Below are 57,671 nucleotides of genomic sequence, written 5' to 3'. Positions count from 1 at the left end.
GATGCCGAGCCCCGCGCACAGCGCGGACGCGAGCAGCACGGCGGGCGCGCTCGCCGCGACGCGCGCCGCGCATGCGAGCCCGATCAGCGCGACGCCGAGCCATACGCCCGCGCGCACGCCGGCGCGGCGCGCGAGCCACGGCGCGATCAGCGCCCCCGCGCCCATCAGCAGGATCGGGACGGTCGTCAGCAGGCTCGCCGCGCTGTCGGACAAGCCGGTCGCGCGCTGGATCGTATCGAGGAGCGGCCCGACCGACGCGAGCACCGGACGCAGGTTGAGGCCGACGAGAACGATGGCGGCGAGCCGCCAAGCAGGAGAAAGAAGCATGTGCATAGGAATGGAAGCGGCGCGCGTCCGGACGGCTGCCGGGTACGCGCATTGCGTATAATTGTCTCGACATCAAGATAGATTCGATCTATCTCGACGTCAAGATAACTTGGACGAACAGGAGGGGTAATGGATCGCGCAGCACATGCGGTCGAGCAATGGCGTCGCGAGCGCCCGGATCTCGACCCGTCGTCGATGATCGTGCTCGGCAGGCTGCAGGAGGCGGCGCTCGTCATCGCGCGGGACAGGCTCAACCCGCTCTTCGCGCGCTACGGCTTGCAGCCCGGCGAGTTCGACGTGCTCGCGACGCTGCGTCGCAGCGGCGCGCCGTACGCGCTGACGCCGACCGCGCTTTACGACGCCGCGATGATCTCGTCGGGCAGCATGACGAACCGGATCGATCGCATCGAAAAGGCGGGGTGGGTCGAGCGCCGCCCGAATCCGGCGGACGGGCGCGGCACGCTCGTCGCGCTGACGCCCGCGGGGCTCGCGTTGATCGACGACGCCGTCGTCGCGCACGTCGACAACCAGCGGCGCGTGCTGGCCGCGCTGAGCGACACGGAGCAGCGCCGGCTCGCGAAGCTGCTCGGCAAGCTGCTGCAAGGGCAGGCCGACGGCTGACTGCACGTTGATGGGCCCGGCGGCGCGGGCGAGCCGATACGGACCGGCGCGGATCGCCGCGAATCGGCGCGAAATCGCCGCGAAATCGCTCGAAACGGCGCGGCGCTCGATGCGCCGCTCGCGGAATGATTCGCACCACTTCGCGTTTGGCGCATCGTGAACGGATGCATGTGGCGCGCGGATGCCGGACGGAGGCGACGCAAACGCCGGACGTCGAAGGCGCATGCGATTCGGCGAGAGGAAGGAGGCAAGAAGGAGGCGAGATTGAAACGTTGAAGCGGCGTGACTGGTGACTTTTCGCGTATGCCGTCGCATTCGCGATGGCGTTCGTTGCGAGCGCGAAAAGGAGCAGCGGAAGCAGGCAGAGGATCGAGGGGGCGGGCGACGCGGCGAGCCGCGCGTGCGTCCGGCCGCCCGTCGGCGCAAGGCGTCGCACCGCATGGACGCGGCGCGACGCCGGCACGCGGTTACGGCCGCGCCGGAATGTTCAGCCCGCGCGCGACCGCCGGCCGTGCGAGAAACGCGTCGAGCACGCGCGCGACGTTCGGAAAGCGCTCGAATTCGACGAGCTCGCGCGCCTCGTAGAAGCCGATCAGGTTGCGCACCCACGGGAACGTCGCGATGTCGGCGATCGTATAGGCGTCGCCCATGATCCACTGGCGATCCGCGAGGCGGCCCTCGAGCACCGCGAGCAGGCGCTTCGCTTCGCCGACGTAGCGATCGCGCGGGCGCTTGTCCTCGTAGTCGCGGCCCGCGAACTTGTGAAAGAAGCCGACCTGGCCGAACATCGGCCCGATGCCGCCCATCTGGAACATCAGCCACTGGATCGTCTCGTAGCGGCGCGCGGGATCGGCCGGAATGAACCGGGCCGTCTTGTCGGCGAGATAGAGCAGGATCGCGCCCGATTCGAACAGCGCGAGCGGCTTGCCGCCCGGGCCGTGCGGATCGATGATCGCCGGGATCTTGTTGTTCGGGTTCAGCGACAGGAACTCGGGCGACATCTGGTCGTTCGTGTCGAAGCGCACGACGTGCGCCTCGTACGGCAGCCCCGTTTCCTCCAGCAGGATCGACACCTTGACGCCGTTCGGCGTCGGCAGCGAATAGAGCTGGATGCGCTCCGGATGCTGCGCGGGCCATTTCTTCGTGATCGGAAACTCGGAAAGATCGGACATGGATGAACTCGGTCGATGAATCGATGAAGAAGTCGCCACGCGCCCGCCCGTGATCCGCGCGGGCGGCGCGGTCCGCACAATGTAGCCGATCCCGCGCATCGTTGCTGGCGGCGGCGCGACTTCGTGATATCGCGAAATCATGCAAGCGCATTGCGCCGCGCCGGCGCTTTTGCATGGGGCGGCGGACCAAGCCGTCGCCGGACGCGGACGAAGCACGAGAACGACGCACAAAAACGACGCACAAGCGCGCGGCGCGAGGCGGCATCGCGCCGCAACGGCGAACGCGAAGCCGTCAGCGCCGCGCGTCGGCCGCCGCGTGCTCGCGCAGCACCGCGATGAACGCGCGCAGCTTCGGCGGCACGTGCTTGCGGTTCGCGTAGTAGAGCCACATCGGCGGCAGCGTCCGGCATGCGCCCGGCAGCACCTCGCGCAGCGTGCCGCGGCGCAGGTCGTCCTCGATCCGCTCGCGCATGAACACGAACGCGATGCCCGCGCCCGCGCGCGCGGCGTCGATCACGGCGCCCGTATCGGTGCTGACGAAGCGGCCCGCGACGTCGAGCTCGATGTCGCGGCGGCCGTCGCGCAGCGGCCATTTGTGCAGGCGCCCGCTCTTCGGAAAGCGAAAGCGGATGCACATGTGCCGCGCGAGGTCGGCGACCTTCGCCGGCGTGCCGTGCTGCGCGAGATAGCCGGGCGTCGCGACGAGCGCGCACGTGAGCGCGGGCGCGATCTTCACGCCGACCATACCGGGCTGCAGCCGGTCGGCCAAGCGTATCCCGGCGTCGAGCCGTTCCTTCACGATGTCGACGAGATGATCCTCGTAGCGGATCTCGACGCTCACTTTCGGGTAGCGGCGGAAGAATTCGGCGAGCACGTCGGCCGTGACGACCGATTTCGCGAGATGCAGCGCGCTGATCCGCAACAGGCCCTCGGGCTCGTCGCGCGCGTCGTTCAGCGCGTCGCGTGCGTCGGCGACCTGCCGGTACGGCTGCGCGGTCGCGTCGTAATAGCGCTGGCCGGCTTCCGTCAGGCTCACGCCGCGCGTGCTGCGGCTGAACAATTTTACTTTCAGCTCGCTTTCGAGCTGCCCGATCGCGAGGCTCACCGCCGCGGGCGTGAGGCCGAGCGCGGCCGCCGCGCGCGTGAAGTTGCCGTGCGTGACGACGCTGATGAACACATGCAGGCCGCCGAGCGGATCGCGTCGCAGAGTCATTAGAAAAACTTGATACGTTTGTGAGCGGAACACTGATTCTCGCAGATACCGCCGATCCTTACACTGGCTCCCAGTCGAATCGCACAAGGAGCCGCCGATGTCCACCGAACTCACGCTCGAACGCGCGCGGCGCGTCGTCGACGCCGGCGTCGCGAACGCCGCGCATCTGAACGCGGCGGGCGTCGCCGTCGCGATCGCCGTCGTCGACGCCGGCGCGCATCTCGTCGCGTTCGCGCGGATGGACGACGCGTTCATCGGCGCGATCGATCTCGCGACGCGCAAGGCCGGCACGGCCGCGCGCTTCCGGATGCCGAGCGCGTCGCTCGGCGTGTTGTCGGCCGGCGACGGGCCGATCCGCAGCATCGAGCACAGCAACGGCGGGCTCGTCACGTTCGGCGGCGGCCTGCCGCTTCTCGATGCAAACGGAAGCTGCGTCGGCGCGGTCGGCGTGTCGGGCGGCACGGTCGACGACGACAGCGCGATCGCACAGGCGTGCGTCGATGCTTTCGCCACTCTTCTCAACGCAGGACAAGGAGCAAGGACATGACTCGGAAACGCATTCTGGTGACGGGCGCAGGCTCGGGTTTCGGCCGCGAGGCCGCGCTGCGGCTCGCCGCGAAAGGCCATCACGTGATCGCGGGCGTGCAGATCGTGCCGCAGATCACCGAACTGAACGCCGAGGCCGCGCGGCGCGGGGTCGCGCTCGACGCCGTGAAGCTCGACGTGACCTCGGCGCGGGACCGCGCGCAGGCCGCGCGCTGGGACGTCGACGTGCTGCTGAACAACGCCGGCGTGGGCGAGGCGGGCGCGCTCGTCGATCTGCCCGTCGACATCGTTCGCGAGCTGTTCGAGGCCAACGTGTTCGGCCCGCTCGAGCTCACGCAGCAGGTCGCGCGCGGGATGATCGCGCGCGGGCGCGGCAAGATCGTGTTCGTGTCGTCGATCGCCGGGCTCATCACGGGCGCGTACACGGGCGCGTATTGCGCGTCGAAGCACGCGGTCGAATCGATCGCCGAGGCGATGCACGCGGAGCTCGACGCGCACGGCATCCAGATCGCGGTCGTCAATCCGGGCCCTTATAGCACGGGCTTCAACGACCGGATGATGGAGACGCCGCGCCGCTGGCTCGATCCCGCGCGCGACGCGGCGACGCCCGAGAAGCTGACGTTCCCGTTCGAGCAGTTCGACCCGCAGGAGATGGTCGAGAAGATGGTCGAAGTGACGGAAAGCGACGGCGGGCTGTTCCGCAACCTGCTGCCCGCCGCCGTCGAGCAGTTCGTGCGCGACGAGCAGACGCATGCGTGGACGCGCCGTCAGAACGACAAGCGCGGCGCGTGAGCGGACGAAGAGCGCGGCGGGCGGCGCGCTCGCCGGTGCGGGACGTCGATGCTGCGGATCAACGCTGCGGATTGCATCGGCGGTGCGATACGCGAGGGCTCGAAGCGCGCCGCGGCCGCACTGGCCGCGGCGCGCGCGACGACAGCCGCGCCTCGCCGCCGGCGCGCGTCGCGCGGCGGCGGATCGCCATGCCGCTCGCCGCCGTCTCGCTCAGTGCGGCTTGCGGTAACGAATCCCGTCGACCTTCGTGCTGACGCGCGTGCCCGCGCGGCCCTCGGCGATCGCGACGATATCCGCGAGCGAGCCGATCACCGCATCGTGTCCGGTCTGCCGTGCGAACTCGATCGCCGCCTGCACCTTCGGCCCCATCGAGCCGGCCGCGAAACCGAGCCGTTCGAGCTCGTCCGGATGCGCGGCCTCGATCTGCGCTTGCGTCGGCTTGCCCCAGTCGACGTACGCGCCGTCGACGTCGGTCGCAATCACGAGCAGATCCGCGCTCAATTCGCGCGCGAGCAGCGACGCGCACAGATCCTTGTCGATCACCGCCTCGACGCCCGAGAGCTTGCCGCTCGCGTCGTAGCGCGTCGGAATGCCGCCGCCGCCCGCGCAGATCACGATCGTGCCTTTCTCGAGCAGCCACTTGACCGGCCGGATCTCGAAGATGCGCCGCGGCCGCGGGCTCGCCACCACGCGGCGGAACTGGTCGCCGTCGGGCGCGATGCGCCAGCCTTTTTCCTGCGCGAGCCGCTCGGCGTCCTCGCGCGAATAGACGGGGCCGATCGGCTTGGTCGGATGCTCGAACGCCGGATCGGCCGGATCGACCTCCACTTGCGTCAGGAGCGTCGCGAACGGCGCGTCGGGCGGCAGCAGGTTGCCCATTTCCTGTTCGATCAGATAGCCGATCATCCCTTCCGTCTGCGCGCCGAGCACGTCGAGCGGATAGGGCGCGACTTCGGTATATGCCGCGCCCTGCAGCGCGAGGAGCCCGACCTGCGGCCCGTTGCCGTGCGCGATCACGAGTTCGTTGCCGGGCGCGATCTGCGCGATCTGCGCGACCGCGATCTTCACGTTCTCCCGCTGCTGGGCCTCGGTCATCGGCTGATTGCGCTGCAAGAGCGCGTTGCCGCCCAATGCGATGACGATACGCATCGTGTTTCTCCTTGAAGATGCGCGCGGCGCGGCGCCCGATGATGCAGGGCGCCGCACGGTCGCGCGCGTGGGTTCGTCAGATGCCGCCGAGCGTCGACACGAGTACCGCCTTGATCGTGTGCATGCGGTTCTCCGCCTGCTCGAACGCGATGCAGCGCGGCGATTCGAACACTTCGTCGGTCACTTCGATGCCGTCCTTCAGACGCGGATAGCGCTCGGCGATCTGCTTGCCGACCTTCGTCTCGCAATTGTGGAACGCCGGCAGGCAATGCATGAAGCGCGTGCGCGGATTGCCCGTCGATTCGATCAGCTTGCGGTTCACCTGATACGGCAGCAGCGCCTTGATCCGTTCGTCCCATGCCTCGACGGGCTCTCCCATCGACACCCATACGTCGGTGTGGATGAAGTCGACGCCCTTGACCGCCTCATGCGGATCTTCGCTCAACATGATCCGCGCGCCGCTTTCGGCCGCGAACGCCTCGCATTGCGCGATGAACTCCGCAGCGGGCCAGAGCGCCTTCGGCGCGCCGATGCGCACGTCCATCCCGAGCTTCGCGCCGATGAGCAGCAGCGAGTTGCCCATGTTGTTGCGCGCGTCGCCGAGATACGCGTAGCTGATGTCGTGCAGCGGCTTGTCGCTGTGCTCGCGCATCGTCATCACGTCGGCGAGCATTTGCGTCGGGTGGTATTCGTCGGTGAGGCCGTTGAAGACGGGCACGCCCGCATGATGCGCGAGCTCCTCGACGATCTCCTGGCTGAAGCCGCGGTACTCGATCGCGTCGTACATCCGGCCGAGCACGCGCGCGGTGTCCTTCATGCTCTCCTTGTGGCCGATCTGCGACGACGCCGGATCGATGTACGTGACGTTCGCGCCCTGGTCGTACGCGGCGACTTCGAACGCGCAGCGCGTGCGGGTCGACGTCTTCTCGAAGATCAGCGCGATGTTCTTGCGCAGCAAACGCGGCTGCTCGGTGCCGCTGTACTTCGCGCGCTTGAGATCCCGCGCGAGATCGAGCAGGTAGCGCAGCTCGCGCGCGTTGTGATGCATCAGGCTCAGCAGATTGCGGTTGTGCAGGTTGAAGCTCATCTGGATTCTCCGTTGGGTGTCAGGCAGCGGCGCCAAAGCGCCGCGACGCTCGCTTCGGTGTTCGCCTCAGTAGTCGACCGGATCGCGCAGCACCGGGCAGGTCATGCAGTGGCCGCCGCCCCGGCCGCGGCCGAGCTCGCTCGAGCCGATCGTGATCACCTCGACGCCCGCCTTGCGCAGCAGCGTGTTCGTATACGTGTTGCGGTCGTAGCCGACGACGACGCCCGGCTCGACGCAGACCATGTTGTTGCCGTCGTCCCATTGCTCGCGCTCGGCCGCGAAATCGTTGCCGCCCGTCTCGACGACGCGCAGCGCCCTGAGGCCGAGCGCCTGCGCGACGACGTCGACGAACGGCTTGTCCTCGCGCTCGATCTCGATGCCGTAACGCGCGTCGCCGCCCGGGCGCAGCGAGAACGGCACGATCCGGCTCACGACGTCGGGGAAGACCGTCACGAGATCGCGGTCGCAGAAGCTGAACACGGTGTCGAGGTGCATCGACGCGCGCGAGTTCGGCAGGCCCGCGACGATCACGCGCTCGGCCGCGCCCTTTTGGAACAGCGCTTGCGCGAGCTGGCCGATCGCCTGGCGCGAGGTGCGCTCGCCCATTCCGACGAGCACGACGCCGCGGCCGATCGGCATCACGTCGCCGCCTTCGAGCGTCGCCATCCCGTGATCGCGGTCGGGATCGCCGTACCAGATGTCGAACTTCGCGTCGGCGAACGCCGGATGGAATCTGTAGATCGCGGCGACGAGGAGCGTTTCCTGCCGGCGCGCGGGCCAGTGCATCGGATTGAGCGTGACGCCGCCGTAGATCCAGCATGACGTGTCGCGCGTGAACATCATGTTCGGCAGCGGCGGCAGCACGAACGACGATTTGCCGAGATAGTCGCGGAACAGCGTGAGCACCTTCGAGCGCTCGGCGCCCGGGATGTCGCTCGCCGCGACGCCGCCGATCAGGAACTCGGCGAGCGTGCGCGGCTCGAGGCCCTCGAGCCACGCGCGCACTTCGTCGACGAGGCCGATGCCGACGCTGTCGGGCGTGATCTTGCGGTCCAGTATCCACTTGAGCGCGGCCGGATTCTTCACGGTCTCGGTCAACAGGTTGTGCATCTCGAGCACTTCGACGCCGCGCTCGCGCATCTTCGACACGAAGTCGAAATGGTCGCGCTTCGCCTGATTCACCCACATCACGTCGTCGAACAGCAGCTCGTCGCAATTGCTCGGCGTGAGCCGCTGATGCGCGAGCCCCGGCGAGCAGACGAGCACCTTGCGCAGTTTGCCGACTTCGGAGTGGACACCGACTTGAGGGATGGCGTTGGTCATGTTGGTTACCTCTTCGATCAAAGGGTGATGAGCCCGCTATGGAGCGCGTAGGCCGCGAACACCGCGGCGGCGGACGCCGCCGCGAAGATCAGCTTTTCGACGGCGGTGAAGACCGGCTTGCCGAGCTCGCGCTTCGCCTTCGCGAAGAAGAGCGCGCCCGGCGCATAGAGAAGGGCGGACAGCAGCAGATACTTGGCGCCGCCCGCGTACAGCAGCCACACTGCGTAGAGCACGGCGAGCGCTGCGACGAAGCCGTCCGTGCGGCGCGCGCGGGCGTCGTTCTCGTAGGTCTCGCCGCGCACGGCGAGAAGGAGCGCGTAGGCGGCCGACCAGAAGTACGGGATCAGGATCATCGACGTCGCGAGATAGATCAGCGACAGATAGGTGCTTTGCGAGAACAGCGTGATCAGCAGGAACACCTGGACGAGCGCGTTCGTGAGCCAGAGCGCGTTGGCGGGCACGTGGTTCGCGTTCTCCTTGCGCAGGAACGCGGGCATCGTGTGGTCCTTCGCGGCCGAGAACATGATCTCCGCGCAAAGCAGCACCCACGACAGCAGCGCGCCGGCGAGCGACACGACGAGGCCGACGCTGATGAGCACGGCGCCCCAGTGGCCGACGACGTGCTCGAGCACGGCCGCCATCGACGGGTTCTGCAGCTTCGCGAGCTGCGGCTGCGTCATGATGCCGAGCGACAGCACGTTGACGAGCACGAGCACGAGCAGCACGCCGACGAAGCCGATCACGGTCGCGCGCCCGACGTCGCTGCGCTTCTCCGCGCGCGCCGAGAAGATGCTCGCGCCCTCGATGCCGATGAAGACCCAGACCGTCACGAGCATCATGCTGCGGACCTGGTTCATCACCGAGCCGAGCGACGGGTTCGCGCGGCCCCAGATGTCGGCCCTGAACACGTCCAGCTTGAACGCGAAGAAGCAGATCAGGATGAATACCGCGAGCGGGACGATCTTCGCGACGGTCGTGACGAGGTTGATGAACGCCGCTTGCCGGATGCCGCGCAGCACGAGAAAGTGCACGGCCCACAGCAGCACCGACGCGCCGGCGATCGAGGCGGGCGTGTTGCCTTCGCCGAACACCGGAAAGAAGTAGCCGAGCGTCGAGAACAGCAGCACGAAGTAGCCGACGTTGCCGAGCCACGCGCTGATCCAGTAGCCCCACGCGGACGAGAAGCCCATGTAGTCGCCGAAGCCCGCCTGCGCGTATGCGTACACGCCGCCGTCGAGCTGCGGCTTGCGGTTCGCGAGCGTCTGGAACACGAACGCGAGCGTGAGCATGCCGACCGCGGTGATCGCCCAGCCGATCAGGATCGCGCCGGCTTCGGCCGTGGCGGCCATGTTTTGCGGCAGCGAGAAGATGCCGCCGCCGATCATCGATCCGACGACGAGCGCGGTCAGCGCGCCGAGTCGCAGCTTGCTCGCGGCGGGTTTCGCCGCGACGTCTTGAATCACTTCAGCCATGATGTTTCCTCGCAGTCGCGTTATTGCAAAATCGCGGCGCGCACGCGGCCATCGCGCTTCCGCCGGGGCGAAAGCGCGCGGCGGTCTGCCGCTGGCATGCGCGTATCCGGCGGAACGCGCGTTGTTAGAAATCCGAAAGTGCGTGCTCGATCGAGCGTTATCGGCGGAGTGTCGTCATCGGTCCGCTCCCGGGTTGTTGCGCGCGGGCTTCGCGTTGACGCCGCGCCTCGGCGGCGTCGCTGCGGTCCCAGAACGAAAAGAGCCAGACGCCGATCCGGCGCCGCTTCCAGTACATGCCGTGCAGGCGGCGACGAATTTCGGCGAGCGCACCCCAATTGGCGCTGTCCATGTCGATCAGCGCGCTCGGCCGCGGGCCCGATTGCCCGATGAATTGAATGTCGGTGAATTTCTTTCCGGTGTATTTGAATAGAAAAGCCTGCAGCTCTTCTCGCGTGACTCCCGGTTGAATATTTTCGATACAGATTCTCATCATGCTTCCTGCTTTTAGGTTCGAATCCGCTCTCGATCGCTTTTGGCGGTCGAATTTCCGCGTGTGCCTGAATCGGACGGTCTATCCGGATTCACACACCCGAAACGAGCCGATCGAAGCCATTCAAAATCCGTCAAATTCGGTATTTGAATTTGCTTTCGTCGATTCAATTCTTCCCGATTGCATAACAATTGAAAACAATTTAAACGGCACTTTATGTCATGGATCAAAAAACGCCGGAAGGCCTCCGGACAGTGTGCAAATGGTGCTAGGAACGGAGTGCATGTCGCTGTCTTTCATGCTCTCGATGAGCGCTTGATCGCCGGCGCCAGTCGCGATTACCTTCATTCGACGCAATTCCATCTTGCTGAAATCGTAATTGACCGCAGGTCGCCGGAAGCGCGCGCGCGAACGCGTGCGCGCCGTGCGCTGGCGCGCGATCGCATGTGGTGCGTGCGCGCCGAGCGGGACGCTTTCGGGAGCGAATCGTGACGAATATGTGACGATGAAGACGCGCGCGTATGTCGTCACGCAATGAAAGCGACGCGCGCAATGCATTCATCGTTTTTTTCTCGGCGCCTTGCGGCTGACGAGTAGCGACGCGCGCGGCGGCAATCGCCCGAGCGGCAAGTCGAATTGCGCGACCGGCGCAGTGCCGCTCGAACGGAATGCGTAATCGAATTCAACACACCGAATTCAACGCGCCGAATTCAACGCGCCGAATTCAATGCGCCGAATTCAACGAGGGTATGACGTGCCGGCGTCCGATGACGTCGGCGCGGCGTGCGGTCCGATGCGGCGACGCGTACGCGCCCCTATGCGTGCGATATCGTTCATGCGTTTCGCCGCTCGGAAACGGCGAAGCGGCGAAGCGGCGAAGCGGCATCGGCCGGCGAACAGTCACGCATCGCTCGACGCGGCGCGCCGGCGCGCATTCGCGCATCACGCCCGGCCGGCCGCCGTATGCGCCGCTCGACACGCCGACTTACGCGTGAACTCACGCGCCACCTTCGCGCCGCGCCGCGCCCGCAGGCGCGATCCATTGCCCGATCACGCCGAGCGCGTCGTAGATCAGCACCGCGAGCAGTGCGACGACGACGCCGCCTTGCAGCACGAACGCGGTATTCGATGTTTGCAGCCCTGCGATGATCACGTCGCCGAGCCCCTTGGCCGCGACGGTCGAGCCGATCGTCGCGGTGCCGAGATTGATGACGACGGCGAGCCGGATGCCGTTCAGGATCACCGGAAACGCGAGCGGCAGCTCGACCCACGCGAGCCGCTGCAGCGCGCTCATGCCCATGCCGCGCGCGGCGTCGACGGCGTCGGCGGGCACGTCCTGAAGGCCCGCGATCGTGCTCTCGAAGATGGGCAGCAGCCCGTACAGGATCAGCGCGATCAGCACGGGCTTCACGCCGAAGCCGACCGCGGGCACCGCGAGCGCGAGCACCGCGACGGGCGGGAAGGTCTGCCCGATGTGCACGACGCTGCGCGCCACCGGCAGGAATTCGGCGCCCGCGCGCCGCGTGACGAAGATTCCGGCGGCGAGCGCGCATATCGCGCCCGCCGCGCTCGCGACCGCGACGATCGCGAGATGCGAGAGCGTCAGGTCGAAAAGGCTTGCGCGCCGGTAGATCGCGGGGGCGCCGTTGTCGGCGAACGGCGCGAACAGCGGCTCGAGCCAGTCGGGCCGGGCGAGCAGCACGGCGAGCGCCGCGAGCGCGGCGATGCGGGCGAGCGCGAGGCCGACGCGGCGGCTCGCGGCGCCGATCGCGCACGCCGCGCCGGTCTTGCCGGTTGCTTTGGCGGCGTTCATCGTGCGCCTCATGCCGGCCGCTTCGCCTGCGCGACGATCGCGGCGAGCGTGATGCGCGTCGTCACGGTGCCGTCGGCGCTCGACACGGGCAGCGCGGGAACGCCGCGCCACAGCAGCTCGGAGATCGCGTCGCGCAGCGTGAGCGCGCCGGAGATCGGCTCGCCGGGCGCCGCGCCCGGCTCGGCGAGCGCGTCGACGCGCGTGAGCGCGAGAAGCCGCAGCGGCCGGTCGAGGCCCGCGACGAGCCGCTCGACGACGCCCGGCTGCGGCCTGCCGAGAATCTCGGCGGGCGGGCCTGCCTGCAGAATGCGCCCCGCGTCCATCACCGCGATCTGATCGCCGAGTCGCAGCGCCTCGTCGATGTCGTGCGTGACGATCACGATCGTGATCCTGAGCCTGCGCTGCAGCGCGACGAGATCATCCTGCGCCTTGCCGCGGATGATCGGATCGAGCGCGCCGAACGGTTCGTCCATCAGCAGGATGGCGGGCTCGGCGGCAAGCGCGCGCGCGACGCCGACGCGCTGCTGCTGGCCGCCCGACAGCTGATGCGGCAGCTTGCGCGCGTACGCGTCGTAATCGAGCTCGAACAGCTCGAGCAGCTCGCGCACCCGAGCGTCGATGCGCGCCGCGCGCCAGCCGAGCAGGCGCGGCACCGTCGCGACGTTGCGCGCGACCGTCCAGTGCGGAAACAGGCCGTGCCCCTGGATCACGTAGCCGATGCCGCGCCGCAGCGTCTCGGCGGGCACGCTCGCGGTATCGACGCCGCCGACGCGAATCGTCCCGCTCGTCGGCGCGATCAGCCGGTTGATCATCCGCAGCAGCGTCGACTTGCCGCTGCCCGACGCGCCGACGAGCGCCGTCACCGTGCCGCGCGCGACCGCGAGCGACACGTCGTCGACCGCGACGACGGGCGGCACGCCCCGCGAGGCGGCATCGCCGAAAAGCCGGCTCACGCGTTCGATCTCGATCATCGGCGCGCTCCTTTCGCGATCTCGGTCGCGGCCTCGAACAGCACGGCGGTGACGAGCGCGAGCGCGATCGTCGGCAGCGCGCCGAGCAGCACGAGATCGGTCGCCGACTGGCCGATGCCCTGGAAGATGAACGTGCCGAAGCCGCCGCCGCCGATCAGCGCGGCGACGGCGGCCAAGCCGATGTTCTGCACGAGCACGATGCGCACGCCGGACAGCACGACGGGCAGCGCGAGCGGCAGCTCGACCGCGACGAGCCGCTCGCGGCCCGTCATTCCCATCGCCTGCGCGGCCTCGACGACGGCGGCGCTCACCTGCGCGAAGCCGACGACGACGCTCGACACGATCGGCAGCAGCGCGTACAGGAAGAGGGCGATCAGCGCGGGCGCGACGCCGATGCCGCTCACGCCGAGGCGGGCGGCGAGCGGCACGCGCGCGGCGAGGATCGCGAGCGGCGCCATCAGCAGGCCATACAGCGCGATGCTCGGGATCGTCTGCACGACGTTCAGGAGCGGCATCAGCGCGCCGCGCAGCGCGGCCGAGCGCGTGCAGCCGATGCCGAGCGGCACGCCCGCCGCGACGGCCGCCGCGACCGAGCCGGCGACGAGCGCGAGGTGGCGGGCCGCCTCGCTGCGGAACGTGTCGGCGCGCACCGCGTATTCCTGCATCACCGACAGCCCGTCCCAGAAGCCGCCATGGATGAACGCCGCGAGCGCCGCGATGGCGGCCGCGAGCGCGACGAGGCGCGTGCCCGGCGCGAGCGCGATGCGGGCGAGCGCGTCGGCGATCAGCACCGCGAACGCGAACAGCAGCAGCCATGCGCCCGATGCGGGCGACACGCGCGCGAGCGGCGTGTCCGGCGTGACGAGATGCGCGGGCGCGTCGCCGACGGCCACGCACAGCGCGAGCACGAGCGCCGCGCCGACGGCGGCGCGCAGCGTCGCGCGGCTGCGCACGAGCGCGAAGAGCGCGCCCGCCGCCCACAGCGCGTCGAGCGCGCCGGCCTCGAGTGACGGAAACACCGCGCCGGGCGCGAGCCCCGCGCCCGCCGCGATGCGGTTCGCGCGCAGCGTGACGAATGGCTCGACGAACGCCGCGTACGCGACGAGCGCGGCGATCAGCACGCCGACCTTGTCGATGCGCGCGGCCCACGCCGGCAGCGCGCGCGGGCGCGGCGCGGGGGCGGACGCGCCGGCCCCGCGCGCCGTGCGCGCCGTCATTTGACGAAGCCCTTCGCTTTCAGATAACTCGCCGCGACGCTCGCGGCCGGCTCGCCGTTGATCTGGATTCGCGCGTTGAGCGTCTGCAGGGTCTTCAGATCGAGGCTCGCGAAGACCGGCTTCAGATAGTCGGCGATCTGCGGATGCGCCTTCAGCACCGCCTCGCGGACGATCGGCGTCGGCGCGTAGACGGGCTGCACGTGCTTGTCGTCGTCGAGGACGGTGAGCCCCGCGGCCGCGATGCCGCCGTCGGTGCCGTAGACCATCGCGGCGTTCACGCCGTCCGTCTGCTGCGCGGCGGCCTTGATCGTCGCGGCGGTGTCGCCGCCCGACAGCACGAGCATCTGCTCCGGCTTCAGCTTGAAGCCGTACGCCTTCTCGAACGACGGCAGCGCGGACGCGCTGTTGACGAACTCGGCCGACGCGGCGAGCTTCACCTTGCCGCCCGCGCCGACCCACTTGCCGAAGTCGCCGAACGTCTTCAGATGCTGCGACTGCGCGACCGAGCTCAGCACCGCGACGCCCCACGTATTGTTCGCCGGCGCGGGCGCGAGCCAGACGATCCGGTTCGCCGCGTAGTCGAGCCGCTTCGCGAGCGCGTAGCCTTGCGCGGCGTTCTTCCACGCGGGATCGTCGGCCTTGTTGAAGAAGAACGCCGCGTTGCCGGTGTATTCCGGATAGATGTCGATTTCACCCGTGGTCAGCGCCTTTCTGACGATCGGCGTCGCGCCGAGCCCGATCTTGTCGACGACGGCGATGCCGTGCGCCTTCAGCACCTGCGCGATCACGCTGCCGAGCAGGTTGCCTTCGGTGTCGATCTTCGAGGCGACCGTGACCGCGTCGGCGGCATGCGCGCCGGGCGCGGCGCAAACGAGCGGGACGGCGGCTGCGGCGGCGGCCGCGACCGCGCGCAGGGAACGGCTGAAACGGGGGATTCTCATCGGGGCGGCACTCCTGTCGTGCAACGGGCGAACGGATGAACGGATGCGATAGCGTCCGTGCGCCCGGGCGGCGGGGTTCGGCCAGGGGCGAAGCGGGGGCCGATCGCAGACGGCAGGGGTTCAAGGTACTTGAGCGGGCGCGCTTTGGCAAACGAGGGCGCGTTCGGCCGAATCCGAAACAATCGTTTTGGACTGCGCATTTCCTCATGCGTGGCGATACAATGCGACGGACGGCGCAGCGCACGCAACGGATATTGCACTGCACCGTCGTTCGTCGTTTTCGTGTCGTTTCGAGCCGCTTTTCCGCCGATTGCCGTCTACGTCAAGGAGCGTCCATCGTGAGCAGCGATTCCCACACGGCGCCACAGCCCGCGCCGCAAAACATCTACGACGACGCATCGTTCTTCGCAGGCTACCGCACGCTTCGACAAGGCGACACCGGCCTGAACGGCGCACTCGAATTTCCCGCACTGAAGCGCCTGTTGCCCAACCTCGCGGGCCTGCACGTGCTCGACCTCGGCTGCGGCTTCGGCGATTTCGCCCGCTACGCGCGTGCGCACGGCGCCGTGTCGGTGACGGCCGTCGACGTGTCGTCGCGAATGCTCGACGAGGCGCGCGCACGCACCGCGGACGATGCGATCACCTATCTGCAGCGGTCGATCGAGACCTATCACGCGGCGACGCGCGCGTTCGATCTCGTCGTGTCGTCGCTCGCGCTGCATTACGTCGAGGATTACACCGGCGTCGTCGCGCGGACCTACGACGCGCTGCGCTCGAACGGCCGCTTCGTGTTCTCGGTCGAGCATCCGATGTGCACCGCGTATCCGCACGGCTGGGTGCGCGATGACGACGGCCACAAACAGCACTGGCCCGTCGATCGCTACCGGCAGGAAGGGCGGCGCGACACGCGCTGGTTCGTCGACGGCGTGGTCAAGTACCACCGGACGGTCGAGACTTACGTGAACACGCTGCTGAAGGCGGGCTTCACGCTCACGCACCTCGGCGAGCCGGCGCCGATTCCCGACGCGCTCGCCGTGCGGCCCGATCTCGAGGCGGACTGCCGGCGGCCGCCCGTGCTGTTCCTGGCGGCCACGCGGGCGGGGAGTTGAGCGGCGGTTGCGGTAGAAGTCGCGGCGAAGCGCGGCGGCGTGCGGCGAGCGGCCGCGGCAGCCCTTGCGCCCCCATTCCTCGCGCGCGCTCGACGCGCGGAGTGCCGCCGTGGCGGCACGGCGCACGCCTGAAACGGTGGAACGGCGGGCCCCGCGCGCATCGGCGCTTTCCGCCCGATCGTCTGCCGCCGTTCCGCCATGGCCGTGCGATCCGCGCCCGATTTAAGGCGCGCCGGCGCGCACTCGCCCGGCGACGCTCGCGCAAGCCGATGGAAATGTCGTGAGCCGGCGGTCGCCGCGATTTCGTCCAGCCGGCGATCGTTCGCGGCGGCGCGCGGCTTCGCCCGGCGGCAAGTGGCTGCTGGCTGCCGCCCGGTCAACGCCGGCATCGCGGCCCTCCCTGACATGATCCACGTGGAAGAACCCATGCATCCGACCGATTCCGCCGCCTCTTCGCGCACGCGGGCGCTCTTCGACTGCGGCGACGTCCGCGCGATCGCGCTCGTAGCCGACGACATCCCCGCGATCCAGGCCTTCTTCGAACGCAACCCCGAATATTTCCGCGACACGGCAGGCGCGCCGCCCGCGCCGGACGAAGCGGCTGTCGAATACGCGGGAATGCCGTCCGCCGAATGGGGTTGCACCGCCAAATGGGCGATCGGCTATCGGCCGGCCGCGAATGCCGGCGTCGGCGCGCCGCTCGTCGCTTTCGCGACGCTCTTCGCCGACATGTTCGCGCCCGGCGTGTGGCACGTCGATCTCTTCATCGTCGAGACGGCGCGGCACGGGCAGGGCGTCGCGCGTTGCCTCTACGCGGCGCTCGAGGCGTGGACGCGGGCGCGGGGCGCGCGCTGGCTGCGGCTCGGCGTCGTCAGCGGCACGCCCCGCGCCGAGCGCTTCTGGACGCGTTCGGGGTACGGCGAAGTGCGCACCCGCTCGAACGTTCCGATGAAAGACGCGGTGCGCACGATTCGCGTGATGGTCAAGCCGCTCGACGGCGGCGACGTGAGCGCGTATCTCGATCTCGTCGCGCGCGACCGCCCGGAAGCGGCCTGACGCCGCGCGCGCCGGCCGGATCGACGGCCCCACGATCAGAGCGGACCGTCGGCCGCCGCCCGCCCCGAATCGCGTTCCTTGGCCGGCGACACGGATTCGATTCGCGCCCCGTACCTCATCGCTCAATAGCGCCCGGATCATCTTGACCTGATTACGCAAAAGGCAAGATGTAAAACGCCCGAGCGCATTTCATCGAATGTAAGCGTCCCTTGGCGTTTCTGCGGCGCCGGGCGCTCCAAGAGCGCCCGTTGCGCGACCGCATTATCGATGGCCAGCGACGAGAGCGCCGACTCACGCCCGACGCCTGCTCTGACGATAATGAACGTGTGATGTCGATGACGCCGTTCGGACTGGACGCCGGCTGGTGAATTACGGCGAAACGTGCATGTATGGATTCGTCGTTAGCGCACCGGTGATGCCGCACCCGCCAGATAGAGCGACATTATTCAGGCCGATTACGGTTTCGCCATCGGCTTCGCGTATTTGCGTCACGACTTTACTGGGGCCGCATTGTCCGCCCACTAGCGGTGCGTTGACGTTGACTGACACGTTATCGAGCGTCAATTGATTGGGGCCATCGACTTGACCACTCCAGGGTGACGTCACGCTTGCGTTGGCCTTAACGACCTTGCAAAGCGCAGATCCGCTGAAATTTGCACTGGTGACCAGGAGTTTGCCCGCGCCGTCGATCGTGCCGGTAAATACGATCGTGCATCCGATTGGAATACCCGCTTTACTGACGGTGGCCGGCCCGCTTGCGGTAAAAGGCATCGGCGCTCCTGCGCTGCCGGGCGGAGTGATGACCACCGCTTGCGAGACGGAAGTCGAGAGTAGTGCCGCGCATGCCGCCGCGGTGGAGAGCATTCCTTTTAGCTTCATGATTTATCTTCCTCGATATGAGAATGGGATTCGGCGTCACTCTCGATTGACGAGCACGTTCAATCCATCATCCGGCCGCCCAAGGGGAGCAATGAAAATTGACGGCAATCAATTTACTGAAAATGCGGCGTCTTGCGTGAATGGCGACAAAACCAATTCGACTTAGATTGGGTAAGCCGCTAACATATGAATCACCTCCATAGTTAATCAACAAAGCATTGATTACATAATTTCATCCTGGTTTTGTGTAATTTGAAAAGATATTTGTTTTATAAAACAAATGTGCCCGGCGAAGGAGCGATTTATCGTTTATTCGATTATTCATCTTACGCAAAATCGAGCGCCGCAATGAACCGGTGAAGGATCGGTGTGAATGCCATCGCATCTCGGAACAAGTATTCAACCGGCGGCGTGATAATTGGGCGGCGTGGACATGGCCGTTGCCCGTCGACTCAAGAATTCGGAAACGACGAACGAGCGGCTAAAAGGCTTGATGGCCGATCGGGCGCTCGCCCATCGATGACCTGAAGTTCATCAGCAAAAATGCGCGCCTGACCGGCCGGCGAAGTGCTGATGGTCTTGATTTCGCGAATCTGCTCGGGAATCCGGAGCCGATCCGCGAAACCAACGTTTCGTAAGATTGAGGAGCGCAGGCATGGGTGCGTCTGATTCCGACGGCGGCCTATACGAAGGAATTTCGCTGCGAGGCCGTGAAGCGGGCGTTGACCGAACCGCACACGCGTATCGGGGGCGGGCCGGCGCGGTCGAGCTCCGTCAAGACACCGGCAAACCGGGGACGAGCGGCCCGATCGCGGGTCGCGACATTGCGCGCTGGCCTATCGATCGGCCTGCCGAACCGTGCGCGCCACCCGGCCGTCCGGCCGCGACACGTCCGCGCTTCGCCCCGACGCACGCCGGCCGCCGATTTGCGCGCTGATTTGCTCGCCGCGTCACTCCCGCGACCGGCGCGCCGGCCCCGCGAGCCCTTCGCCCGCGCCCGCCGGCAGCGCGGCGAACATCGGCACCGACGCCAGCACGACGAGCGCGATCGCAACGAACGCGCACGCGAAATCCGTCTGGCTCGCGCGGCCGCGCCCGCCCGCCAGCATCGCCAGATGCAGCGCGCTCGCCGCAACGGCGACGCCGACCGCGCGCATCAGTTGCTGCGCGGTTCCCTGAAACGACGTCGCGGCGGCGAGCCGCTCGCTCGGCACGTCGGAGAACACGAGCGCGCCCATCGACGCGAAGCTGAGCGAGCGCGACAGCCCGCCCACGAGCAGCAATGCGAAGATGGCCGCATCCGGCCACGCGGCCGACAGCGTCGCGCACGCGACCAGCACCGCGGCGAACGATACGCTGCCCGCGATCAACACCGTGCGCATCGACGCGCGATGCAACGCCGCATGCGTCATCGGCCGCATCACGAGCGAGCCGAGCGCGCTCGCGAGCGTGATGGCGCCGCTTTTCGACGCGCTCGCGCCGAAGCCGACCTGCAGCGTCAACGGCACGAGAAACGGCAGCGCGCCGGCCCCCGCGCGAAACAGGCTGCCCGCGATCGTCGCCGCATGAAAAGTAGGAATCCCGAGCAGCGACAAATCGACGGCCGGATGCTCGACGCGCCGGCAATGGCGGATCGCGAGCCAGCCGAGCACGACGCCCGCGCCGACGCCGAGCGCCGGCACGCCAGCCGGCAGCACGCCGCGGCCGGCCGTTTCGACGCCGAGCATCAGCGCGGCGAGCGCCGCACCGACGAGCAGCATGCCGGCGAGGTCGGGCGGCGCGCGCCGCTCGCCCGCCGACGCGGGGATGAGGCGCGCGGCGAGCGCCGCGCCCGCGACGCCGACCGGAACGTTGATCCAGAACACCGCGCGCCACGACAGCGCATCGGTCAGGAAGCCGCCGAGCGGCGGACCGAGCAGCGGACCGACGAGCGCGGGCATCGTGAGCCAGGTGGTCGCCGCGAGCATCTCGTCGCGCGACACGCCGCGATAGAGGATCAGGCGGCCGACGGGCACCATCAGCGCGCCGCCCGCGCCTTGCAGAACGCGCGCGGCGATCAGCGCCGTGAGCCCGTTCGCCGCCGCGCACATCACCGACGCCGCCGTGAAGATCGCGATGGCCGCGATGAACACGCGCTTCGCGCCGAAGCGGTCCGCGATCCAGCCGCTCACCGGGATGAACACGGTCAGCGCGACGAGATACGACGTGATCGCGCTGCTCAGGAACACGACGTTCACGTCGAGGTCACGCGCCATGCTCGGCAGCGCGGTCGCGACGACCGTGCTGTCGAGGTTCTGCATGAAAAGCGCGCTCGCGACGACGGCCGCGGTCACGCGAAAGTTGCCGGCGCGCGTCAAGGTTCGGCTCGCATGACGGATGGGCGGTGGATCAGGCGGCGCAAGACGGCCGCGGTCACGGCGCGCGCTCGCGCTGCGTCGCCGCCTCGCATGCGGACGCCGCGGCGGGCGCGCCGTCGCCGATCCAGTCGACCGGGAACGCATGGCGAGCGAGCAGCTCGGCGAGGGCGTCGCGCGAGCCGCGCGCGGCGATCTTCGCGACGAGCCCGCGCCGCGCGTCCTGCACGACGTCGACCTGCTCGAGCTCGATCTGCGCGTCGCGCGCGCACGCGGCGACGACGTCGGCGATTTCGAGCCGCTGCAGCTCCGGCTTGAAGATCTTGCCGACCGCGGTCGTCGGCACCGCATCGAGTATCCGCACGTGTTTCGGCACCGCCGCGCGCTCGGGAATCGCGCCCGCGGCGAACGCGAGCAGCGCGCGCTCGTCGGCGCTCGCGCCCGCTTTCAGCTGGACATAAGCGACGGGCAACTCGCCCGCGTGCGCGTCCGGGCGGCCGACCGCCGCCGCGAGCGCGACGGCCGGATGGGTCGCGAGCGCGTCCTCGATGATGCGCGGATCGATGTTGTGCCCGCCGCGGATGATCAGCTCCTTCTTGCGGCCAACGAGCCAGAAATAGCCGCCCGCGTCGCGGCGGCCGAGGTCGCCCGTGTTCAGCCACCGCTCGCCCGCGATGTCGATCCACAATCCGCGCTCGTGCGCCGGATCGAGATAGCCGCGAAACACGTTCGGCCCCGCGAGCGCGATCAGCCCGACCTCGTCGACGAGCGCGTCGCGCACGTAGTGCCCGGTGTCGTCGACGATCACCGCGCGCATCCGCTGATACGGCAGGCGCAGGCCGATCGAGCCGATGCGCCGCTCGCCGTCGAGCGGATTGAGCGACGCGACGCACGCGCTTTCGGTCAGCCCGTAGCCCTCGACGATCTTCACGCCGGTCGTCCGCTCGAAGCTGCGCGCGAGCTCGGCGGGCATCGGCGCGGCGCCGCACGCCGCGTATTCGAGCGAGCCGATGTCGTGCCGGCCGACGGGCTGCTGCAACAGCGCCGCGAAAAGCGTCGGTACGCCCGAAAACGCGTTGATCCGGTATGCCTCGACGATTTCCCAGAAGCGCGCGATCACGTTCTTGCCGCGATAGCCCTGCGGCGTGCCAAGCACGACGTGATGGCCGCGCAGCCAGGCCATCAGGCCCGTCACGAGCTGGCCGTTCACGTGAAAGAGCGGCAGGCCGCAGAACACCGTGCGCGGCGCCTCGCCGTCGCGCGCCTGCGTTTCGCTCGCCGACCACACGTCGAACACCTCGGAGCCGTGCGTGCGCACCGCGATCTTCGGGCGGCCCGTCGTGCCGCCCGTGCAGAAGTACGACGACGGCTCGTCGGGCGCGATCGTGCGCGGCTTGATCAGCCGGTCGCCGGGCTGCCGCCGCATTTCGGCGTGCAGATTGACGATCCGTATGCGCTTGTCGCGCATGCGCGCCTTCTCGCGGCGCTCGATCCACGCGAGCGCCGCGCGCTTGGGCAGCGACACGTACGGCCGCAGGTCGACCCACACGACGGTCTCGACGGTCGGCATCGCGTCCAGATGCGGCGCGAGCTTCGGCCAGACGTCGACGCCCGGCGTCGGCGCGAGGCAGATCAGCACCTTCGCGCGCGCCGCATCGACGAGCTCGGCGATCTGCGCGCCGTCGAGTAGCGGATTGATCGCCATCGCGATGCCCGCCGCTTCGCCGCCCCAGATCGCGAAATGCGTCTCGGGCAGGTTCGGCAGCACGAACGCGGCGACGTCGCCCGCGCCGATCCCGGCGTTCGCGAGCACGTTCGCGGTCCTGACGATGTCGGCGTGCAGCTCGGCGAAGGTCCACGTGTGCGAACGGGCGTGCCGGTCGGCGTCGAGGAAGAAGGTTAGGGCGGGCGCATCGGGCGTCTTCGCCGCGCGCTCGTCGAAAATCTGCAGCGTGCTTGCGGGCAGCGCACGCGCGTGAAGCGGCACGCGCTCGATCTGCTCGATGTCGTGGATGTCGCGAACCGCCATGCGTGAACTCCTGTTGGACTGCGAAAGTCGTGTAAAGGATGCGAACCGCGACCGGAAGGCGCGCTCGCACGGCGGCGGTTCGTTCGGGCGGCGCCGGGACGCGATGGCGCAATTGCGACGAGAGTGTAACGTGCCGCGCGCCGGATCGCCGGCCATCGCCATCCGACCCTCCATTGCGTCGCAGCAGCGGCGGCGCGGAAGGCGGCGGGGGGCGCGGCGGTCCGCGGCGCGCATCCGGATTCGTCCGAATAGAGCTCGGGCGGCTACGCCCGCGTATTCATAGACGGATTCAATTTGCGTCGACGCTTTTGGCGTCATTCAATAGGCGTCCCGCTCCAGCCGTTTTTGTCCGTTTACCTCCCTGCGGAGTGCAAACATGGTCCAGAACCGCGTCGACGAGATCGTTCAGGCGATCGCTTCCGAAACCCGCACGCCCGCCGAGGCGGTGTCCCGGCTCTATGAAGAAACGCTGGCCGAATACAGCGAAGGCGCGCGGATACGCGATTATCTGGTCGTTCTCGTCGCGAAGCGGGTGAGGGAGACATTGCGCAATCGGGCGCATTGATCTCGCGCGTCGCGCCTCATTCGTGCGCGGCGGCTTTCAATCGGCGGCGAAAGCCCGTGGCGCCGCGGTCGAGGCGGCCCGGGAATGCCTCAGGCGTCGCGCAGCGAAGGCGCGAAGGCGCCGCCCGTGGATGCGGCGCTTGCCTTTGCGGCACGCCGCCGCATCGCCCAAATTCGGGAAGCCGCCCGGCCGCGCGTTCGTTTGAAACGGGTTCCGGATTCCGCAGTCCTTCACATTGATCGGCCATCGCGGCACCGCGCTCGGCAGTGAGCGCGCGCGTGGCTTTTCGGTCGAATCTCGCCTCCGTGCGCGGATCGGCCCGCGCGGCTGATCCGCGGCGCATCGTTGCCATTCACGGCCAAGACGCGATCGCCCTCCATTCCGCCCAAAGTGACCGATGCGCTTCGCACTGCGACGCTTCTTCCGCCGGAAATCGATCGGTGATGCGAATCATCGATCGATGCCGGCCTGACCGCCCGCGATGCGCTGCCCGACAAAGCTTCGCGATTAGTTGACGAATCGCTGACACTTCGGCCGTCGAAACGATTGCCTCGGCCCGTAAACCCTTACGCAAACGATTTGCATACCGAAAAATGCCTCAAGCATTCGTCGGCGCAGCCGTTAGAAGACGGCAATGCATCGCACGGCGCGACGCATGTTCCGATGTTGGATGAATCGAGGTGATACATGAATTTTCAGAAATTGACCGTGAGCGCGAAACTGACGATTGCGTTCGGCATGCTGGTCGGGCTCGTGCTGCTCGTGTCCGCGCTCGCGCTGCACGCGCTCGGCGACGCGAATGATCGCTTCGCGAACTATGTGAGCGGCATCAGCGCGCGCGCGGAAGCAGTCGAGCAGGTGCGCACGGCGGTGGACCGGCGCGCGATCGCCGCTCGCAATCTCGTGCTCGTGACGAAGCCGGCCGACGTCGAGCTCGAAAAAGCCGCCGTGATGCAAGCCGAGGATGACGTGCAGGCGAACCTGCGCCGGCTGAAGGAGCTGATCGCGAACGCGTCGGATTCGACCGACAAGGCGCGCAGCCTCGTCACCGACATCGACCGCATCGAGGCGCAATACGGGCCGGTCGCGCTCGCGATCGTCAACGCCGCGCTGAACAATCGGCATGACGAAGCGATCACGATGATGAACGATCAGTGCCGGCCGCTGCTCGCTCAGCTCGTCAAGGCGACGAACGCGTACAGCGACTACACGCGCGGCCGCGCGCAGGAAATGGTGCGCGAATCGTCCGAGCACTATGCGAACCAGCGCCTGCTGCTGATCGGCCTCTGCGCGGCCGCGCTCGGCGCGGCGGTGATCGCGGCGATCCTCATCGCGCGCGGGCTGATGCGCTCGCTCGGCGCCGAGCCCGCGGCGCTCGGCGACGTCACGCGGCGCGTCGCGAACGGCGATCTGAGCCCGGTAGCGGGCGCGCATTCGGCGCCGTCGGGCAGCGTGCTCGCGTCGATGGGCGACATGCAGGCGAGCCTCGTGCGGCTGATCGGGCAGGTGAGGACCGCGGCGGACGGCATCGCGACCGGATCGAGCCAGATCGCGACGGGCAACCAGGATCTGTCGTCGCGCACCGAGCACCAGGCTTCGTCGCTGCAGGAAACGGCGTCGAGCATGGAAGAGCTGACGTCGACCGTCCGGCAGAACGCTGAAAACGCGCAGCAGGCGAGCTCGCTCGCGGCGAATGCGTCGGAAATCGCGCAAAAGGGCAGTGCGGTGGTCGGGCAGGTCGTCGACACGATGACCGACATCAGCCAGAGTTCCGAGAAGGTCGCGGAAATCACCGGGATCATCGAGGGCATCGCGTTCCAGACCAACATCCTCGCGCTGAACGCGGCCGTCGAGGCGGCGCGCGCGGGCGAGCAGGGGCGCGGCTTCGCGGTGGTCGCAAGCGAAGTGCGCAGCCTCGCGCAGCGCTCGTCGAGCGCGGCGAAGGAAATCAAGGACCTGATCAGCGCATCGGTGCAGAAGATCCACGACGGCTCGACGCTCGCGGGCGAAGCGGGCAAGACGATGACCGAAGTCACGCAGGCGGTTGGGCGCGTGACCGACATCATGGGCGAGATCGCGGCGGCGTCCGGCGAGCAGAGCCGCGGCATCGAGCAGGTCAATCAGGCGATCGCGCAGATGGACGAAGTCACGCAGCAGAACGCCGCGCTCGTCGAAGAGGCGGCGGCCGCGTCGAAGTCGCTCGAAGAGCAGGGGCGCCAGCTGACGCAGGCTGTCGCGTTCTTCCGAGCGAACACGGACGGCGCGGCGCAGCACACGCAACATGCGCACCACGCGCAGCACACGGCGCAAACGCCCGCCAAGCCGAAGGCGAAGGCGAAGCGCAGCGAGGCGGCGCCGCGTGCGGCCCACGCCGCGCCGACGTTCAGCAAGCCCGCGCCGGCTCTCGCCGCCGCGACCGCAACCGACGACTGGCAGACGTTCTGACCGCGACGCGCATCCGATGCGCCTGGAGGACAACGCAATGAATGCAATTCTGGAAGCGCCGCAAGCGGCGCGCGCCGGCGGGCAGGACGCGGCGCGCGACGCGCAGGAGTTCGTCACGTTTCGGCTCGGCGCCGAGGAATACGGGATCGACATCCTGCGCGTGCAGGAAATCCGGTCGTACGAGGAGCCGACGCGCATCGCGAACGCGCCGGCGTTCATCAAGGGCGTGATCAACCTGCGCGGCGTGATCGTGCCGATCATCGACCTGCGCCTGAAGTTCGCGCTCGAATCGGCCGAGTACAACACGTCGACGGTGGTCATCGTGCTGAACGTCGCGGCGCGCACGGTGGGCGTCGTCGTCGACGCCGTGAGCGACGTGCTCCAGCTCGCGGCGGCCGACCGGCGGCCGGCGCCCGAATTCGGCGCGGCGATCAATACCGGGTTCATCACGGACCTCGGGTCGATCGCGGGCGAAGACGGCGACCGAATGCTGATTCTGCTCGACATCGAGCGGCTGATCACGGCGGCCGACATCGGGCTCGTCTCCTGAGCGGATGTCGCCGCCGGGCCGGCTTCGGCGCGCGGCGATCGCGCCGACGCTGCCGGCACCGCCCGTCGCGCCCGGCCGGCTCGTGCGGGCGAGCGTCACCGCGCGCGACTCGGCGCTCGTCGACATGACGCGTCACCTTGCGCTCGTTCGTCCGGCCGAGAATGTCGCCGGGGCGGGCGCGAAGCCGAGCGCCGGCATCGCGGTCGACCGGACGAGCGGCGCGACGAGCCTGCAATTCCGCGGAATGAAGACTGAAGACCGCTTCGCCCGCGCGCGCCGCGAGCCCGCCCGTCGCCCGCAAGCACCTGAATCGACAGCGTCGCGCTGCCCGGCGTGAACGTGACGAGCGGTACGCCGCACGCCGCGAGCGCGGCGGCGTCCCGGTAACTGGCAACCGGCATCGAGACCGGTCGCTTCGATGCCGCTTTCGATGCGGCGGTAATGGGTGATTCGGTGCATGCGCGCGCCGCAGGCAGGCCGTTCGTCCGCCTGCGGCGCGACGATGCCTGCGGGTTGCGGGCGCGGAGGAACGCCCGGGTCCGCTCGACTGCAAGGCGACCAGGCAAGCAGGTGACTCGATGTGCGTGGAGCGATGCGACTTCGGCTCGGGCGCCAGAAGAATCCGCGCGAAGCAGGGCGGTGCCGCCACGCGAAGCAAGTGCGATCGAGCATGATGTTGCGCTGCCATGACGATCGGAATGCGAGCGGCATGACGGCACGCGCTCGACCGCGCTCCCTTGTGCGTGCCGCATGCGCGCAGCCGGCGCGACGAAGGCGTACGGCGTCAGCGCGGCGAGACGGCACGGAGATCCCGGCCGAAACCGGACGAATCCCGCGAGAATCCCGATCCGCCGAACAAGCGGCGCGATCCGATTGCGCCTGATTTTGCAGAGGACCTTTCCTGTTCCGCCCGTTAATCGGCGGGCGCGCCGTCTTCGATAATTGCGCTCCGTCCGTCGATCGGCGCAAGGGCGCGCATCGCCAATCGCGTCGAACAACATAACAAATAATATGCATGACCAACTATATAAAACCGCACGCGAGGCGACTTCAACCGGTATGCATGAGCCTCTTTTCTGCGGTCGCCGGCCGTGCGGCATTGCCGCCACCGTCGTCGCGGCTTGTTTCGCCGGCTTCGGCACGGGTTCGGCCCACGCACAGAGCAGCGTGACGCTGTACGGCTTGATCGATACGTCGATTACCTACGCGAGCAATCAGCGCACCAATGCCGCGGGTTCGCGGGGAAGCGGCAATTGGGCCGTGACGAGCGGCGCGCTGAATGCGTCTCGCTGGGGGTTGCGCGGCGCCGAAGACCTCGGCGGCGGACTGTCAGCCGTGTTCGCGCTCGAGAACGGGTTCTCGTCGGCGAACGGCGCGTTGTCGCAAAAAGGCGTCGACATGTTCGGCCGCCAGACTTGGATCGGCGTGAAATCGAAAGCGGGCGGGGCGCTCACGCTCGGCCGCCAGTACGATCTCGTCCTGGATTTCGCGACGCCGCTCGGCGCTTCCGGCCCCGGCTGGGGCGGCAATCTCGCGGTTCATCCGTACGACAACGACGACTCGAACCGCAACATCCGCATCAACCACTCGATCAAGTACACGAGCCCGACGTATCGCGGATTGACCTTCGGCATGATGTACGGCTTCTCGAACACGGCCGGCCGGTTCGGCAACAACGCGGCATGGAGCGCGGGGCTCTCCTATGCGAACGGCCCGTTGAAGCTCGGCGCGGGATATCTGAAAATCAACCGGGACCCGAACGCGGCCAATGCGAACGGCGCGGTGAGCACGACGGACGGCTCGGCGACGATCACGGGCGGCAGCCAGCAGATCTGGGCCGTCGCCGGGCGATATGCATTCGGTTTGCACTCGATCGGCGCGGCGTGGTCCCATTCGGCGACCGACGACGTGGCGGGCGTTCTTCAAGGCGGCGGCATCGCCAGGCTCAGCGGCGATTCGCTGGTGTTCGACAATTTCACGATCGACGGACGCTACTTGGTCACGAGCCGCTTCAGTGTCGCGGCCGCGTACACCTATACGATGGGTCGCTTCGATACGCACTCGGGCGAAACCCGTCCGAAGTGGAATCAGGTGGTGGCGCAAGCCGATTACGCATTCTCGAAGCGCACGGACGCGTACATCGAGGGCGTTTATCAGCGCGTGAGCGGCGGCAACGGCAATCCGGCATTCAATGCGTCGGTCTGGACGCTGACGCCGTCCGCGAACGGCAATCAGGTCGTCGTCGCGCTGGGATTGCGGCATCGGTTCTAGCCGGAGCGCGTCGCGTCGCCGCGGGACGGTCGCGATCATCGGCGGCGCGGACTGCGACGTGCCCGCGCCGAACGCAGCGAACGCGACGACAATCCTCGGCCATGGCGCTCGCGATGCGAGAAGCGCCGCGCAAACGGGCACCACGGCAACCGCGTCGGCAAGACCGCTCGTCATCGGAAACCACGAACGACAAGATCAAAGCCCTCGCCGCGCGACACAAGTGGATCGACGGCAAGAAAACATTGGCCCACGCCCCGCTGCGCTGCGGATCGCGGCGGCGTTCCGACGCACTCGCAAGCGTCTAGCGGACCTGTGGCGACTCAACGCGGTTGGACGCAGGCCCGGTGGACTGCCTGATCACCAGTTCGGCGGGCAATACGATGCGTGGCGCCACCGATTCCGGGCTGTCGATTTGTGCCACTAGCGTATTGACGGCGGCGCGCGCCATTTGCGGAAAGGGTTGTCGTATCGTCGTCAGCGACGGATGCACCTGCGACGCCATCGGTATGTCGTCGAATCCGATGACCGAAATGTCGCCGGGAACTCGCTTGCCCGCCTCTCGGACTGCAGCGATCACACCAAAGGCGCTCAAGTCGTTCGCCGCGAATATCGCGGTCGGAGGGTCGGGCAAAGCGAGCAATTGCGACGCAACGTCGAATGCCTTCATCTGCGAGAGACCGCCCTGAACGAGAAGTGCCGGGTCGTTTGGCATATTGAATCGCGCAATCGCATCCAGATAGCCTCGTCGTCGGTCGCGCACGCCTTCGATCGATTCGTCGCCCGACACGAAGGCAATGCGCTTGTGCCCGAGTTCGACCAGATGTTCGACGGCCCGTAGCGCACCGCCATAGTTGTCGACGGAAACGGAGGGAAACCCGGCTAGCGTGCCGCGCTGGTCAATCACGACGACGGGCACGCGCGCCGCGGCCAGCGCGTCGAAGTAGACTGATTCCCTCGGCAGGATGGCGATCACGCCGTCGGTGAATTGCTTCATCAGCCCGAGGACGCCGTGGTGCGAATGTCGGTCTTCGTCGAACACGGTGTACACGAGGATTTCGTAGCCGCCGGCTCGCGCGGCTCTGCCGACGCCGACAATCAGTTCTCCGACGAATTGATTGTCGAGCATCGGCGTCACGATCCCAATGATGCCGTTACGCCCGCCGGAGAGTTTCTGCGCGCTGCGATTCATGACATATCCAATGTCCGCAGCAATCCTCAGCACTTCCTCGCGCGTCTCCTGAGATACGCCGGGGCGATCGTTGAGCGCCCTCGAGGCAGTCATCTGCGACACGCCGGCGATTCTTGCAACATGGGCGAGAGTAGGAATTTGCTTAGTCATTGCATGGGCTTCGCAAAGAGCGGTTGGTGCTCCTCGGCTGCCGCTCGGCATGTCCTGCGCGTGCGGATGCATGCGCTGCTGCGAATCCGAGGCTCCGTTCGCACGGTATCGATAACGTCACGCTTACCGGCCGCATTCTATCAGGGCCGGTGACAGCGCGCGAAGCTGCTCCGAGCCGTGCCCGCGTGCGACGATGCGCTCCCGCTTGAATCGGCCGGAAGGCCTGCGCTCCTTTGCAAAATAAGAGGGGTGGCGCACTGACCACGTCGTAACGATGGGTGCTCGCGCGAAGCGTCGCGGTTTTGCGTGGACTCGTCAAACCCTTCGCTGGCTTGCATCGCACAAATAATGGGTATACCCGAATAGAGGTGGCCTCACTCGTTCGGACAGTTTTCTGAGATTTTTAAGTGGAACGTCCGAGGCAATCATGCTGCCGATTTGATCGCAGGCAGCGTCGCGAAGTATGCCTCATCCGGCGTCCGATCCGCCAGGCTCGAATGGGGCCGTTTTCGGTTGTACAGCTCGATGTAGTCGCCGATGGAGCGCCGGGCATGGCTGACCGACTCGTAAGCTCGCAGGTAAACCTCTTCGTACTTGACGCTGCGCCACACGCGTTCGACGAACACGTTGTCGCGCCAGGCCCCTTTACCGTCCATCGACAGCCGCACGCCTCGACCCAGTACGGCCTCGGTGAACGCGCCCGCCGTGAACTGGCTGCCCTGATCGGTGTTCACAATGTCCGGCAGCCCGTAGCGCGCGAACGCTTCCTCGAGCGCCTCGACGGCGTGCACTGCTTCCAGCGTGATCGCCACCCGGTGCGAGAGCACCTTGCGACTTGACCAATCCACTACTGCCGTCAGGTACACGAAGCCTCGCGCCATCGGAATGTATGTCGTGTCCAGTGCCCACGCCTGATTGGCCCGGGCGATTTTCATGCCGCGCAGCAGGTACGGCCAGATCTTGTGCTGCGCATTGCGTCGGCTCGTGTTCGGCTTGCAGTACAGCGCTTCCACGCCCATGCGTTTCATCAGCGTGCGCACGCGGCGGCGGCCGACCTCATAGCCTTCCCGGCGCAACAGACGCGCCAGCATCCGCGCTCCGGCAAACGGAAACTCCATGTGCAGTTCGTCGATCCGCCGCATCAGCAACTGGTCCGCCTCGCTCACTGGCTGCGCCCGGTAATACGCGCTCGATCTCGCGATGCCAACCAGTCGCGTCTGTCGCGAAACCGGCAGCGCATGCGTACGGTCAATCATCGCTTTGCGCTCAGCAGTCCGGCTTTGCCGAGCGCTCCTGACAAAAAATCGTTCTCCAGCGTCAACTGTCCGATTTTCGCGTGCAGCGTTTTCACGTCCACCGGCGGCTCGTTCGACGGTGGAGCGGCCGCGCCGAACACATCCGCCGCACGCTCCTGCAGTTGCCGCTTCCACTCCGTGATCTGGTTCGGGTGCACATCGAACTGCTGCGCCAGTTCGGCCAGCGTGCGCTCGCCCTTGACCGCCGCCAGGGCCACTTTCGCTTTGAACGCCGCTGAGTGCGTCCGTCGGGTTCTCTTCGTCATCTTTCCGGTTCCTTTGCCTGCATTATCGCTGGCTCAGGCCCCGGGCATTCCACTTACCCGACTGTCCGAATTTGCGCGGCCACCTCTCTTCGGACAGGAGCGGATCATCAAAGGGATGATGGCGGGCTCCGTGAAAGGGTAGCAACGACAGCAGGCATGACCCGAACGACCGCCCCCGTCCCGGGTGCGGGATCGCATCCTGACTTCAAGTTGAGTGGATCATGGCAAGCATCAGTCTCGCAAGCATTCATAAAGCGTACGGCAACAATCCCCCCGTCATTCGCGACATCAACCTCGAGGTTGGCACGAACGAATTCTGCGTGTTTCTCGGGCCGTCCGGATGCGGAAAATCGACTCTGCTGCGGATGATCGCGGGCCTCGAAACGATCACCAGCGGCGAGATGCGGATCGACGGGAAGTTGGTCAACGCAGTGCATCCGTCCCAGCGGCGCGTTGCCATGGTTTTTCAAAACTATGCGCTCTATCCGCATATGAGCGTCTACGAGAACATGGCCTTTGGCCTGCGGCAAGCCAAGCTGAATTCGGCCGCGATCGACAGGAAGGTCCGCGAGGCCGCAGCGTCGCTGCAACTCGATAAGCTGCTGGAGCGCAAGCCGGCGGCACTGTCCGGCGGGCAGCGGCAGCGTGTCGCCATCGGGCGGGCCATCGTTCGGGAGCCGGGAGTGTTTCTCTTCGACGAGCCGTTGTCGAACCTCGACGCCGCGCTGCGCGTCCAGACGCGCATCGAAATCGCACGCCTTCATAAAGCTTTTAACCAGGCGAGCGCCGTCTACGTCACGCACGATCAGACCGAGGCTATGGCGCTGGCGGACAAGATCGTGCTGTTGCGTGCGGGTGCGGACGTGGAGCGCCACGGCAGCATTGCGCAGATCGGCTCGCCGCTGGATTTGTACCATCGGCCGGGAAGCCGGTTCGTCGCGGAGTTCATCGGCTCGCCGAGGATGAATATCGTGCGAGGCCGGATTGCCGCTGTCGATGCGGGCGGCGTGACGGTTTGCCTGCTCGGCGGCGAAGTATTGCGTGCATCCGTGAGCGGAGCCAACGCGCACGTCGGAATGGAGGTGACCTTGGGCATGCGTCCCGAGCATCTCGTCATTACGGACGGCGACACCCGCAGTCAAATCATCCGCGCAAGGACGCGTCGGGTCGAGCGCTTCGGCGAATGCACGTATCTGCACGCAAGCATTGGCCAGAACGGCGACGCTAATGTGATCGCGAAGCTCAGCGGCGACGTCGATCTGGCGGGCGGGCAACCGATCACATTGACGGCTTCTCCCCATTTCTGTCATGTCTTTGATGACGAGGGCCTCGCATTGCGGCGCCTCGACGTTGGGCGCGCGCGCGATTACCCGCTGCGATCGGCATGATCTCGCCCATTTCCGCCACTCGCCAACCCATCGATACAACTGAAACGATCATGTCGCACACAATCTATCCCAGCCTTGCGGGGAAGGCCGTCGTCGTCACCGGAGGGGGAAGCGGCATCGGCGCCGCGATGGTGGAGGCGTTCGTGAGGCAACGCGCGCGAGTGTTCTTTCTGGACATCGCACAAGAGGAGTCCAGCGCACTCGAGGCTACGCACCGCCGGGCCGAATGCCCGCCGACGTTCGTCTCGTGCGATCTGCGGGACGTCGGCGCCATCGGGCGCGCGTTCGAACGGGTCGTAGCGGGCGCCGGTCCCGTCGACGTGTTGATCAATAACGCGGCAAACGATAATCGGAACACCGTCGAATCCGTTACAAGCAGCGACTGGGACCAACGGCTCGCCGTCAACCTCAAGCATCATTTTTTTTGCTCGCAGGCCGTGACGAATGGCATGCGTGAAGCCGGCGGCGGATCGATCGTCAATCTCGGATCGATCTCGTGGCATCTCGCGTTGAAAGACCTGTCCATCTACATGACCGCCAAGGCCGGCATCGAAGGCCTGACTCGCGGGCTTGCCCGCGATCTCGGACCATATGGCATCCGGGTCAACTGCATTGTGCCGGGAGCGGTGCGTACCCCTCGACAGATGAAGCTCTGGCAATCTCCGGAAAGCGAAGCGAAGATCATCGAAGGGCAATGTCTGCCGCTGCGGATAGAGCCGGAGCACGTGGCCAACATGGCATTGTTCCTCGCCTCCAGCGATTCCGCCCGTTGCTCGGGGCGGGCATATTTCGTGGATGCGGGTTGGTACGGCGCATGAAGACAACCGCACCGATCTGCATTTGGGATGTCGCCGCGGAACTCGGCGAAGGTCCGATCTGGAGCGACGCCGAGCGCTCGGTTTACTTCGTCGATATCAAGAGCCAGCGGGTGCATCGCCTGAATGTCGACAGCCGGCAGGCGAGTTCGTGGGCGGCGCCCGCGCAACCGGGGTTTCTCGCTCCGCTGGCCGACGGCGGGCTGGCGTCGGGCCTCGAGGACGGCATCTATCGATTCGACACGATCACCGGGGCATTCCTCAAGATCATCGACGTCGAATCGAACATCCCGGGGAACCGGCTGAACGACGGTTATGTCGATCGGCGGGGGCGGCTGTGGTTTGGTTCAATGGATGACAGCGAGCGACAGGCGCGAGGCACGTTGTACCGCGTCCAGCCCAATGGCAGGCCAATTGCCTGCGATACAGGCTACGTCATCACCAACGGCCCAGCCGTCAGCCCCGACGGCCGCGTGATGTATCACGCCGATACGCTGAATCGCGTCATCTATGCGTTTGACGTCGATGAGGAGGGAATGCTCGCGCGCAAGCGCCGATTCGTCTCCATATCGGGAGGCGGATATCCGGACGGCATGGCAGTGGACGCGAACGGATTCGTATGGGTCGCCCTCTTCGGCGGGGCCCGAATCGAACGATTTTCGCCGGATGGCGCGCTGACCGACCAGATACATTTCCCTTGCGACAACGTCACCAAGCTGGTTTTCGGCGGAGACGATTTACGAACGGTGTATGTGACGACCGCCCGGAAAGGATTGTCGAACACCGCTTTACAACGGCAGCCGCATGCGGGCGGGCTCTTCGAGTTTCGAGCGGACGTGCCTGGCCAGCCGCAGGCATTTTGCACGGAGGGATTCTGCAATGAGTGAGAAGAGCCGCGCCCGGGGAAGCTTCCGTTCGCAGGACTGGTTTGCCAACGCGGATCGCATCGACATGACGGCGTTGTATCTCGAGCGATTCATGAATTACGGCATGACGCCGGCTGAATTGCGCTCGGGCAAACCGATCATCGGCATCGCGCAGTCAGGCAGTGACATCAGTCCCTGCAACCGCATTCACCTTGAACTTGCCAGGCGGGTTCGCGACGGCATTCGAGATGCCGGCGGGATACCGCTCGAGTTTCCCGTCCATCCGGTATTCGAAAACTGCCGCCGCCCGACGGCTGCGCTCGATCGAAATTTGGCCTACCTCGGATTGGTGGAGATTTTGCATGGATACCCCATTGACGCCGTTGTGCTGACCACCGGTTGCGACAAGACCACGCCGTCGCAGATCATGGCGGCCAGCACCGTGGACATCCCCGCCATCGTGCTGTCCGGCGGCCCGATGCTCGACGGCTGGTATGGCGGCGAACCGGCCGGCTCGGGGGCGAGCATCTGGAAGGGCCGCAGGCGATTGGCCGCAGGTGAGATCGATCGTGAGGAATTTCTACGGATCGCCACGGCTTCCGCACCGTCCGCGGGGCATTGCAACACGATGGGGACCGCGCTCACGATGAATTCTCTGGCTGAAGCGCTCGGGTTGTCGCTGACCGGCAGCGCGACCATCCCGGCGCCTTATCGCGAGCGCGCACAGGTCGCATACGAAACCGGGCGTCGTATCGTCGCATTGGCGTACGACGATCAACGGCCATCGACGATTCTGACTCGCGACGCCTTTCTGGACGCGATCGCAGTGAACGCTGCGATCGGCGGATCGACGAATGCCCAACCCCACATCATGGCGATGGCGCGCCATGCGGGCGTCACATTGTCGCCGGACGACTGGAAGGCCTACGGTTACGATGTGCCGCTCCTCGCGAACGTGCAGCCCGCGGGCAAATATTTGGGGGAGCGCTTCCATCGCGCGGGCGGCGTTCCGGCCGTGATGTGGGAGATGATGCAAGCCGGCCGGCTGAGAGTGGATCGTCCTACTGTCACAGGACGCACCATGCGCGAGAACCTCACAGGACGGGAGAGCGTCGACCGGGAGGCGATCGCGCGGTTTACCGCTCCGCTGATGGAGCGCGCGGGTTTCCTGGTGCTCCGCGGCAACCTGTTCGATTTCGCCATCATGAAGACGAGCGTCATTTCCGACGAGTTCAGGCAACGCTATTTGGCGACGCCGGGAAGCGAGAACGTGTTCGAGTGCCGCGCCGTGGTATTCGAAGATTCGGACGACTATCACGCTCGAATCAACGACCCGGCACTGGGCATCGACGAGCGAACCATTCTCGTGATTCGCGGCGCCGGGCCGGTGGGCTGGCCCGGTTCGGCGGAGGTCGTGAATATGCAGCCTCCCGACGCGCTCATCCGGCACGGCGTGACCAGTTTGCCGACGCTCGGCGACGGGCGTCAGTCCGGCACATCCGATAGTCCTTCGATCCTCAATGCATCGCCGGAAAGCGCGGTGGGTGGAGGACTCTCGCTGCTGCGAACCGGCGATGTCGTTCGCATCGACCTGAATGCCGGAACGTGCGACATGCTGGTGTCCGAATCGGAGCGCCAGCGTCGCCGCACGGAGGAAGGCGCGCCGCCGGTGAGGCCGAATCAGACGCCGTGGCAGGAGATCTATCGCTCGACTGTCGGCCAATTGGAGCACGGCGCATGCATGGAGTTGGCCGTCAAGTATCGCGGCGTTGCTCACACGCCTGCTCGGCACAATCACTGAACATCGCCATGAGTTGACTGAACTCCTCCGCTGTCTTGCCGGCGGCGCCTAATCGCCATATCGGGCGATGCGCCAGGAACCGCTGAGCCAGCAAAGTCACCGGTCCGATTCCTGCCCGGAAGAACCGAGCAGCGGGAAGTGCGACTTCATGAAGGCATCACGCCAATATATTTTGTATAACTAAATGATGTGTTTGCGTAATGAATCGGGCGCCTGGCAAATGGTGTTGCATCCATAAAAGGCCCGAATAAGGTAGATGGAGGGTTTGGAGCATGATGAGGAAGGCGTGTTTGATAGCCGGTTTTGCCGTGGGTGCAGCACCGGCGTATGCCGAAAGCGGCCTCACGTTGTACGGTCGCATTGATACGGGAATCGAATACATGAACGCGGTCACGAATCCGCACGGCGGTCAAAGTTCGCGCTTCCGTGCCGAGAGTGGAGACTGGGGGACCAGCCTGTGGGGATTGACCGGCAAGGAAGATATTGGCGCGAACACCGACATTGTCTTCAAACTCGAAAACAGCTTCAACGCCACGAATGGACAATTCAGCGCTCCGAACTCGATATGGACGCGGTGGGCGGCGATCGGTTTAGATAACCCGCGTTACGGGAGATTGCAGGTAGGCCGCCAGTTATTCATTTCATATGGAACGTGGGACTTCGACCCGTTCATCATGTCATCGTGGTCGTCGGCTTCGTTGGTGCGCGGAAGGAGCTGGCCGATTTCGAGCAACAACATCTCGTATCAGTCGCCCGCGTTTCATGGGTTTGATTTCGCGGCCCAGTACGCACTATCGAACGCGACGAACTGGAATGGAAACGGCACGACGGTTCAGGGGCGGCAAGGCGGTTTTCAGATCACCTATACCGCGCCGCTCTTCCAGATCCGGGGCACATATGACGAGGTGAGAAATCCCGCGAACGGCGCGCTCGACGATGTCTTTCAGTATTCCAAAGAGTATTTCGTGGGCGCCAACGTGTTTCTGGCTCCGTTCAAGCTGCAGGCGGTGTGGCTGTCGTCGCACGCCGGCCAGGTCGCGCCGGGCGCTCCGTCGGTGACCAACCAGATATGGGGTGGCGTGTCATGGCAGGTTGACTCGCAGGCGTCGTTGATCGCGGCGATCTACCACGTGAATGCGAATCACGGCAACGGTAACGCAACGATGTACACGCTGGGCGGCACATACAACCTGTCGAAGCGGACATTGCTTGATTTTCAGATGGCCACGGTCAGAAACAGCAAGACGGGAACGTTCGGCTTGGAAGCGAATCTGCCGGGCAGTTCGACGAGCCCGTTACCGGGGCAGGCGCAAACCGGTGTTTATGCCGGTATTCAGCACACGTTCTAAATATCGTTTGGCGAGCGCGATGCCGGTAGGACGTCGTTCCTCCGGATGTGCGGAAACGGCTTTGGTGCGACGCGATGGGCGCTTCATCGTCGAATGCACGATGAACTTTTGAGAGAGTTCGGTGAGATCAGATATGAACGAGACAAATTTGCCGGTCGATTTGTGCGATGCCTTGCTCGTCGGACGCGTGTGGCGAAGCGCACCCGTTGACGGTCCGGCGGTCGTAACGGTCAGAGACGGATGTGTTGTCGATATCACCCGGTTCGGACCTACGACGTCGGATCTCTTCGAGCGTCCCGATATTCTGGAGATCGTCCGTTACGGCGAGGGCGAGTTCCTGGGCTCGATCGACGACATTCTGAAGGACGCTCTTGATCCGGGCGCGGTTTCGCCGGCGAGGCTCCTGGCTCCGTGCGACGTGCAAGCCATTAAAGCGTGCGGCGTGACATTCGCGGTTAGCCTGCTGGAGCGCGTGATCGAAGAGAGTGCGCGAGGAGACGCAAAAAATTCTCATGAGATGCGACGGGCGATCACGACGCTTATCGGGGCCGATCTGTCGGAGATCAAGCCGGGGTCCGAGGCGGCTGCGAAGCTGAAAGAGGCGTTGCTGCAAAACGGCGCGTGGTCTCAGTACATGGAGGTCGGCATCGGCCCGGACGCCGAGGTCTTCACAAAATCGCAGCCGATGGCTTCGGTCGGGTTTGGCGCCGATGTCGGACTTCATCCGATGTCGAGCTGGAACAACCCTGAGCCGGAAATCGTCCTTGCAGTCAATAGTGCGGGAAGGGCCGTTGGCGCGACGCTGGGGAACGACGTCAATTTGCGCGACATCGAGGGGCGATCCGCATTGCTGCTCGGCAAGGCGAAGGACAACAACGGATCGTGTGCGATCGGTCCGTTCGTGCGCCTGTTCGACGAGAAGTTCACGCTCGACAGCGTGAGAGCAGCAAGCGTTTGTCTTCGCATCGAGGGCGCCGACGACGGTTTCGTCCTCGAAGGGAAGAGCCACATGCGCGAGATCAGCCGCGATCCGCTGGACCTCGTCGCACAAACGTACGGTCGCCATCATCAGTATCCGGACGGCTTCATGCTGTTTCTGGGAACGATGTTCTCACCGATCCAGGATCGCGATATTCGCGACGAAGGGTTTACGCATCACGCCGGCGACGTCGTCACGATTTCGACGCCGTCCATCGGCTCGCTGATCAATACCGTTCGGCTGTCTACCGAAATTTCGCCGTGGACGTTCGGCGTGCGCGCGCTCTACGGCAATCTCGCGCGAAGAGGATACGTCGGTGCGGCGAGCAAATCGCCGAAGCCGATTGTCGCGGCAACCTCGAGGACGAAACAATGAGACAGTTCACTCATTTCATCAACGGCAAGTGGATTCCGGGCCGCCACTTCTTGCCGAACATCAATCCGTCGGACACGGCGGACGTCGTCGGTCACGTGGCTCAGGCCGACGAGGAAGAGACGCAGTGGGCGATCGACGCCGCATGTCGCGCGTTCGATCGCTGGAGCGTATCGACGCCGCAGCAGCGCTTCGATGTGCTGGATAGAACAGGGAACGCCATTCTCGAACGCAAGGACGAGTTGGGCGACCTGCTCGCCAGGGAAGAAGGGAAAACGCTTGCCGAGGCGATCGGAGAAGTGACGCGCGCCGCTCAGGTGTTCAAGTTCTTTGCGGGCGAGGCACTCCGGCTCAACGGCGACGTCTTGCCTTCCGTTCGAGCCGGATTGACGGTTGAAGTGACGCGCGAGCCGCTGGGCGTGATCGGCCTGATTACGCCATGGAATTTTCCGATTGCGATACCCGCCTGGAAGATTGCGCCGGCGCTCGCCTACGGAAATTGCGTTGTCCTCAAGCCGGCGGCGCAGGCGCCCGCGAGTGCGTGGGAACTGATCGGGATGATCGAGAAAGCGGGCGCGCCGCCCGGCGTCGTCAACCTGGTCATGGGGCCCGGCTCGGTGGTCGGTGCGGCGCTCGTGAAGTCGCCGCTGGTGGCCGCAGTGAGTTTCACAGGTTCGGTCGCCACCGGCCGCGATATCGGAAGAACGTGTTTCGACTCGGGAAAACGCATCCAGTTGGAGATGGGGGGAAAGAATCCCATGGTCGTTCTGGACGATGCGGATCTCGATATCGCAATCGAGGCCAGCCTGAACGGCGCTTTTTTTTCTGCCGGCCAGCGCTGCACGGCATCGAGCCGCCTGATCGTGACCGCGGGCATTCACGATCGCTTCGTGGCAGGGCTGACTGAACGGGTCCGTGCGTTGAAAGTAGGGGACGCGAGGCAGCCGGGCACACAGATCGGGCCGGTCGTGGACGCCGTTCAACTACGGCAGGTCGAAGCGTATCTCGATGTCGCCCGCGGCGAGGGCGCGGAAATTCACGGCGGAGAACGCGTGACCTGCCTGACGGACGGGCATTTTCTGGCGCCCGCGCTCGTCACCGGCACGACCAATTCAATGCGGATCAATCGCGAAGAGGTGTTCGGCCCTGTCGCGACGATCATCAGGGCCGCCGACTATCAAGACGCCCTGGCGATCGCGAACGATACGGAATTCGGTTTGTCCGCGGGAATCTGCACGACCTCGCTGACATACTCGACACACTTCCGGCGGCACGCTCAGGCAGGGATGGTGATGGTCAACACGCCCACCGCCGGAGTCGACTATCACGTGCCGTTCGGCGGCCGCAAGGGCTCGAGCTACGGTCCGCGCGAGCAGGGCGCCTATGCGCGCGAGTTCTACACCACCATTAAAACGGCCTACATCAATCCTGGCGATCTTTAATGCGGTTCGCCTTGCTTGCTGCGATTGAATCGGAGCGAGCGCGGGCGACGCGTCACGTCAGATCCTGAATATTCTCCTGAAAGTTCTTATGTCGATCGATCACGCAACAGACTCCGCCCTTTATCGCAATCCGAATGCGCCAATCCGGGAGCGCGTCGCCGACCTGCTTGCAAGAATGCATCTGGACGAAAAGATTGCCCAGTTGCATGCCGGTTGGCTGGAACTGTCATCCGACGGGAAGCATACCTGGCGAATCGCGGATTTTGCTCAGCGCCAGACCGGCATTACGGTCGATACGCTGCTCGCACACGGCCTCGGGCAGATCACCCGGCCGCTCGGGACCCATGCGGTCGACGCCCGCGAAGGTGTCCGGGCGCTCAACGAACTGCAACGCCGGATGGTCGAGGATACCCGATTGGGTATCCCGGTAATGTCTCACGAGGAATGCCTGGTCGGCCTCACGATCGACGGCGCCACCTTGTTTCCCTCGCCGCTGAACTACGCCGCCACCTGGAACCCGGGGCTGATCGAGGCGGTCGGCAGAGAAATCGGCCTGCAAGCGCGTTCGATCGGCTGCCACCAGGGGCTCGCGCCGGTGCTGGATGTGTCGCGTGATCCGCGATGGGGACGCACGGAGGAGACGTTCGGCGAAGATCCCTATCTGGTGGGCGTGCTGGCTTGTCATTACGTCAAGGGACTGCAGGGCGAGCGACGGGATCTGCTCGCCACGCTCAAGCACTTTGCCGGGCATTCGGCGAGCGAGGGCGGGCGCAATCACGCCCCCGTGCGCATCGGACCGAGGGAATTCAACGATATCTTCATGCTTCCGTTCGAGATGGCGGTCAAGCTGGCCGACGCGGGGTCCGTCATGCCCGCCTATCACGATATCGACGGCATTCCCTGTCATGCGGATCAGGCATTGATCGAAGGCACGCTGCGCCGTCGATGGGGATTCGACGGACTGGTTGTTGCCGATTATGCCGGGGTCAATCTGCTCCTCACCCATCACGGCGTCGCGCAAGACGAGGCGAAAGCCGCGGCATTGGCGTTCAATGCCGGGCTCGATGTCGAACTTCCCGGCCACGAGTGCGCGTTGCACTTGAAAACCGCGATCGAACGCGGCGATATCGAGTTGGAGGCGATCGATGCCGCGGTGTCGCGAGTGTTGACCGAAAAATTCCGGCTGGGGCTTTTTGAGCGCCCTTATGCGGACCCCGACGGCGTGAACGTGAGCGGCGGCGACGCCACGGCGCTCGCGCGGCAAGCCGCGCTCGAATCCATCGTCCTGCTGAAGAACGACGGCACTTTGCCGGTTCGTGCAGCGCAGGAGCATCGTGTGGCGGTCATTGGGCCGACTGCCGACGATCCTCTCGCGCTGCTCGCCGGCTATAGCTTCCCGGTCCATCTGATCACGACCGGCAAGGATGCGCGATCGCCCGTGAAAACCCCGCTGCAGGCTTTCAGGGAACGATTCGCCGCCGATCGCGTCGTCTACGCGAAGGGGTGCGAGATTATTCAGGAGCGGCGCGCGGGCACGCCGGTGTTTCCAGGCGACGTGGATATGGCGCGCGCGCTCGATGAGAATCGGCAGGCTCCAATCAGCCGCGACCTCCGACAGATCGATTCCGCTGTCGCCGCGGCACGATCGGCGGCGGTCGCGTTCGTGTTTGTCGGCGACCTCGCAGGGTTGTTCCAGTCCGGCACCGTTGGGGAGGGCTCGGATACCGATAGCCTCGAACTGCCGGGCGTGCAGCAGACGCTGCTCGAGGCCGTCGTCGCGAGCGGCACGCCGACGGTCGTCGTGCAGACGGGGGGACGCCCCTACAACCTTGGAGGGCTGGAGGAGGTGGTGGCCGCACATATCGTCGCCTTTGCGCCGGGTGAGGGCGGAGCGGATGCGATCGCCGAGCTGGTTTCCGGCGCGGCCGACTTTAGCGGCCGCCTGCCGTTGTCGATTCCCAAAAGCGCGGGCGCGGTGCCCTACGTGTACAACCACAAACTGAAGAGCGCAGGCACGCCTGTCGCCTACCATTTCGGCTCGCGCTATCCGTTTGGATTCGGTTTGGGGTATACGCGGTTTCGCTACGGGGCGCTTGATTTGATCGACAGCCACGCCGATGTGGCCAGCGGGGTATTCGAGTTTGTCTTCGAGATAGAAAACGTCGGCCAGCGGGATGGAACAGACGTCGCTCAGATTTACGTCCGTGACCGTATTGCATCGGTCGTGCGCCCGGTGCGCGAACTCAAGGGATTCCAGCGCGTTTTCGTGCCGGCGGGCGGGCGCAGAATCGTACGGGTCCGATTGCCGGTCGACATGCTCAACTTTACCGACGAGCGTGGCGAGCGCGTCGTGGAACCCGGGGAGTTCGATCTGATGATCGGCAGTTCCAGCCGCGATATCCATCTGTTCGGCACGCTGACCGTATCGGGACAGGAAGTGCGCACGCTTGGCCGCAATTGGCGCATGCTTTGCGACGTCAGCGTATTCGAATGAGCGGCGACGATGACGTCGAGAGCGCGATACCGGCTTCGGCCAACCGTTCGGCATGGCGAATAGAGACGTATCGCGCCCCGCGGATGCCCTCGCAAATGTCGACCGTAACGGCCGAAACGCCGGGGGGCGGTAATTTCGCGGGCGCTCTGCCGCGCGAGGCGGAAGACTCGACGGTCAAAAGCGTATCGATGCCGCGTCGGCCGGGACGTGTCATGGATCGGCGCGGCAGTCCGGACAATCGGACGGCCGCGCCGGCGAGCAAGCGAAACGTGGCGCGCCATGGCGCCTTGCCGTCGCCGGCGCGCATCGACAGGCCTCGAGCAGTCCCCTTTGCATCTCAAGGTTTCACTGACGACGCCCAGTCGCGAGCAAGATCGCAACTGGGGCGCCGACACTCGTTTACTTCGTCTTCGCAGCCTTCGCAAGCGCTTGAACCGCGCGCTTCGAATCCTGGTTCGAGTTCATGAACGTGGTGACGACGTCGGTGATTGCGCCGGCGATCGCATCCGATTGAGCCATGCTGCCCGAAAGCGACGGCACGTACCCGTTGCCGGCGATCGCTGTTTGTTCGTCCGCGTAGGACTTCCTGGCGCAGTCGTCGAATTTCGCCATCGGCGCGCCAAGCCGCACCGGAATCGAGCCCTTGTACAGGCTGAACTGTTCCTGAAACGCCGGAGACATGATCGTCTTCGCGAGTGCGAGCTGGCCGGGCGTCGCTTCCTTTTGGCCCGGCTGCTGGAAGAACACGAACGCATCGACGTTGAACGTGTACGCCTTGTCCGTGCCCGGCACCGCCGCGCAAATGTAGTCGCTGCCCGGCTTTTTGTTCGCGCCGGCGAATTCGCCTTTCGCCCAGTCGCCCATGAACTGCATGCCGGCCTTGCCGTTGACGACCATCGCCGTCGCGAGATTCCAGTCACGGCTGGCGCGGCCGCGATCGAAGTACGATTGAATCCTGCGCACCGTGTCGAATACTTGGACCATCTTGTCGGACGTGAGCGTCTTTGGATCAAGATCGACGATCGCCTTCCTGTAAAAGTCCGCGCCCTGCGAGAGCACCACGCCTTCCCACAGCGTCACGTCCTGCCACGGCTGGCCGCCCATCGCAACCGGAACGATGCCCGCGGCCTTCATCTTGTCGGCCACGGCGAAGAATTCCGGCCATGTGGTCGGCACTTTACCGCCTGCCTTGTCGAGCGCGGCCTTGTTGATGTACAGCCAATTCACGCGATGCACCGAGAAGGGCGCCGCGACGTAATGGCCGTTGGCGCGGATGATCTTGTCGATCTGCGGCGGAAGGTTCTTCTTCCAGTCTCCGGCGGCCGAATCGATCGGCGCGAGCACGCCTTGCTCGGCCCACTCCTGAATCAGCGGGCCTTTGATTTGCGCGGCCGCCGGCGCGTTGCCCGAGATCACCTGGGTCTTGAGCACGGTCATCGCGGAGGCGCCCGCGCCGCCCGCGACCGCGAAGTCTTTCCACGCGTAGCCTTGCTTCTGCATGTCGCTCTTGAGGACGCCAACGGCCTTCGATTCGCCGCCCGACGTCCACCAGTGCAGCACCGACACGGCTTCGGCGGCCTGCACCGATGCCGCTGCGCCAGACAAGAGGCCTGCGGCGCACAGGCCGCCCATGAATTTGCCGACTTTCATTCTTATCTCCCCCAGACACCTGATCGAAAAAGGAACGCTTCCCTGACGCCGCCAGAGTGCGTCGAAAAATCAAAACGTGTAAATCGCCGATCTCGGGCTACGCCGACGCGATGCGCAAAATCTCGTCGAGCCGAGCCTCGCTCAATCGCCCTTTCGAGAACGCCGGCACCTTGTTGATGGGCATTTCGTCGACGAACGCGCGGGTCGCCATGCGCGCCTTGCGCGCCGCGGTGATCTGCTCCCGCGTCATGTCGGCGGACGATGCCTCGGGCGCCGGCTCGACCAGTTCGGCGAATCCGAGCGCGCGCGCGAATTCTTCGTACACCGCCGGCATCCGGCTGAAATCCTGCACCAGCGACTGCCGCGTGAGCGTCCTCGCCAACGGGCGCGCCCGCACGTGGAGGGTCGCCTGCAGCGGCAGATCGCGTGACGATCCTCCCACGCGCACATCGAACTCGCCCGGGTTCACCGACCATGCTTGCGCTTGCGGATCGTAGTGCGCGAAGTCGCGGCGGCCGAGCGCGAAGCGCAGCGTCCTTTCCTCGCCGGGCGCGAGCATGACCTTGTCGAACGCGCGCAGTTCGTTGACAGGCCCCGGGTGCGCGGGTGCGCGCTCGTGCACATAGAGCTGCACGACCTCTTGCCCCGCAACAGCGCCGACGTTCCTGACCGTCACATCGACGGCGATCGAGCCGCCTGCATCGGCATCGAAGGCGGCCGTGCCGCTTTCGATGCGGGTATACGCAAACTCCGTATAGCTCAGGCCGAAGCCGAACGGGAACAGCGGTTCGATATCCCGAATGTCGTAGTGCCGGTAGCCAACGAAGAGCCCCTCTCCATAAAGCGCATGGCCGCAATGGCTCGGGAAGGCCGGAAAGGCCGGCGTCTGCTCGATGCAAACCGGAAAGGTCTCGCTGAGCTTGCCCGACGGATTGACGCGTCCCGTGAGCACGTCCGCCAGCGCGCCGCCGCCGGCTTGCCCGCCGAGCCAGCCCTCGACCACGCCCTTGACGCCGTCGATCCACGGCATTGCGACGGCGGAACCGTTCAGCAGCACGACCACGATGCTCGGCTGCGCTATCGCTACGGCTTCGATCAGTCGCACGTGGCCGGGCGGCATGTCGATCGAGCGGCGGTCAAAGCCTTCCGATTCGTAACTATCGGGCAAGCCGACGAAGACGATCGCCACGTCCGCCGACGCGGCTTTGTTCACCGCGTCGGCGAGCAGCGCGTCGTCGGTGTCGCCCTCGGCGTCGCAGCCTGCCGCGTGCAACAGTCTGTCCGCGCCGAGCAAGGTGGCGAACTCGTCGAAGGCGTTCGTCACGCGGATCGGGTTGACCTGCGAACTACCCGCGCCCTGATACCGCGGCGCCTTCGCAAAATCGCCGATCAGCGCGACTTTCTGGCGGGCGCGCAGCGGCAACACGCCATCTTCGTTCTTCAACAGCACGATCGACTCGCCGCCGACTTGCCGAGCGAGGGCGTGATGCGCGTCGGCGTCGAAGGCGAAGGCGGGCTTCTTCGCGGCGGTCGCCTTCAGCGCCACGGCCACGAGTTCGGTCGCGGCGCGCTCGAGCGTCTCGTTCGACAAGCGTCCGTCACGCACGGCCGCGATGATCCGGTTGCGGTTGTAATCGCCGCTGCCCGGCATCTCCAGGTTCGTGCCTGCCGCCACGCTGCTCGCGCGGTCGTTGATTCCGCCCCAGTCCGACACGACGAAGCCTTCGAAGCCCCACTCGTCGCGCAAGATATCCGTCAGCAATTCGCGATGCTCCGATGCATAAACGCCGTTGACCGGGTTATAAGCGCTCATCACGGACCACGGCTGCGCCTCGCGCACCGCGATCTCGAAGGCCTGCAGGTACGTCTCGCGCAGCGTCCGTTCGTCGATGTCGGAGCTTGTCGCCATGCGTTGCGTTTCCTGGCTGTTCACCGCGAAGTGCTTGAGCGACGTGCCGACGCCTTCGCCCTGCACGCCATCGATGTACGCGACTGCCATGCGGCCCGACAGCAACGGGTCTTCCGAGAAGTATTCGAAGTTGCGGCCGCCGAGCGGCGAGCGTTTGATGTTGACACCGGGGCCGAGCAGGATCTGCACATCGGCTGCCTGCGCCTCGCGTCCGAGCGCCGCGCCGACCTCACGGATCAGGCTGGTATTCCAGGTCGCGGCCAGCGCGGTCGCGGTCGGAAAACAGGTGGCCGGCACGCTGTCGCCGAAAAGGCCCTGCAGTCTGCGCAGACCGTGCGGCCCGTCCGAACAGGTGATCGCGGGCAGCCCGAGGCGCTCGACGGCGTGCGTTCGCCACCAGCCGTCGCCGGAGAGGAGCCGCGCTCGCTCCTCGATCGTCATGCGCGATACCAGGCCGGCGGCCTCGTGCAGCGTGTTGTCCATCGTGGTTCCTCCAGTCGGCGTTCGATTATCGAAGACAGCGTGTAACCCGCCCACGGACGGATTGCGTTCACTGACGAGCGCATTCTAGAAGCCGCCGGGTGAGGGCGTTGTAAGGGAAGTCGGACATCGCGCTGCTCGATTACCCTATGCGAAGTGGAATCGGCTATGCTCGAACGGCCCTCATCGAGACCCTAACGTGAAGGACCGCAGCGCGTGGCAACCCGTCAAACAGCGGCCCCGGTGGCCGATCCCGCCAGTTCGAAAACCTCGTCCGCGAATGCCGAGCCGTGGGGCACGACCAAACTGTGGTATCGGCAGGTCGAGGAAGACGGCCTCGATCGTGTCGGCGAGGCGCGCGCGGCGGCGCTCGCGGTCGCCAACAGTGGCCGCGCATGGCGTTTCCTGCGCGATATGCCGCTTGGCCTCGTGCTCTATGACGATCAGTTCCGCATCGTCTATCAGAACCTCGCAAGTGAGGTGATGACGGGTTACCCCTCGTCCGATTTTGCCGGTCAGTCGCCGATCGGCCTCTGGATTCCGGAGAGTCAGCGCACCGTCATCGGAGAAATTCTGCGCCGCATGCGCGAAGAGCGCGTTGCGCTGCATGGCCGCGCCGTGCACGTGCGGCGCGACGGGCGCCTTTCCTGGGTCCAGTGGCACACGACGCCGCTCTTCGACGGCGACTGCTTCATCGGCTATCTCGGCACGCATAGCGAACTGAGCGAGGCGGTGCGCGCCGCCAAGCATCAGGCCGAATTGCTGATCGATGCGGCGGTCGATATCGCGATGGTCCAGCTCTCGCCCCAGGGCCGCATACTGAGTTGGAACCGCAACGCCGCCGCACTGTTCGATTCCCATGCGAAAGAGGCGCTGGGCTTACCGTTCGAGATGCTGTTTTCGTCGGATGGCGCCGAGTGCGGCGTGAGCGCATCGCTGCTCGCCCGCGCCCGTGACGGAGACCGCACCGAATACGAAGGCTGGCTCGGACGTACGCGCGAGACGCGGTTCTGGGGCCACTTGCGGCTCTACCCGCAGCGTGACGACGACGATGTCGTCTACGCGCTCGTGATGGTGGCGCGCGACCTGAGCGAACGCCGGCGCGCCGAACAGCAGGTGCGCGAGAGCGAAGCGCTGCTTTCGGCGATCGTGTCGGCGGCAAGCGACGTCATTCTCGGCATTGACGACGCCGACCGCGTCATCCTCTGCAACCCTGCGGCCGAACGTGTCTTCGGCCGCAGCGCCGCCCAGTTGAAGGACGGTCCGCTGCCCGACATCCTGCCGCGCGGCGACGGCCTGCGATCGCTTGTCGATGCGAGGCGAACCTTGTCGGGCGTAGGTCACGACGGGCGCATGCAGCACCTCGAAGTCTCCGCGACGCGCACGAGCGTCGAAGGCCGGAGCTTCATCACGCTCGTTGCACGAGACGTCACCGAGCGCGTCGAGTCCGAGCAGGCTGTCGAGCGCTATCGTGAGCAATTGTCCGCGTTGACGCGCGACCTGATGGACGCCGAGCAGAAGACCAACCGCCGTCTCGCGCAATTGCTGCACGACCAATTCGGCCAGACGCTCACCTCGCTGCGCATCTTCGTCGACGCCGTGCGCGCGCGTCTGCCCGCGAGCGACGACGCTATCGTGCAGAACGGCTGGTCGCAGATCTCGTCGCTCATCGATCGCGGCATGCGCGAAGTGCGCGAAGTGCTGGTTGAATTGCGGCCGGCGCTATTGCAAGAGCAGGGCCTTGCGGTAGCGCTCGACAACGAAGTGCAGGCGCAGGCGGCAAAGCATCCGGAAGTGCGCGTGACGCTCGATGCCGCCGACGAACTCGCCGAGCGCCGCTGGGCACCCGATGTCGAATATGCGGTCTTCATGGTGGCGCGCGAGGCCATTGCCAATGCGCTGCTGCATTCGCGCGGCGGCCATGTCGCGGTCAGGCTGGATGCACGGGGCATGCCCGGGCTGGTCCTGAGCGTGCACGACGACGGCCGCGGCCTCGGGCCCGCCGAACGTGCGCACAAGCCCGGCCATCTCGGGCTGGTGGGCATGCGCGAGCGCGCGCTGGGAATCGGTGCGCAACTTGTCGTGAGCTCTAGCGCCGGACGGCGCGGCACGACGATCGAGTTGAGGTACGCGCCATGAACCAGACCATCTATCTGGTCGACGATCACGCTGTGCTGAGAGACGGACTGCGCGCGCTGCTCGAACCTGCCGGATACCGGGTCGTGGGCGAGGGCTGGATTCCGCAGGCAGTGCTTCGAGACATCATGCGCGCGCCGCCCGACGTGGTACTGCTCGACCTGTCGCTCGGCGAGCATTCCGGCCTCGAACTGCTCGGCGAGATGCACCGCCGCAAGCTGCCGTCGCGCGTGCTGGTGCTGAGCATGCTCTCGCAGCCGCGCCAGGTGCTCGACGCCGTGAGGATGGGCGCGATGGGCTACGTACTCAAGGGATCAAAGGGTGGCGAGGTCATCGAGGCGCTGCGCAACGTGGTTGCGGGCCGCCACTACTGGAGCGCCCAGATCGCCTCCGCCGCGGCGAAGGCGCTCTCGTCGGCGGCGGCGCCGGAGCCTGCGGTGGCGCTCTCGCTGCGCGAGCGTCAGGTGCTCAATTTGGTGGTTCGGGGCCGCACGAGCGCCAGCATCGCGGAGTCGTTGCACCTGTCGGTCAAGACTGTGGAGACGTATCGCCTGCGCCTGATGCGCAAGCTCGGCGTCAGCGATATCACTGGTCTCATGCGGCTTGCCTTCAAGGAAGGGATGCTCGACACGGAGGGCAACTGATGGATTCTCTTGGGGGGGCGGGGATTGAAATTCGGCTCTCAAGTTCCGGGCACAGTTTGACGAGACCGTCGCCTTCAAATCGCCCAGCGTCGGCAGAGGGCGATCTTCCGCGAACGCTACCTGGATGGGCGGCGCGTTCTCATGCTCGCGTCCAGCACGCGGCAATGCGCACCAGTTCGACAGCGCAGGCGTCGTCGAGCACGTAGTCGATCCGCGCAGCCGCTCTCAGATCGGCAGCGTTCGTTCGGGCGTTGATCGAGCCCGAACCGCCGACAACCTTGCCACGCGAGCAGCAGAGCTTGCGGCCGTCGAGCTGCGCCTCGGGCTCGCTGATAGGTGGCTCCGTCGTGGGGAACCGGCGAGCGTATCGAGGTCCAAAGCACGGCATTTCTAAATGGCTAGAACGCGACGTTTCTATAAAGCTACTACAGCAATATTGTTGATAATTGATATTATGTCAATTTTAGCACGTAGACTGACCGCGACGATTCGGGCAATCAAAGCAGCCCGGTCCCTGACAATCGCGCGCCCGGCAACAGCGTAGCAAGCCCAAAATCATTTCCTTCGACACGCCTGCCATGAGCAGGCGTTTTTTATGCTCGGCAATCTTGTAATACACGCGCCGTCGCTTCGCGTCATGGATTCCGCGCCGAGTGTTGCGGATCACCCAGTAGAGATTCCTGATATCCCGAGCCACATCGGCCAGTTCTTGGGCCGACAGATACGGCCGTTCCAGCAATTCAAGCTGCATCTTCAATTTCCACCACTCGGACGCCGGAACAGCCGATTCGCGCCACATACAACCGCAACCGCCACAATCAGCGACGCCAGGAACGACGAGGCCAGATAAACATCCTCGACGCCCTCGTCGCCGTACGCACCGAAGAGCCCCGCAAAACGAACCAAGGCATTTGTAGCCCACGGCGCGAACTGGATCGACCCGGCCACCTTGGCGAGCGCCAGCGTAACCGCCAGCGTCGCCACCACGTTAAACACGATTCGAGACGCTTTCATCGAACATCGACCGTACCGTATGCACGACCGGCGAAACCGGGCACGCTGATCATGGGCGTTGCCTTGAGGGCGGCTCGCAGCTTCACGAAGTCCTGCAGATTCACCAGAGTGACACAGCCTTCACTCAAGCCCCTAGGCCCGTTCGGATGAAGGCGGAAACTCCCTCGCCTCACGCCGTTGATGAAGGTCCAATCGTCAATTTGGCCGTCCGCACGATACAGCGCAAACCAAGTCGTCCGATCGGTTTCGTAGAAGTGCTCCAAAACGAAATCGCGTATGCTGCCCAAACGCCCACCCGACTCTCTATCGACGATGTAATAGCGTCCAGGCGGCAACGGACCGACATCCTTTTTGGCGATTGCCGCCGGATTATCTCGCCCCTCGCTCGTTCCCGAAAATGCAGGAAAAGCACCAACGCCCGGGCACTGAAGCGTCGAGAATTTCTGATTATTAAGTGCAAACGTGCAAGAAATCGGCATGAGAACCCCCGCTTGTCGGTCGGGCGAAAGCTACCAAATTGTCATACATTTGACAAACTAGCAAGCCTGACAGGTTCCCTGCTGATACTTAACGATACTCGCGGCTATGCCATACCCGGGTCACGAGCACCTCGTCGCCATCCAGTACGGCATACCTGATAACGTAGGAACTACGGCCGAATCTGGCCGCCCATTCGCGAAATTCCGCCCGAGGTGCACCGATGCCGGGGTTTTCGGCGATCAAATCGGCAGCGTCCACAATGATCTGAGCCGCACGGCGTGCAGCCGCCGGGCTGTTCATCACGAGAAAATCGTACAGTCGTGCAACGTCTTCCAGCGCATCTGGATGCCAGATCAGCGCGGGCATTCGGTACGATTTCCCGAAGCAAGTTCAGTCAGCCACGCGCGAACACGGTCATGTTGCACCGCCGGCGTACCTGAAAGATACGAATCGAGTCGCGCCCGATCCATTTCGAGCGACAAAGCATCGGCGCAAACCGTGGCCACATATTCGTCAACGGACTGGCCTGACCGGTGTGCCGCCGTTACGATGGCGGCTTCCAATTCGACGGGCAATGCAACAGTGAGCATATCGTTCCCCAATTTCTGCATGCCACTATTGTAGCGGTATCTGAAGCCCTTTGTTCACGTCACGGCCCGCGTCCAACCTACCTGCCCTACTTCGCAAATTTGTAAGCTCTGCGCCACTGGACAGACGGCTTTGCTTGCACGGCCTCAAGATACGCTGATAGTTTCTCGAATTTCTTGCCCTCGCGCACAATGAGGGACTTGCTCCTGACACGACATCACGGTCCGTGGCAAAAATGAGGCATGAGTCAGCGGATTCCATTGGGGCCAGCGGGCTTCGACCTGCATGGGCCGGATATAAAACCGCAGCCTGTATCTGTTCGACAGAGCAACAAACCTTGGCAAGCCGGAGGCGTCCATATAAAGACCATGGAAAACGAGATTCTCCGGGAGGCCGTGGAGGTGATGAAGTCGCGAAAATGGATTGCGCGCTCACCCTCATTGCCGGAGGACACGCAGTGAAGCGGGTTTGCGATGTTCTCGGTGTAGCGCGCTCGAATGTGGCGGCAAAGCTCGCGCGACCAGCTGATTGGCGAGACGGACGACGCGCTCGCAAGTCGGACGACGCAAGCCTTGTCGACGCAATTCGATTGCTTGTTGCCGACTTGCCAAGCTACGGCTATCGGCGCATATGGGGCCTGTTGCGAAGCGAGCGGGAGTCCCGATGCGAGGCCCCGGTCAACGCCAAACGTGTGTATCGCGTGATGCGCGTGCACGACTTGCTGCTGCACAGGCCTGCGCGGCCGCACATCGAGCGCCGACACGACGGCAAAGTGGCTGTACCGAGGAGCAACCAGCGATGGTGTTCTGACGGCTTCGAGTTTCGCTGTGACAATGGCGAGCCGCTGCGCGTGACCTTCGCGCTCGATTGCTGCGACCGTGAGGCCATGAGTTAGGCGGCGACGACCGGTGGTCATAGCGGCGATGTCGTGCGTGACGTCATGCTGGCGGCTGTGGAACAGCGCTTCGGCAACGTTTCGAAAGCGCCTGCGGAAATTGAATGTGGAGTAGCCCCGTCTCTCGCAGACAACGAACGACACCACAGCGCTCGCAAGACGATCCGCGCGTGCGCTCACCATGGCGCGCCGCGCATGCCGATTGGCGCGCTTGGCGAGTTACGGCGCGCGTGAAAGCCGGCATCATGTCGAACATCATGTGAAGTGGAATCGACGACGATGGACATCAACACCGACACCCCGGTCATGGTGACCGGCGCAACCGGCTACGTCGCGGGCTGGCTCGTGAAACGGCTGCTCGACGCGGGCTTCACGGTTCACGCGGCTGTGCGCGATCCTGCCGACCGCGACAAGCTCAGGCATCTGGAGCGGATCGCGGCCCGCGCGCCCGGCGCGATCCGCTACTTCCGCGCCGATCTGCTCGAACCCGGCTCGTATGCGCAGGCAATGGCCGGCTGCGGGATCGTGTTCCATACCGCATCCCCGTTCAAGGTCGACGTGCGAGATCCGCAGAAGGAACTGATCGATCCCGCGCTGCTCGGCACGCGCAACGTGCTCGACACGGTGAACCGCACGCCGTCGGTCCGGCGCGTCGTGCTGACGAGCAGCTGCGCGGCCATCTACGGCGACAACGCCGATCTCGCCGCCACGCCGAACGGCATGTTCACCGAGGCGATCTGGAATACGAGCTCGTCGCTCACGCACCAGCCGTATTCGTATTCCAAGACGGTCGCCGAACGCGAAGCGTGGAAGATCGCGGGCGCGCAGCAGCGCTGGGATCTGGTGACGATCAATCCGTCGCTCGTCGTCGGACCGGGCATCAACCCGAAAGGCACGTCCGAGAGCTTCGCGATCGTGCGGCAGATGGGAGACGGCACGATGAAGAGCGGCGCGCCCGATCTCGGCATCGGCGTGGTTGACGTGCGCGACGTGGCCGAGGCGCACGTCCGCGCGGCGTTCCTGCCGGGCGCGAGCGGCCGCTACCTCGTGTCGGGCCACGATACGAGCCTGCCGGCGATGGCGGCGACGCTGCTCGAACGGTATGGCGACGACTACCCGATTCCCCGGCGCGTGCTGCCCAAATGGCTCGTCTGGCTGGCCGGCCCGCTCGCGAACCGGGCCGTCACGCGCAGGATGGTGGCCCGCAACGTCGGCTTGCCGTGGCACAGCGACAATAGCCGCAGCCGCAACGAGCTCGGCATCCGCTACCGGCCCCTCGCCGAATCGATGAACGACTTCTTCCAGCAGCTCGTCGAGACCGGGCAACTGCGGCGATGAACCGCTTCGCGATCTCGCCGGGCTGGCGGATATTGCTGGCCGATCTGGATCTATCCGTCGACGAGTTGCTGCGGCGCGCGCAGTTGCCCGCCGACCTGTTCGCGCGGCCGGACGCCGGCCTGTCGACCCGCGAGTATTTCCGCCTGTGGCAGGCGTTCGAAGACATGGCCGGCGAGCCGTCGATGCCCCTGCCCCTGCGCATACTCGACTACGTATCGGTCGAGACGTTCGATCCGCCGATCTTCGCGGCGTTGTGCAGCCCGAACCTCGAAGTCGCGGTACGGCGCATCAGCCAGTTCAAGCCTCTGATCGGTCCGTTGCGCCTGCGCGTCGCACTGGAGGCGGACGCGCTCACGCTCGCCATCGACTTCGTCGAGCAAGACGTCGCGCCCCCCGGCGCGCTGCTCGCGACCGAACTCGGCTTCTTCGTGAAACTGGCGCGGATCGCGACCCGCTTGCGCGTGCCTGCGAGCGCGATTACGCTGCCGCGAGAACTGCGGCCGCACGACGACTACGCACGCTTTTTCGGCGCGACGCCGCGCTATGGCGCGGCGCCATCCGTGAGCTTTGCGCTGTGCGACGCGCGACGCCCGTTCGTGACGGCGAACGACGCGATGTGGCAAGTATTCGAGCCTGACCTGCGTCGGCGCCTGACCGCGCTGTCGGCCGAAGCCGGCATCGTCGAGCGGGTCCGGGCAGCGCTGCTGGAACTGATCCCCGGCGGCCTCGCGACCGCCGAGGACGTCGCGCGCTCGCTTGCGATCAGCAAGCGCACGCTGCAGCGCCGGCTCGGCGAAGAAGGCGCGAGCTTCAAGGCCGTGCTGGCCGACGTGCGCGAGCGGCTCGCGTGGCACTACCTCGATCGCTCCGATTTACCCTACAGCCAGATCGCGTTCCTGCTCGGCTACCAAGATCCGAACTCGTTCTTCCGGGCGTTCAGCACATGGACGGGCATGACGCCCGACGCCGCGCGCACGCGCGCGACGCGCTGAGCCGGCACGCGCCCTCGGGCCGACCGGCCCCAGCGCGTGACTTCCACCGCAAGCGGCCCGCTGCAGCGGCGATGCGTTCAATTGCGGCGGCCGCTGCGCGATGAAGACGTGAGCAACGACACGCGCGGCACATGCGGCCCGCACATTTCCCTATCCTCGGATCGAAGACGCGCCACGCGCCCCTTCCGGCCGTTCGTCGAGTCAAACCGTCGTTTTGATCTCGACTCCGAACAGTCGAGAAGATGCGCCGCGGCGCAGCGTTCGCGCCGTCGTGCCGCATCGGCACGACGAGCGCAACGCCGCACGCGGCGCACTCCCTCAGATCGCCGTCAACAAGCCGCCGGCGTGCTGCCGCATACGGTATTCACGAGCACCACGATGTTGCCGCTCGTGAACGGAGAAGCGCCCTGCTGCTTCACCGTCGTATCCGTATAGCCCCAGCTCGTCACGCCGACCACGACATTGTGCGAGGCCGCGTTGCCGAAACCCGTGCCGTTGAGCGCGGGCGGCATGCCGAGATTGACGAGCCACGGGCCGCCGCTCGAACCTCCGGTCATCAGCGATCCGATGATCGTGTTGTTCGAATAGCCGGCGGACACGAAACCTTGCGATCCGTTGCGCTCCATGAAGACGCCGTTATCCAGCGCCACCGGGTAACCGAGCTGGTCGATCTGAGCGAGCCCCGACGAGTTGTAGCTATAGCCGTTCCAACCATAGCCATACCATCCGGCGCTATTGCCCGCGTACGCTCCGCCTTGCGGCGTCAGCACGATCACGGCCACGTCGTCTTGGCAAACGACGCCGGCGACGGCGCACGGATCGGAGCCGTCGAAGTAGGACGTCATGATGGTGGCGGACGCCCCGCTCCATACCCCATAGGGCGCCGACCCATTGCTATAGTCGGGAACGAATACCCAGTTCGAATAGAACTGCCGCTGGCCGAAATTCGCTACGCAATGCGCCGCCGTGACGACCACTCCCGGCTTGATGAGGGATGCGGAGCACAGATAGGTTGCGGAGCCGATGTTGAAAAACAGCTTCCCGGCCGGGCGGAACGGATAGTAATACTGCGTGTTGTCGCCGTATGCGTTCACCTGGCTGGTGTTGTACGGCTGATTCGACGTGCCGAATTCCTGCGGCTGGACCCCGGTCTGGCTCAAATCGACGGGCGCCACCAATTGCACCGGTCTTTGCTTGCCGTCGCCCGCGCCGCCTCGCGCGTAGCCGGGCAAGCCGAGAGTCGGCTTGGCGTTGTACATCAGCGATTCCAGCATGGTGGGCGGCGCAGCGATCGGCTTCGGCAACGGCATCGGCAATGCGTTCTTGAAATCGATCGCGGCCACTTGCACGGCGCGCTCCGGCAACGTGAGCTGTGTCACGCCTCCATGCGTCTTGATCTGCTGGGCAACAGCGCTGGTCGCGATCAGCGAACCGAGCGCGGCAAAAGCGACTTGCTTGATCAAACGTTTCATTTGAATCTCCTGGCGCATTTTTGAATGATTTTTTCCGAGATTCGAAATTTTGTTCGAATGTTAAAACGCCCCTCGGCACACATTTGGATCAATGTCAGGCGAATTAGACGCTTTGCGAGGCCGTCGCGAGCGACATCGCTCACGGGCGAGCCTCTTTTTTGTTATTGATCGATCAATTCGATTGGACGGCCGGTTTTTGATTTATCAGTATATTTAATACCTGTCGCCCGACAGGACACGATGGAATGTCGATTTGAATTGCCTTTTAAGCGTTGACTTTATTTTTATTTTCGACATCGATGTGAGATGTCTTTTGTCCAGATGAAAGATGGCGTAGATCCACTTTACATTTTATTTTCTGCCTGCGATATCATATTATTTCATAACGGTTATTATTTTTAGTAATTCCCCCTGAGAGAAATGGTAGTGTCGGCATCCGGCGTTCGCGGGCGTCGTACAGCCGGCCGGGATGGTTCTGCGCGGGATCGCGGCATGAGACAACATGCACGCGCGCGGCGCTTCGGTTTTGCGCGGCGAGCTCGATTCATCCGTCCGGCGAGCCGCGGCGCGCCGTGCGACAGCGGCGTCATCCGCCGGGCAGGCTCCCCATCGCCCTCGCCGGAGCGTGACGTCACGTCGACCGGCGCACGTCGAGATCTGCGCTGGCTCCGCGTCCTCACGTAGACGATTTCATGGCGGCACGGCATTCGGGCAAGCCCCCCCATCCCCTTCGACACCGTGCCGCCCAGTCGCAATCGAGTCGGGATGTCGGGGCGACCTGGGCGTCGCATCGCTAGCCACGGATATCCCCGTGTATTCCCCTTTTGCGCTCAGTTCTTCGAACTCGAGCGCTTCCTCTCGCGAAACGGATCGCTCTAGCGGAACTGTTCCCAAGGACCTGCAACGGAAGCGCGTGCGCGCAGCATCCCGTACTGGCCACCCGAGTAGCCGAGCTCCGCGGAAACGTATAGTCCGTTCGCTTGCGATTGAATCGTCCAATACCCGTCGCTCGTGTAGTTGCACACGGTGTACTGCTCCCAGGGGCCCGCCGCGGTCGCACGGGCGCGCAACATCGCATATTCGCTCCCCGCATATCCCAACTCGGTCGAAACGAGGTCGTGATTGGCGAGCGACGTGATGGACACATTTTGCGTGCACGCCGGACCAACCGCGTTGCGCACCGCAGGCGCGGCAATCACGCTCGACAAACTCCGCATCCCGGGCGCGGATTCCCCGTCCGCGAAGGCGAGAGGCGGGAGCAGCGCGACTCCGGCG

Annotated in this window: 47 protein-coding genes and 2 pseudogenes (2 of these 49 running past the window's edge); 23 read left to right on the top strand and 26 right to left on the bottom strand. The window is 65.5% G+C overall.

Going from position 1 to position 57,671, the window contains the following annotated elements; genetic code table 11:
- A protein-coding gene (locus tag WS78_RS09645; protein WP_059574946.1) for an MFS transporter crosses the window boundary here: on the bottom strand, positions 1-333 show its 5' end (the start). Its footprint begins 840 nt before the window's first position; 333 of the gene's 1,173 nt are visible here — the first part of the coding sequence; the start codon lies at positions 331-333; the stop codon falls past the left edge of the window.
- 123 nt (positions 334-456) lie between these two features.
- On the opposite strand from WS78_RS09645, the gene WS78_RS09640 reads away from it, so the two are divergent.
- Positions 457-948, top strand: coding sequence for a MarR family winged helix-turn-helix transcriptional regulator (locus WS78_RS09640; RefSeq protein ID WP_059574944.1), 492 nt, complete (start codon positions 457-459; stop codon positions 946-948).
- 467 nt (positions 949-1,415) lie between these two features.
- On the opposite strand, the gene WS78_RS09635 is transcribed toward WS78_RS09640, so the two are convergent.
- Both WS78_RS09635 and WS78_RS09630 read right to left on the bottom strand, forming a co-directional pair.
- Positions 1,416-2,120, bottom strand: a complete 705-nt coding sequence (locus WS78_RS09635; RefSeq protein WP_059574942.1) for a glutathione binding-like protein — start codon at positions 2,118-2,120, stop codon at positions 1,416-1,418.
- Between the two features lie 292 nt (positions 2,121-2,412).
- A complete protein-coding gene (locus tag WS78_RS09630) occupies positions 2,413-3,333 on the bottom strand; it encodes a LysR family transcriptional regulator (protein WP_038743007.1) in 921 nt (306 codons plus the stop codon).
- A 97-nt stretch (positions 3,334-3,430) separates the two neighbouring features.
- Between WS78_RS09630 and WS78_RS09625 the strand changes: the two genes are divergently transcribed.
- Positions 3,431-3,880 (top strand): GlcG/HbpS family heme-binding protein, encoded by a 450-nt coding sequence (locus tag WS78_RS09625; protein WP_059574940.1) that lies wholly within the window; start codon positions 3,431-3,433, stop codon positions 3,878-3,880.
- On the top strand, positions 3,877-4,671 hold the full coding sequence (locus WS78_RS09620) for an SDR family oxidoreductase (protein WP_038743003.1): 795 nt from the start codon (positions 3,877-3,879) through the stop codon (positions 4,669-4,671). Before WS78_RS09625 ends, WS78_RS09620 begins: the two co-directional genes overlap by 4 nt.
- A gap of 210 nt (positions 4,672-4,881) precedes the next feature.
- On the opposite strand, the gene arcC is transcribed toward WS78_RS09620, so the two are convergent.
- The 9 genes from arcC to osmF form a co-directional block, all read right to left on the bottom strand.
- The gene (gene arcC / locus WS78_RS09615) at positions 4,882-5,820 is read right to left on the bottom strand and encodes a carbamate kinase (RefSeq protein ID WP_038743001.1); all 939 of its coding nucleotides are present in this window, start codon (positions 5,818-5,820) and stop codon (positions 4,882-4,884) included.
- 76 nt (positions 5,821-5,896) lie between these two features.
- Positions 5,897-6,907, bottom strand: coding sequence for an ornithine carbamoyltransferase (locus tag WS78_RS09610; RefSeq protein WP_038742999.1), 1,011 nt, complete (start codon positions 6,905-6,907; stop codon positions 5,897-5,899).
- A gap of 66 nt (positions 6,908-6,973) precedes the next feature.
- Positions 6,974-8,230 (bottom strand): arginine deiminase, encoded by a 1,257-nt coding sequence (gene arcA / locus WS78_RS09605; RefSeq protein WP_038742997.1) that lies wholly within the window; start codon positions 8,228-8,230, stop codon positions 6,974-6,976.
- Between the two features lie 17 nt (positions 8,231-8,247).
- Positions 8,248-9,702: an arginine-ornithine antiporter gene (gene arcD / locus WS78_RS09600; protein WP_052144961.1), complete on the bottom strand. Its 1,455-nt coding sequence runs from the start codon at positions 9,700-9,702 to the stop codon at positions 8,248-8,250.
- A 157-nt stretch (positions 9,703-9,859) separates the two neighbouring features.
- Complete coding sequence (locus tag WS78_RS09595; RefSeq protein WP_038743315.1) at positions 9,860-10,192, bottom strand: RNA-binding protein; 333 nt, start codon at positions 10,190-10,192, stop codon at positions 9,860-9,862.
- Positions 10,193-11,189: 997 nt separating this feature from the next.
- Entirely contained in the window at positions 11,190-12,017 is an 828-nt protein-coding gene (locus tag WS78_RS09585) for an ABC transporter permease (RefSeq protein ID WP_038742993.1), read from the bottom strand.
- Positions 12,014-12,976 carry an ABC transporter ATP-binding protein gene (locus tag WS78_RS09580; RefSeq protein ID WP_038742991.1) on the bottom strand — a complete coding sequence of 321 codons (963 nt, stop codon included), beginning with the start codon at positions 12,974-12,976 and terminating at the stop codon, positions 12,014-12,016. Before WS78_RS09580 ends, WS78_RS09585 begins: the two co-directional genes overlap by 4 nt.
- Positions 12,973-14,193, bottom strand: coding sequence for an ABC transporter permease (locus WS78_RS09575; RefSeq protein ID WP_038742988.1), 1,221 nt, complete (start codon positions 14,191-14,193; stop codon positions 12,973-12,975). The genes WS78_RS09580 and WS78_RS09575 overlap by 4 nt, the downstream gene beginning before the upstream one ends.
- Positions 14,190-15,134, bottom strand: coding sequence for a glycine betaine ABC transporter substrate-binding protein OsmF (gene osmF / locus WS78_RS09570; protein ID WP_038742985.1), 945 nt, complete (start codon positions 15,132-15,134; stop codon positions 14,190-14,192). The genes WS78_RS09575 and osmF overlap by 4 nt, the downstream gene beginning before the upstream one ends.
- 338 nt (positions 15,135-15,472) lie before the next feature.
- On the opposite strand from osmF, the gene WS78_RS09560 reads away from it, so the two are divergent.
- Both WS78_RS09560 and WS78_RS09555 read left to right on the top strand, forming a co-directional pair.
- A complete protein-coding gene (locus tag WS78_RS09560; RefSeq protein ID WP_038742983.1) occupies positions 15,473-16,243 on the top strand; it encodes a class I SAM-dependent methyltransferase in 771 nt (256 codons plus the stop codon).
- 426 nt (positions 16,244-16,669) lie between these two features.
- Positions 16,670-17,299 carry a GNAT family N-acetyltransferase gene (locus tag WS78_RS09555; protein ID WP_059574935.1) on the top strand — a complete coding sequence of 210 codons (630 nt, stop codon included), beginning with the start codon at positions 16,670-16,672 and terminating at the stop codon, positions 17,297-17,299.
- Between the two features lie 369 nt (positions 17,300-17,668).
- Here WS78_RS09555 and WS78_RS35735 read toward each other — a convergent pair whose 3' ends face one another.
- The 3 genes from WS78_RS35735 to WS78_RS09545 form a co-directional block, all read right to left on the bottom strand.
- On the bottom strand, positions 17,669-18,178 hold the full coding sequence (locus tag WS78_RS35735; protein WP_145986769.1) for an activator protein: 510 nt from the start codon (positions 18,176-18,178) through the stop codon (positions 17,669-17,671).
- Between the two features lie 950 nt (positions 18,179-19,128).
- Complete coding sequence (locus WS78_RS09550) at positions 19,129-20,535, bottom strand: MFS transporter (protein ID WP_257789123.1); 1,407 nt, start codon at positions 20,533-20,535, stop codon at positions 19,129-19,131.
- A 55-nt stretch (positions 20,536-20,590) separates the two neighbouring features.
- Positions 20,591-22,561, bottom strand: a complete 1,971-nt coding sequence (locus tag WS78_RS09545) for an acyl-CoA synthetase (RefSeq protein ID WP_059574933.1) — start codon at positions 22,559-22,561, stop codon at positions 20,591-20,593.
- A 376-nt stretch (positions 22,562-22,937) separates the two neighbouring features.
- On the opposite strand from WS78_RS09545, the gene WS78_RS09540 reads away from it, so the two are divergent.
- The 5 genes from WS78_RS09540 (at position 22,938) to WS78_RS09520 (ending at position 28,392) form a co-directional block, all read left to right on the top strand.
- Positions 22,938-23,126 (top strand): DUF3562 domain-containing protein, encoded by a 189-nt coding sequence (locus WS78_RS09540; RefSeq protein WP_059574931.1) that lies wholly within the window; start codon positions 22,938-22,940, stop codon positions 23,124-23,126.
- Between the two features lie 687 nt (positions 23,127-23,813).
- The gene (locus WS78_RS09535) at positions 23,814-25,571 is read left to right on the top strand and encodes a methyl-accepting chemotaxis protein (protein WP_059574929.1); all 1,758 of its coding nucleotides are present in this window, start codon (positions 23,814-23,816) and stop codon (positions 25,569-25,571) included.
- Between the two features lie 37 nt (positions 25,572-25,608).
- Complete coding sequence (locus WS78_RS09530) at positions 25,609-26,121, top strand: chemotaxis protein CheW (protein ID WP_038743311.1); 513 nt, start codon at positions 25,609-25,611, stop codon at positions 26,119-26,121.
- A gap of 4 nt (positions 26,122-26,125) precedes the next feature.
- Entirely contained in the window at positions 26,126-26,458 is a 333-nt protein-coding gene (locus WS78_RS37010; protein WP_038742971.1) for a hypothetical protein, read from the top strand.
- 722 nt (positions 26,459-27,180) lie between these two features.
- Positions 27,181-28,392, top strand: a complete 1,212-nt coding sequence (locus WS78_RS09520; protein ID WP_059574927.1) for a porin — start codon at positions 27,181-27,183, stop codon at positions 28,390-28,392.
- A 301-nt stretch (positions 28,393-28,693) separates the two neighbouring features.
- On the opposite strand, the gene WS78_RS09515 is transcribed toward WS78_RS09520, so the two are convergent.
- Both WS78_RS09515 and WS78_RS09510 read right to left on the bottom strand, forming a co-directional pair.
- Positions 28,694-29,731, bottom strand: a complete 1,038-nt coding sequence (locus WS78_RS09515) for a LacI family DNA-binding transcriptional regulator (protein WP_038742969.1) — start codon at positions 29,729-29,731, stop codon at positions 28,694-28,696.
- 425 nt (positions 29,732-30,156) lie between these two features.
- Positions 30,157-31,292, bottom strand: a protein-coding gene (locus WS78_RS09510; protein ID WP_394335868.1) for an IS3 family transposase whose coding sequence is annotated in 2 segments (ribosomal slippage) — positions 30,157-31,037 and positions 31,037-31,292 — 1,137 coding nt in all. Because the reading frame shifts where the segments join, the coding sequence is not laid out codon by codon here.
- Positions 31,293-31,513: 221 nt separating this feature from the next.
- On the opposite strand from WS78_RS09510, the gene WS78_RS09505 reads away from it, so the two are divergent.
- From WS78_RS09505 to WS78_RS09470, 8 genes are all read left to right on the top strand, one after another.
- Positions 31,514-32,680, top strand: a complete 1,167-nt coding sequence (locus tag WS78_RS09505) for an ABC transporter ATP-binding protein (RefSeq protein ID WP_059577539.1) — start codon at positions 31,514-31,516, stop codon at positions 32,678-32,680.
- Positions 32,681-32,730: 50 nt separating this feature from the next.
- Positions 32,731-33,498 (top strand): SDR family NAD(P)-dependent oxidoreductase, encoded by a 768-nt coding sequence (locus tag WS78_RS09500; RefSeq protein WP_038742961.1) that lies wholly within the window; start codon positions 32,731-32,733, stop codon positions 33,496-33,498.
- A complete protein-coding gene (locus WS78_RS09495; protein ID WP_038742959.1) occupies positions 33,495-34,382 on the top strand; it encodes an SMP-30/gluconolactonase/LRE family protein in 888 nt (295 codons plus the stop codon). Before WS78_RS09500 ends, WS78_RS09495 begins: the two co-directional genes overlap by 4 nt.
- Positions 34,375-36,162 (top strand): IlvD/Edd family dehydratase, encoded by a 1,788-nt coding sequence (locus WS78_RS09490; protein ID WP_059577535.1) that lies wholly within the window; start codon positions 34,375-34,377, stop codon positions 36,160-36,162. The genes WS78_RS09495 and WS78_RS09490 overlap by 8 nt, the downstream gene beginning before the upstream one ends.
- 275 nt (positions 36,163-36,437) lie before the next feature.
- Entirely contained in the window at positions 36,438-37,511 is a 1,074-nt protein-coding gene (locus WS78_RS09485) for a porin (RefSeq protein ID WP_059577564.1), read from the top strand.
- Between the two features lie 148 nt (positions 37,512-37,659).
- The gene (locus tag WS78_RS09480; protein ID WP_394335873.1) at positions 37,660-38,865 is read left to right on the top strand and encodes a fumarylacetoacetate hydrolase family protein; all 1,206 of its coding nucleotides are present in this window, start codon (positions 37,660-37,662) and stop codon (positions 38,863-38,865) included.
- Entirely contained in the window at positions 38,862-40,304 is a 1,443-nt protein-coding gene (locus WS78_RS09475; RefSeq protein ID WP_059577532.1) for an aldehyde dehydrogenase family protein, read from the top strand. Before WS78_RS09480 ends, WS78_RS09475 begins: the two co-directional genes overlap by 4 nt.
- A gap of 88 nt (positions 40,305-40,392) precedes the next feature.
- A complete protein-coding gene (locus tag WS78_RS09470; RefSeq protein ID WP_059577529.1) occupies positions 40,393-42,798 on the top strand; it encodes a glycoside hydrolase family 3 N-terminal domain-containing protein in 2,406 nt (801 codons plus the stop codon).
- Between the two features lie 399 nt (positions 42,799-43,197).
- On the opposite strand, the gene WS78_RS09465 is transcribed toward WS78_RS09470, so the two are convergent.
- Positions 43,198-44,448, bottom strand: a complete 1,251-nt coding sequence (locus WS78_RS09465) for an ABC transporter substrate-binding protein (protein ID WP_059577526.1) — start codon at positions 44,446-44,448, stop codon at positions 43,198-43,200.
- Positions 44,449-44,545: 97 nt separating this feature from the next.
- A complete protein-coding gene (locus tag WS78_RS09460; RefSeq protein WP_059577523.1) occupies positions 44,546-46,840 on the bottom strand; it encodes a glycoside hydrolase family 3 C-terminal domain-containing protein in 2,295 nt (764 codons plus the stop codon).
- 213 nt (positions 46,841-47,053) lie between these two features.
- Between WS78_RS09460 and WS78_RS09455 the strand changes: the two genes are divergently transcribed.
- Both WS78_RS09455 and WS78_RS09450 read left to right on the top strand, forming a co-directional pair.
- The gene (locus WS78_RS09455) at positions 47,054-48,976 is read left to right on the top strand and encodes a sensor histidine kinase (RefSeq protein ID WP_152611590.1); all 1,923 of its coding nucleotides are present in this window, start codon (positions 47,054-47,056) and stop codon (positions 48,974-48,976) included.
- Positions 48,973-49,617 carry a response regulator gene (locus WS78_RS09450; RefSeq protein WP_038742946.1) on the top strand — a complete coding sequence of 215 codons (645 nt, stop codon included), beginning with the start codon at positions 48,973-48,975 and terminating at the stop codon, positions 49,615-49,617. The genes WS78_RS09455 and WS78_RS09450 overlap by 4 nt, the downstream gene beginning before the upstream one ends.
- 463 nt (positions 49,618-50,080) lie before the next feature.
- On the opposite strand, the gene WS78_RS09440 is transcribed toward WS78_RS09450, so the two are convergent.
- The 5 genes from WS78_RS09440 to WS78_RS09420 form a co-directional block, all read right to left on the bottom strand.
- A complete protein-coding gene (locus WS78_RS09440) occupies positions 50,081-50,368 on the bottom strand; it encodes a hypothetical protein (RefSeq protein WP_226377225.1) in 288 nt (95 codons plus the stop codon).
- 2 nt (positions 50,369-50,370) lie between these two features.
- Positions 50,371-50,631, bottom strand: a complete 261-nt coding sequence (locus tag WS78_RS09435) for a hypothetical protein (protein WP_038742942.1) — start codon at positions 50,629-50,631, stop codon at positions 50,371-50,373.
- The gene (locus WS78_RS09430; RefSeq protein ID WP_059577520.1) at positions 50,628-51,110 is read right to left on the bottom strand and encodes a DUF2778 domain-containing protein; all 483 of its coding nucleotides are present in this window, start codon (positions 51,108-51,110) and stop codon (positions 50,628-50,630) included. Before WS78_RS09430 ends, WS78_RS09435 begins: the two co-directional genes overlap by 4 nt.
- 88 nt (positions 51,111-51,198) lie before the next feature.
- A complete protein-coding gene (locus WS78_RS09425) occupies positions 51,199-51,477 on the bottom strand; it encodes a type II toxin-antitoxin system RelE/ParE family toxin (protein ID WP_063889442.1) in 279 nt (92 codons plus the stop codon).
- On the bottom strand, positions 51,465-51,722 hold the full coding sequence (locus tag WS78_RS09420) for a hypothetical protein (RefSeq protein ID WP_226377224.1): 258 nt from the start codon (positions 51,720-51,722) through the stop codon (positions 51,465-51,467). Before WS78_RS09420 ends, WS78_RS09425 begins: the two co-directional genes overlap by 13 nt.
- Positions 51,723-52,061: 339 nt before the next feature.
- Between WS78_RS09420 and WS78_RS09415 the strand changes: the two are divergent.
- From WS78_RS09415 to WS78_RS09405, 3 genes and pseudogenes are all read left to right on the top strand, one after another.
- A pseudogene (locus WS78_RS09415) lies at positions 52,062-52,756 on the top strand (IS3 family transposase); the annotation flags it as partial.
- Positions 52,757-52,873: 117 nt separating this feature from the next.
- A complete protein-coding gene (locus WS78_RS09410) occupies positions 52,874-53,932 on the top strand; it encodes an NAD-dependent epimerase/dehydratase family protein (RefSeq protein ID WP_059577516.1) in 1,059 nt (352 codons plus the stop codon).
- A complete protein-coding gene (locus WS78_RS09405; protein ID WP_059577513.1) occupies positions 53,929-54,924 on the top strand; it encodes an AraC family transcriptional regulator in 996 nt (331 codons plus the stop codon). The genes WS78_RS09410 and WS78_RS09405 overlap by 4 nt, the downstream gene beginning before the upstream one ends.
- Before the next feature lie 329 nt (positions 54,925-55,253).
- Here the strand turns inward: WS78_RS09405 and WS78_RS09400 are convergent.
- Positions 55,254-56,479, bottom strand: a pseudogene (locus WS78_RS09400) (trypsin-like serine peptidase).
- 792 nt (positions 56,480-57,271) lie between these two features.
- On the bottom strand, positions 57,272-57,671 hold the 3' portion of the coding sequence (locus WS78_RS09395; protein WP_156437430.1) for a fascin domain-containing protein. The gene runs 29 nt beyond the window's last position; only the last 400 of its 429 coding nucleotides appear in the window; its start codon lies off the right edge, out of view — the gene reads right to left on this strand; it ends in the stop codon at positions 57,272-57,274.

Origin of the sequence: Burkholderia savannae (genome assembly GCF_001524445.2) — a bacterium.
Taxonomy (GTDB): domain Bacteria; phylum Pseudomonadota; class Gammaproteobacteria; order Burkholderiales; family Burkholderiaceae; genus Burkholderia; species Burkholderia savannae.
This window is presented reverse-complemented; position numbering and strand designations above follow the sequence as displayed.

What these genes read in the sequence shown, in the direction of transcription:
- WS78_RS09575 (WP_038742988.1), bottom strand. Translation starts at nt 14,193, where the DNA reads ATGACGGCGCGCACGGCGCGCGGGGCCGGCGCGTCCGCCCCCGCGCCG.
- WS78_RS09410 (WP_059577516.1), top strand. Translation starts at nt 52,874, where the DNA reads ATGGACATCAACACCGACACCCCGGTCATGGTGACCGGCGCAACCGGC.
- WS78_RS09450 (WP_038742946.1), top strand. Translation starts at nt 48,973, where the DNA reads ATGAACCAGACCATCTATCTGGTCGACGATCACGCTGTGCTGAGAGAC.
- arcD (WP_052144961.1), bottom strand. Translation starts at nt 9,702, where the DNA reads ATGGCTGAAGTGATTCAAGACGTCGCGGCGAAACCCGCCGCGAGCAAG.
- WS78_RS09585 (WP_038742993.1), bottom strand. Translation starts at nt 12,017, where the DNA reads ATGAGGCGCACGATGAACGCCGCCAAAGCAACCGGCAAGACCGGCGCG.
- WS78_RS09610 (WP_038742999.1), bottom strand. Translation starts at nt 6,907, where the DNA reads ATGAGCTTCAACCTGCACAACCGCAATCTGCTGAGCCTGATGCATCAC.
- arcA (WP_038742997.1), bottom strand. Translation starts at nt 8,230, where the DNA reads ATGACCAACGCCATCCCTCAAGTCGGTGTCCACTCCGAAGTCGGCAAA.
- WS78_RS09595 (WP_038743315.1), bottom strand. Translation starts at nt 10,192, where the DNA reads ATGAGAATCTGTATCGAAAATATTCAACCGGGAGTCACGCGAGAAGAG.
- WS78_RS09500 (WP_038742961.1), top strand. Translation starts at nt 32,731, where the DNA reads ATGTCGCACACAATCTATCCCAGCCTTGCGGGGAAGGCCGTCGTCGTC.
- WS78_RS09545 (WP_059574933.1), bottom strand. Translation starts at nt 22,561, where the DNA reads ATGGCGGTTCGCGACATCCACGACATCGAGCAGATCGAGCGCGTGCCG.
- WS78_RS09620 (WP_038743003.1), top strand. Translation starts at nt 3,877, where the DNA reads ATGACTCGGAAACGCATTCTGGTGACGGGCGCAGGCTCGGGTTTCGGC.
- WS78_RS09465 (WP_059577526.1), bottom strand. Translation starts at nt 44,448, where the DNA reads ATGAAAGTCGGCAAATTCATGGGCGGCCTGTGCGCCGCAGGCCTCTTG.
- osmF (WP_038742985.1), bottom strand. Translation starts at nt 15,134, where the DNA reads ATGAGAATCCCCCGTTTCAGCCGTTCCCTGCGCGCGGTCGCGGCCGCC.
- WS78_RS09425 (WP_063889442.1), bottom strand. Translation starts at nt 51,477, where the DNA reads ATGCCCGCGCTGATCTGGCATCCAGATGCGCTGGAAGACGTTGCACGA.
- WS78_RS09485 (WP_059577564.1), top strand. Translation starts at nt 36,438, where the DNA reads ATGAGGAAGGCGTGTTTGATAGCCGGTTTTGCCGTGGGTGCAGCACCG.
- WS78_RS09405 (WP_059577513.1), top strand. Translation starts at nt 53,929, where the DNA reads ATGAACCGCTTCGCGATCTCGCCGGGCTGGCGGATATTGCTGGCCGAT.
- WS78_RS09430 (WP_059577520.1), bottom strand. Translation starts at nt 51,110, where the DNA reads ATGCCGATTTCTTGCACGTTTGCACTTAATAATCAGAAATTCTCGACG.
- WS78_RS09540 (WP_059574931.1), top strand. Translation starts at nt 22,938, where the DNA reads ATGGTCCAGAACCGCGTCGACGAGATCGTTCAGGCGATCGCTTCCGAA.
- WS78_RS09490 (WP_059577535.1), top strand. Translation starts at nt 34,375, where the DNA reads ATGAGTGAGAAGAGCCGCGCCCGGGGAAGCTTCCGTTCGCAGGACTGG.
- WS78_RS09505 (WP_059577539.1), top strand. Translation starts at nt 31,514, where the DNA reads ATGGCAAGCATCAGTCTCGCAAGCATTCATAAAGCGTACGGCAACAAT.
- WS78_RS09460 (WP_059577523.1), bottom strand. Translation starts at nt 46,840, where the DNA reads ATGGACAACACGCTGCACGAGGCCGCCGGCCTGGTATCGCGCATGACG.
- WS78_RS09435 (WP_038742942.1), bottom strand. Translation starts at nt 50,631, where the DNA reads ATGAAAGCGTCTCGAATCGTGTTTAACGTGGTGGCGACGCTGGCGGTT.
- WS78_RS09420 (WP_226377224.1), bottom strand. Translation starts at nt 51,722, where the DNA reads ATGCAGAAATTGGGGAACGATATGCTCACTGTTGCATTGCCCGTCGAA.
- WS78_RS09515 (WP_038742969.1), bottom strand. Translation starts at nt 29,731, where the DNA reads ATGACTAAGCAAATTCCTACTCTCGCCCATGTTGCAAGAATCGCCGGC.
- WS78_RS09580 (WP_038742991.1), bottom strand. Translation starts at nt 12,976, where the DNA reads ATGATCGAGATCGAACGCGTGAGCCGGCTTTTCGGCGATGCCGCCTCG.
- WS78_RS09640 (WP_059574944.1), top strand. Translation starts at nt 457, where the DNA reads ATGGATCGCGCAGCACATGCGGTCGAGCAATGGCGTCGCGAGCGCCCG.
- WS78_RS09630 (WP_038743007.1), bottom strand. Translation starts at nt 3,333, where the DNA reads ATGACTCTGCGACGCGATCCGCTCGGCGGCCTGCATGTGTTCATCAGC.
- WS78_RS09495 (WP_038742959.1), top strand. Translation starts at nt 33,495, where the DNA reads ATGAAGACAACCGCACCGATCTGCATTTGGGATGTCGCCGCGGAACTC.
- WS78_RS09555 (WP_059574935.1), top strand. Translation starts at nt 16,670, where the DNA reads ATGCATCCGACCGATTCCGCCGCCTCTTCGCGCACGCGGGCGCTCTTC.
- WS78_RS09440 (WP_226377225.1), bottom strand. Translation starts at nt 50,368, where the DNA reads ATGCAGCTTGAATTGCTGGAACGGCCGTATCTGTCGGCCCAAGAACTG.
- arcC (WP_038743001.1), bottom strand. Translation starts at nt 5,820, where the DNA reads ATGCGTATCGTCATCGCATTGGGCGGCAACGCGCTCTTGCAGCGCAAT.
- WS78_RS37010 (WP_038742971.1), top strand. Translation starts at nt 26,126, where the DNA reads ATGTCGCCGCCGGGCCGGCTTCGGCGCGCGGCGATCGCGCCGACGCTG.
- WS78_RS35735 (WP_145986769.1), bottom strand. Translation starts at nt 18,178, where the DNA reads ATGAAGCTAAAAGGAATGCTCTCCACCGCGGCGGCATGCGCGGCACTA.
- WS78_RS09625 (WP_059574940.1), top strand. Translation starts at nt 3,431, where the DNA reads ATGTCCACCGAACTCACGCTCGAACGCGCGCGGCGCGTCGTCGACGCC.
- WS78_RS09635 (WP_059574942.1), bottom strand. Translation starts at nt 2,120, where the DNA reads ATGTCCGATCTTTCCGAGTTTCCGATCACGAAGAAATGGCCCGCGCAG.
- WS78_RS09470 (WP_059577529.1), top strand. Translation starts at nt 40,393, where the DNA reads ATGTCGATCGATCACGCAACAGACTCCGCCCTTTATCGCAATCCGAAT.
- WS78_RS09520 (WP_059574927.1), top strand. Translation starts at nt 27,181, where the DNA reads ATGCATGAGCCTCTTTTCTGCGGTCGCCGGCCGTGCGGCATTGCCGCC.
- WS78_RS09475 (WP_059577532.1), top strand. Translation starts at nt 38,862, where the DNA reads ATGAGACAGTTCACTCATTTCATCAACGGCAAGTGGATTCCGGGCCGC.
- WS78_RS09530 (WP_038743311.1), top strand. Translation starts at nt 25,609, where the DNA reads ATGAATGCAATTCTGGAAGCGCCGCAAGCGGCGCGCGCCGGCGGGCAG.
- WS78_RS09535 (WP_059574929.1), top strand. Translation starts at nt 23,814, where the DNA reads ATGAATTTTCAGAAATTGACCGTGAGCGCGAAACTGACGATTGCGTTC.